Genomic DNA, 47,749 nt, shown 5'->3' on the forward strand with positions numbered 1-47,749 from the left:
GAATGACCTCCACCGCCGTATGTTCCCCTCACCCTAACCCTCTCCCCGGAGGGGCGAGGGGATTGCTCAGTGCTCGCATTAATTTGTGGGGAACCCTCAGCCCTGTGGGAGAGGGTTGGGGTGAGGGCATCAAGCCGCACATTTTACAGCTTCGCAAATACCTTACGCGCTGCGTCGATGGTGTTATTGATATCTTCTTCGCTGTGCGCCACGGACATAAAGCCCGCTTCAAACGCTGACGGGGCAAGATACACGCCTTCTCCCAGCATCAGGTGGAAGAAGCGTTTGAAGCGTTCCACGTCGCATTTCACCACGTCCTGATAGCAGGTCACGGTTTTCGCATCGGTGAAGAAAATCCCGAACATCCCGCCCACGTGGTTCACCACCAGTGGAATACCCGCATCTTCTGCGGCTTCCAGCAAACCGTTTGCCAGTTGCGTCGTCCGGTCCGTCAAGGTTTCGTGGATACCCGGCTGCGCCACTTCGGTCAGACAGGCAAAGCCCGCCGCCATCGCAATCGGGTTACCGGAGAGCGTACCCGCCTGGTAAACCGGACCGGTTGGCGCCAGCACGTCCATGACGTCCTTACGGCCGCCAAACGCGCCGACAGGCATGCCGCCGCCAATGATTTTGCCGAGGCAGGTCAGATCCGGCTCCACGCCATAATAAGACTGGGCACCCGCCAGCGCCACGCGGAAGCCGGTCATCACTTCGTCGATGATCAGCAGCGCGCCGAACTCATCGCACAGGGCGCGCAGGCCCGGCAGGAAATCCGGCTGCGGTGGGATACAGTTCATGTTGCCCGCAACTGGCTCAACGATGATGCAGGCGATCTCCTGCGGATACTGCTCGAACGCGGCGCGAACGGTGCTCAGGTCGTTATAGGTGCAGGTCAACGTGTGTTTCGCGAAATCAGCCGGCACCCCCGGAGAGTTTGGCTGGCCGAGGGTCAGCGCGCCGGAACCGGCTTTCACCAGCAGACAGTCTGCATGGCCGTGATAACAACCTTCGAACTTGATGATCTTGTCACGGCCGGTAAAACCGCGTGCCAGACGGATAGCGCTCATGGTCGCTTCGGTACCGGAGTTCACCATACGCACCATGTCCATCGTTGGCACCAGTTCGGTGACCAGCTCCGCCATTTTGACTTCCATCTCGGTTGGCGCGCCGAAGCTCAGGCCGCGCTGAGCGGCTTCAATCACCGCGTTGCGGATCGCCGGGTGGTTATGCCCCAGTACCATCGGGCCCCAGGAGCCGACGTAATCGACATAGGCTTTACCATCCACATCATACAGATATGCGCCATCCGCACGCTCGATAAACAGCGGGGTGCCACCCACGCCGGTAAAGGCGCGCACGGGTGAGTTCACGCCGCCTGGGATTAGCTCGCGGGCTGCGCTGTAGAGGTTTTCAGACTTGCTCATGGCGTCGTTCCTGGTTCGTAGAAATGAGTTAAGGCAACTATTCTAAGTGATTCGGAAGAGGTTATAAAATTTTTGCCCCATAGAAGGCTTAACAATTGTTAAGTATTTTTCAGGGGACGAGGGGATTGTCTCTGGTAGAATCCCTGCGGCCTTTTGTATGACGAAACAGAACAGGTAATGAACGAGAACACGCCTTCTTTTGAACAACAACAGTTTACGCGCGCGAAGCACCGGGTCAGTATCCGGCGGCTGCTCAACCGTGACAAAACCCCGTTAGCCATTCTGGTGGCAGCCGCCGTTGTGGGCACGCTGGCCGGGCTGGTAGGCGTCGCGTTTGAGAAAGCCGTCAATGCGGTGCTCAACTGGCGCATAGGCACCGTCGCCAGCTTCGCGGATCGTGAATGGCTGGTCTGGGTGTGGGCCTTTGGCCTTTCGGCCCTGTTTGCCATGGTGGGCTATTTTCTGGTGCGTAAATTCGCACCTGAAGCAGGTGGCTCGGGGATCCCTGAAATTGAGGGGGCGCTAGAAGAGCTACGCCCGGTTCGCTGGTGGCGCGTGCTTCCTGTGAAATTTATCGGCGGGATGGGAACGCTCGGAGCGGGCATGGTGCTCGGTCGGGAAGGGCCAACGGTACAGCTGGGCGGTAACGTCGGGCGCATGGTCGGCGATCTGTTCCGTATGCGCAGCGCTGAAGCGCGCCATACGCTGCTGGCGACGGGGGCGGCGGCCGGGCTGTCTGCCGCGTTTAACGCGCCGCTGGCGGGTATCCTGTTTATCATTGAAGAGATGCGCGCCCAGTTCCGCTACAACCTGATCTCCATTAAAGCGGTGTTTACCGGCGTGATTATGTCGAGCATTGTCTTTCGCGTCTTTAACGGCGAAGGGGCGGTGATTGAAGTTGGCAAGCTAACCAATGCGCCGGTCAATACTTTGTGGCTGTATCTGATTCTTGGGATGATTTTTGGCGTCGTTGGCCCGCTTTTTAACACCCTGATTTTACGGGCTCAGGATATGTTTCAGCGCATCCATGGCGGAAATACCACGAAATGGGTGCTGGTGGGGGGCCTGCTTGGTGGCGTGTGCGGGATCCTCGGTTTTATCGAACCGAATGCGGCGGGCGGCGGTTTCGGTCTGATTCCCATTGCCGCGGCGGGGAATTTCAGCGTAGGCCTGCTGCTGTTTATGTTTATTTCACGCGTCATCACCACGGTATTGTGCTTCTCCTCTGGTGCCCCGGGCGGCATTTTCGCCCCGATGCTGGCGCTGGGGACGCTGCTGGGTACGGCGTTCGGGATGGCGGCGGCGGCAGGCTTCCCGGCCTACCATCTGGATGCGGGAACGTTTGCGGTTGCGGGAATGGGGGCGCTGCTGGCGGCCTCCCTGCGTGCGCCGCTGACCGGGATCGTGCTGGTGCTGGAAATGACCGACAATTACCAGCTCATTTTGCCAATGATCATTACCTGCCTCGGCGCGACACTATTAGCCCAATTCCTGGGTGGAAAACCGCTATACTCCACCATTCTTGCCCGTACCCTGGCGAAACAGGAAGCTGAACAGGCCCTGAAGCAGAATACTTGAATGAATTACCAGGGTATTAGATAATGACAAAAAGAATTGGGTGATTTTTACCCAATAGCAGTCGCAGTATTCATGGGAGCATAAGATGAGTGATGACGTAGCGTTGCCGCTGGAATTTACCGAAGCAGCAGCGAAAAAAGTGAAAACCCTGATTGCCGACGAGGACAATCCGGATCTGAAACTGCGTGTTTATATTACCGGCGGCGGCTGTAGTGGCTTCCAGTATGGTTTTACCTTTGACGACCAGGTTAACGATGGTGATATGACTATCGAGAAACAGGGCGTCGCGCTGGTGGTTGATCCGATGAGCCTGCAATATCTGGTGGGCGGTTCAGTGGACTACACTGAAGGTCTGGAAGGTTCGCGCTTTGTGGTGACTAACCCGAATGCGACCAGCACCTGCGGGTGTGGTTCTTCATTCAGTATTTAACCTGAATGCAAATTGTAGGCCCGGTAAGCGAAGCGCCACCGGGCTTATAAACGATACCTATCTTGAATTTTCATCCAGTGCAAACGTCGGCAGCTTCAGGTGCCAGCGTATCGCCGCTAAACGGATCACCAGCGTTACCACCATCCCCAGCATCGCCGCGTTTTCCAGTGGGACAGCAAAGGTGTAAAATGCCGTGGCGTGAACAATCCCCCCGACGATACAGGCCGTCGCGTAGATTTCCGTTCGCAGGATCATCGGGACTTCTCGCGCCAGAATGTCGCGAATAATCCCTCCGCCCACGCCGGTCAACACGCCCATACAGATCGCCACCAGCGGGCCAGTCCCGGCAATAAAGGCTTTATTCACGCCTATTCCCACAAAGACCGCCAGACCGACGGCATCCAGCACCGGCAATATCCATTTTGGTAGTCTGCGAGGCTGACGAACCAGCACGATGGTTAACAGGCAGGTGACCATCGCCACCACCAGATCCGTTGGATCTTTTACCCAGAATACCGGGCCGTTTGCCAGCGCCATATCGCGAATCGTTCCGCCGCCTACCGCCGTAACGACGCCGAGCACCAGTACGCCAAAAGGATCCATGCGTAGTTTTCCGGCAAGCAAAACGCCGGAGATAGCAAAAACGGCTGTGCCAAGAATATCCAGCCAATACACGAGCATCGTTAAATCCTCGAATAGGGTATTTATCTGTTTGAGTGACTCTCTGCCAGTTCGGCGCAGAGTTGTTTTGCGGCGAGGATAATACGCGGGCTGGCGCGTTCAAACCAGTCGCTGTTGAGTGCGATGACCGGAATTTTAAGCTGCCGATGCCAGAATTGTTCTATTTTAGGAATCTCGCTCGCATTTCCGACCACCACAATGGCCTGCGGTTGTCGCGCCAGAACCTGCTCACGACTGACCTGCGGCCAGGGGACCCGGCTTTCGGCAAAGATATTTTCACCTCCACAGATCTCAAGCACCTGGTTCTGGATCGAACCTTTCCCGGTAGTGAACAGCGGCTGGCTGCCAAATTGCAGAAAAACGCGTTGTTTCGGTTGCGTGCCGTATCGGGTTTTTAGCGCAGCATAGTCGTTGAGCATCTGCTGTGCAGCGTGCTCGGCGCGTTGGGGGGTAGGGCTGAAGGGCGCGAGGTCACGGAGGGTTTGCGCCACCTGTTCGATACTCACCGCATCTACCCATTTTACCGTTATTCCCAGCGAAGAGAGCTGGTTCACCTGTCGTTCGGCATTACCACCGCGCCAGGCAAGAACCAGATCGGGCTTCAGCGCCACGATGCGTTCCAGGTTCATTCCCTGCCAGGTGGCAACCTGTTCGATTTGGGCGGCCTGCGGTGGATAATCGGAAAAGCTGCTCACCGCAACGGGCGTAATCCCGGCGGCAAACGCCAGTTCCGTATTGGCAGGGGAGAGTGTGATCACCCGCGGCGCGGCGATGAGCCAGGCCGGGGCGAGCAGAAGCAGGGCGACCAGCGCCCTGAATGACACCTTACCCACGCGCCAGTTTCTGCACCAGGGTTTCCACCATCACGGTGGACTGTTTGGCCGCAACGGCCAGGAACTCGTCGAAGCTGATGTGGGACTGCTGGTCCGCCACGTCAGAGATCGCGCGAACGACCACGAACGGCACGCTGAAGTTATGGCACACGTGCGCAATGGCCGTGGCTTCCATCTCAACGGCCACAGCCTGCGGGAAGTTATGACGGATTTTCGCCAGACCAACAGAACCGTTGATAAAGGCATCGCCGCTGACGATCAGGCCACGCACCGCATTGAGGTTCAGCTCGTTAATGCAGCTTTCAGCGGCGGCAATCAGCTTATCATCCGCTTTAAACCCGGCCGGGCAGCCCGGAAGCTGACCATATTCGTAGCCGAATGCGGTGACATCTGCATCGTGGTAACGCGCTTCGTCGGAAACCACGATATCGCCCACTTTCAGCGTCGGCGCCAGACCGCCCGCCGAACCTGTATTAATGATAACGTCAGGCTTGCAGCGCTCAAGCAGCAGGGTCGCGCCCAGTGCCGCTGCAACTTTACCGATGCCTGATTTCAGCAGAGCCACGTCAACGCCGTTCAGCTGGCCGGTGTAGATCTCACAGCCACCAAGGGAGAGGGTCTGACGGTTCTCAATTTTGTCACGCAGCAGCGTAACTTCTTCTTCCATTGCACCAATAATGCCGATTTTCATAGATTTACTCGCGATGTGCCTTGTTAAGATGCATAGTCTATCATGCGGTTAAGGGGAAACGCATTCTCACGCGGGGGAGCACATGGCACCAATCGATTTTCGCACCAAAATTAACTGGCACCGACGTTTCCGTTCGCCACAGGGCGATAAGAGCGAACATGAGATCCTGCGCATTTTTGAAAGCGATCGCGGACGCATCATCAATTCGCCCGCCATCCGCCGGTTACAGCAAAAAACCCAGGTGTTCCCGCTGGAGCGTAACGCCGCGGTGCGTACGCGGTTAACGCACTCCATGGAAGTGCAGCAGGTGGGGCGCTACATTGCAAAAGAGATCCTCAGCCGTCTTAAAGAGCAACGTCTGCTGGAAACCTACGGGCTGGATGAACTGACCGGGCCGTTCGAAAGCATCGTTGAGATGGCCTGCCTGATGCACGATATCGGCAATCCTCCCTTTGGTCATTTCGGCGAGGCCGCCATCAATGACTGGTTTAAACAGCGGCTTTTTCCCTCTGACGCCATAAGCCAGCCGCTCAGCGATGACCGCTGTGTGGTACGCGATTTACGCCTGCGTGAGGGCGAAGATAGCCTGAACGATCTGCGCCGCAAGGTGCGTCAGGATCTGTGTCATTTCGAAGGTAACGCGCAGGGGATCCGTCTGGTGCACTCCCTGATGCGCATGAATCTGACCTGGGCGCAGGTGGGCTGTATTCTCAAATACACGCGTCCCGCGTGGTGGATGGGGGAAACGCCTGCCACCCATAGCTACCTGATGAAAAAACCGGGCTATTACCTGTCGGAAGAAGCGTACATTGAACGGTTGCGTAAAGAACTTTCGCTAACGCCGAATGGCCGTTTTCCATTGACGTGGATTATGGAAGCGGCTGATGACATTTCTTATTGCGTGGCCGATCTGGAAGACGCAGTGGAAAAAAGAATATTCAGCGTCGAGGAGCTGTATCAGCATCTTCACGATGCCTGGGGAGAGCATGAAAAAGGTTCTCTGTTTGCACAGGTCGTCGAGAATGCCTGGGATAAATCGCGTTCAAATTCGCTGAGCCGCAGTACCGAAGATCAGTTCTTTATGTATTTGCGGGTCAATACGCTGAATAAACTGGTGCCGTATGCGGCCGCCCGTTTCATTGATAATTTGCCGATGATATTTAGCGGGGAATTTAATCACGCCCTGCTGGAAGATGAGAGCAGTTTTAGTCAGCTGCTTGAATTATATAAAAACGTGGCTGTTCGCCATGTTTTCAGCCACCCGGATGTCGAACAGCTGGAGCTGCAAGGATACCGGGTTATCAGCGGTTTGCTGGAAATTTATGGCCCGCTGCTCCAGCTGACGGTCGATGAGTTTTGCGAGCTGGTCGAAAATGAACGTGTTCGCCGCCTGCCGATTGAATCTCGTCTCTATCAGAAGCTTTCAACCCGTCACCGGCTGGCATACATTGAGGCCGTCAGTAAAATAGATCGTCATTCTTCCCAATGGCCAGTCATGGAATATTATTATCGCTGTCGTCTTATCCAGGACTATATCAGCGGGATGACAGATTTGTATGCCTGGGATGAATACCGCAAGCTTATGGCCGTTGAATAAGCCATGAGTTTTGTAAAGACGACCAATAAATTTTTACTTTTTCCATAAACTTAATCCCGGAACTAAGCGGTATAAAACGAATCTGAGTTACACAGCAATTTTGCGTTATCTGGTAAATCGAGATTGAGAAACATGAAAAAAACCACATTAGCAATGAGTGCACTGGCTCTGAGTTTAGGTTTAGCGTTGTCCCCTCTGGCGACGGCGGCCGAGACAGCTTCCTCGGCAGCGACTGCACAGCAGATGCCAAGCCTGGCCCCGATGCTCGAAAAAGTGATGCCATCGGTGGTGAGTATTAACGTTGAGGGCAGCACAACCGTCAATACGCCGCGTATGCCGCGTAATTTCCAGCAGTTCTTCGGCGACAATTCGCCATTCTGCCAGGACGGTTCGCCATTCCAGAGCTCCCCGTTCTGTCAGGGCGGCGGCGCAGGGGATGACGGTCAGGGCGGCGGCCAGCAGCAGAAATTCATGGCACTCGGCTCGGGCGTTATTATTGATGCAGCGAAAGGCTACGTGGTGACCAATAACCACGTGGTAGATAATGCTAACACCATTAAGGTTCAGATGAGCGATGGCCGTAAATTCGATGCCAAAGTGGTCGGTAAAGACCCGCGCTCCGATATCGCACTGATTCAAATTCAGGATCCGAAGAACCTGACGGCGATTAAGCTTGCCGACTCTGACGCGCTGCGCGTGGGTGACTACACTGTCGCCATCGGTAACCCGTTTGGTCTGGGCGAAACCGTGACCTCGGGTATCGTCTCCGCGCTGGGACGTAGCGGCCTGAATGCGGAAAACTATGAAAACTTCATCCAGACGGATGCGGCCATTAACCGCGGTAACTCCGGCGGTGCACTGGTTAACCTGAACGGTGAACTGATCGGTATCAACACCGCTATCCTGGCACCGGACGGTGGCAACATCGGTATCGGCTTTGCTATCCCGAGCAACATGGTGAAAAACCTGACTGCTCAGATGGTGCAATATGGACAGGTGAAACGTGGTGAGCTGGGGATCATGGGGACCGAGCTGAACTCCGAGCTGGCGAAAGCGATGAAAGTGGACGCTCAGCGCGGCGCATTCGTAAGCCAGGTCATGCCGAACTCTTCAGCGGCGAAAGCCGGCATTAAAGCGGGTGACGTGATCACCTCTCTGAATGGTAAACCGATCAGCAGCTTTGCCGCCCTGCGTGCGGAAGTGGGTTCTATGCCAATCGGCAGTAAAGTGACCCTCGGCCTGCTGCGTGAAGGTAAGCCAGTTAACGTGAGCCTGGAACTGCAACAGAGCAGTCAGAATCAGGTGGATTCCAGCACCATCTTCAGCGGTATTGAAGGTGCTGAGATGAGCAACAAAGGGGCAGATAAAGGCGTGGTGGTGAACAACGTGAAAGCGAACTCACCTGCTGCCCGTATCGGCCTGAAAAAAGGTGATGTGATCATGGGCGCTAACCAGCAGCCGGTGAAAAACATCGCTGAACTGCGCAAAATTCTCGACAGCAAGCCGTCCGTGCTGGCACTGAATATTCAGCGTGGTGATACCTCTATTTATCTCCTGATGCAGTAATCTTCTTAAGCCCCTGTTCGCAGGGGCTTTCTCTTTTCTGTGACCTTTCCCACAACTCCATACATCTCGCTCTGCCTTTGGGCATTTGCACAATGCGGCCTTAGCTGAACTTCCCTATGCTTGAGCTCTGCTCACGGGAGGGTTATATGGCTGGCTGGCATCTTGATACCAAAATGGCGCAGGATATCGTGGCGCGCACCATGCGAATCATCGATACCAATATCAACGTAATGGACGCCCGAGGGCGCATTATCGGCAGCGGCGATCGTGAGCGTATTGGTGAATTGCACGAAGGGGCGTTGCTGGTGCTCTCTCAGGGGCGCGTGGTCGACATTGATGACGCCGTGGCGAAACATCTGCACGGGGTCCGTCAGGGGATCAACCTGCCGCTGCGTCTGGAAGGAGAGATTGTTGGCGTTATCGGTCTGACCGGCGATCCTGAATCGCTGCGTAAATACGGCGAGCTGGTCTGCATGACGGCGGAGATGATGCTGGAGCAGTCGCGTCTGATGCACCTGCTCGCCCAGGACAGCCGCCTGCGTGAAGAGCTGGTGATGAATTTGATCCAGGCGGAGGAGCACACGCCTGCCCTGAGCGAGTGGGCGCAGCGTCTGGGTATCGACCTGAATCAGCCGCGCGTGGTCGCCGTGATTGAGGTGGATAGCGGCCAGCTTGGCGTGGACAGCGCCATGGTGGAGCTACAGCAGCTGCAAAATATGCTGGCGACGCCGGAGCGTAACAACCTGGTGGCAATCGTCTCTTTGACGGAAATGGTGGTGCTCAAGCCTGCGCTTAATCAGTTTGGCCGCTGGGACGCGGAAGATCATCGTCGCCGCGTTGAGCTGCTCATCGAGCGCATGAAGGAGAACGGACAGCTCCGTTTTCGCGTCGCGCTGGGAAATTATTTTACCGGGCCGGGAAGTATCGCCCGTTCATGGCGAACGGCGCGCACCACCATGATGGTGGGTAAACAGCGCATGCCGGAGAGCCGCAGTTATTTCTATCAGGATCTGATGCTGCCGGTCCTGCTCGACAGTTTGCGCGGTGGCTGGCAGGCCAACGAGCTGGCGCGCCCGCTTGTGCGTCTGAAAGCGATGGACAACAACGGGCTGCTGCGCCGCACGTTGCAGGCGTGGTTCCGGCATAACGTGCAGCCGCTGGCAACGTCAAAAGCGCTGTTTATTCACCGTAATACGCTGGAGTATAGGTTAAACCGGATCTCGGAACTGACGGGGCTGGATTTAGGGAATTTTGACGACCGGCTACTGCTGTATGTGGCGTTGCAGCTGGATGAACAAAGATGATGCTGTTTGCCGGGTGGCGGCTTCGCTTTACCCTGACTACATGCGTTCGTAGGCCCGGTAAGCGAAGCGCCACCGGGCAATAAAACGGCTCATTTGTTACGCGTCAATTTCTCAAGATCAGCTTCAATTTCGCTGATCTTATGGGTAACAACACTTTCCAGGTGACGCAGGTCGTCAAGGATCTTACGTTTCAGATCGACTTCGCTGCGATCGCGCTGGCAGATTTGATCGAGTTCGTCGATAACGTAGCGCAGGTTAGGGCTGATTTCCTGTACTTCTTTATATCCCTGACCGATACCGTCAGCGACAACGGTCTTACGCTGGCGTGGGTATTTAAATTTCACGCTTTTGGCGAAGAACTCTCCTTTGTCCTTGTGAAAATAGATTTTCAAAATATCGTTATTGGCTTCCTGGCGGAGACTATAACGATCAATTTCATCAGGATTGGTAATGCCCAGACTTTTCAGATTATCGTACATAGCGGTACCCTTGATCTCAACATAACCTATGAATAATTAACGAAAAAATCTATTTTCGCCACCTTCGGATATAAAAAAAGCGGGGTTGCCCCCGCTTTTTTTATACCCGATTAATCGATGGTGCGCAGCAGTTCATTGATGCCCACTTTACCGCGCGTTTTCGCATCCACTTTTTTCACGATGACCGCGCAGTACAGGCTGTATTTGCCATCTTTAGACGGCAGGTTGCCGGAAACCACAACGGAACCGGCTGGAACGCGGCCGTAGTGAATTTCACCGGTTTCGCGATCGTAAATACGGGTGCTCTGGCCAATGTACACGCCCATGGAGATCACAGAACCTTCTTCGACGATCACGCCTTCAACCACTTCGGAACGTGCGCCGATGAAGCAGTTGTCTTCGATGATGGTTGGGTTAGCCTGAAGTGGCTCCAGAACGCCACCAATGCCGACGCCGCCGGACAGGTGAACATTTTTACCGATCTGCGCGCAGGAGCCGACGGTAGCCCAGGTGTCCACCATGGTGCCTTCGTCAACGTAGGCGCCGATGTTCACGTAGGATGGCATCAGCACGGTGTTGCGTGCGATGAATGCCCCCTGACGAACGGCTGCCGGTGGTACTACGCGGAAGCCCTCTTTCTGAAAGCGCGCTTCGTCGTAATCCGCAAATTTCATTGGCACTTTATCGAAGTAGCGGCTTTCTGCTCCGTCGATAACCTGGTTATCGTTGATACGGAAAGAGAGCAGCACAGCTTTCTTCAGCCATTGATGAGTAACCCACTGACCGTCGATTTTTTCTGCCACGCGCAGCGCGCCGGAATCCAGCAGGGAAATAACCTGGTTTACCGCTTCACGGGTCACGGTATCCACATTTGCCGGAGTGATGTCGGCGCGACGCTCAAAAGCGGACTCAATAACGTTCTGTAACTGCTGCATTGTTTACTCTTTCCATTTCACTAAAAAACACGTCACCCTTTATCGTTTGGATTGAGGGCTGCTGTCAACCGTTGTTGCACTTCAAGTTGCAGGTCATTATTAAGGGCACGCCGGTCGGCCGTCGCGATTATAAATAAATCTTCTACTCGTTCGCCAATGGTTGTAATTCGGGCGCCGTGAAGCGAAATTCCCAGATCGGCAAATACCTGGCCGACGCGGGCGAGCAGCCCTGGCTGGTCGAGCGCAATCAGCTCAAGGAACGATTTACGGTCGGTATGGGTCGGCAGGAAATTGACCTCGGTATCGACGGTAAAGTGGCGCAGTTTTGCTGGCTGACGTCGCGGCTGCGGAGGTTGCCAGCTGCGCTGCGTAATCGCCTGCTCGAGGCCAAAGCGTATCCCCTCATGCCTGTCCGACGACAGCGGGCTGCCATCCGGCTCCAGTACAATAAAGGTGTCCATCGCCATGCCGTCGCGGGTGGTAAAAATCTGCGCGTCGTGAACGCTCAGGTTACGCCTGTCCAGTTCGGCGCAGACCGCCGCAAACAAATAAGGCCGGTCCGGGCTCCAGATAAAGATCTCCGTTCCGCCACGCGTGGCCTGCGGGCTGAGCAGAATCATTGGTTTCGTCAGGTCGTGCTTCAGCAGATGCCGGGCGTGCCAGGCAAGCTGGTTTGGGCTGTGGCGCACAAAGTAGTTGGCGCGACAGCGCGCCCAAATCTGATGTAGTGCCTCTTCGTTAATGTTATCCATGCGCAACAGGGCAAGCGCCTGCAACTGGTGGTGGCGCACGCGCTCGCGCATATCCGGGGTGTTCTGCATCCCGCGACGCAGCTGTTTTTCGGTGGCGAAGTACAGTTCGCGCAGCAGGCTCTGCTTCCAGCTGTTCCACAGGGTTTCGTTGGTAGCGCAGATATCGGCTACCGTCAGGCAGACCAGGTAGCGCAGGCGGTTCTCCGTTTGCACTTCCTCGGCGAACTGCTTGATCACTTCCGGATCCTGAATATCACGACGCTGAGCGGTAACCGACATCAGCAGATGATGGCGAACCAGCCAGGCAATAAGCTGCGTCTCACGTGAGTTCAGGCCGTGCAGCTCGGCAAATTTCAGCACGTCCTGGGCACCGAGTACGGAGTGGTCGCCGCCGCGACCTTTGGCGATATCATGGAACAGGGCGGCGATCAGGATCAGTTCCGGGTGAGAGAGGCGCGGCCACAAATCAACGCACAGCGGATGGCGGGATCGCGTCTCTTCTCTGGCAAAACTTTCCAGCTTCAGCATGACGCGGATCGTGTGCTCATCCACCGTATAGGCGTGAAACAGGTCGAACTGCATCTGCCCGACAATATGCGACCACTGTGGCATATAGGCCCACAATACACTATGTCGGTGCATCGGCAGCAGACCGCGGCTGACGGCGCCCGGATGACGAAGCATGCTCAGGAATAGCGAGCGCGCCTCCGGGATGTAACACAGCGGCTGCTTCAGATGACGCCGCGCATGGCGTAAATGGCGAAGGGTGGTGGAGTAGATCCCGGTGATCGTGCTGTTGCGCACCATGGTATAGAACATTCGCAGGATCGCTTCCGGTTCGCGGATGAACAGCGTTTCGTCGCGAAGATCGATCAGCGTGCCGCGCAGCTGAAATTCGTCATCAATCGGACGCGGTTTTTCGTCTGCCGTCAGCGCGAGGATCGCCTCATCGAACAGCTGTAGCAGCATCTGGTTCAGCTCAGAGACGCGGCGAGTGACGCGGAAGAAATCCTTCATCATTTGCTCGACCGGCTCGTTGCCCTCGCCCTGGTAATTCAGGCGCTGCGCCACGCTAAGCTGCCGGTCAAACAGCAGGCGGTTATCGTAGCGGGTGACCTCCAGGTGCAGCGCAAAACGGATGCGCCAGAGCAGATGCAGGCACTCGTTGAGTTCGTTACGTTCGGCTTCGGTCAGAAAACCAAAACCGACCATTTCGTCCAGCGAGGTGGCCCCAAAATGGCGACGGGCGACCCATTGCAGCGTGTGGATATCGCGCAGGCCACCGGGGCTGCTTTTAATATCCGGTTCGAGATTATAGCTGGTGCCGTGATAGCGCTGGTGGCGCTGGTTTTGTTCTTCGACTTTCGCGGCGAAGAATTTTTCTGAAGGCCAGAAGCCGTCGCTAAAGATGTGCTTTTGCAGTTCGAGGAACAGCGCCACGTCGCCAATCAGCAGGCGGGTTTCAATTAAATTGGTAGCGACGGTCAGGTCAGATAACCCTTCCAGCAGACACTCTTCCAGCGTGCGCACGCTGTGACCCACTTCCAGCTTCACGTCCCAGAGCAGGGTCAACAGCTCACCGATTTTCTGCGCCCGATCGTCCGGCAGTTTTTTACGGCTTAAGATTAGCAGGTCGATATCAGAGAGCGGGTGCAGTTCACCCCGGCCATATCCGCCGACAGCAACCAGCGCGACGTCGCTCACCTGCCCGAAACCGTAGTCGATCCACAGACGTTGCAGGAGCTGGTCGATAAATTCGGTGCGCGCTTCAATGAGCTGTTCGGCTGAGACGCCTGCATCAAATGCGCTACCCAGCCAGCGATGGAAAACCGCCATATGGGATTTGATATGCGCGCAGGTCAGCTCATGCGGTGGCCAGACGCCCGGGTTGTCAGGCTGGTCGGGGAGGGTGGGAAGTGCTGTGTTAGCATACTGTTCGGGTAAGAGATTACTCATCGTGCGCCACCCATAAGAAAAAGCTATCGCCATTAAAAAAGCCGGCATTCGCCGGCTTCTTATCACTCAATGTTCGTCAGTATCGCCGGGATGGTGTCATCCTTGCGCAACGTCATAATTTCGCAGCCGTTGTCTGTAACCACAATAGTATGCTCGTACTGGGCAGACAAGCTTCTGTCTTTGGTTTTTACCGTCCAGCCATCTTTCATGGTACGGATGCGGTAATCGCCCGCGTTGACCATTGGCTCAATAGTAAAGGTCATGCCCTTTTGCAGCACTACGCCACCGTCGTCTGCATCATAGTGCAGAACTTGCGGTTCTTCATGGAACACACGACCAATACCGTGACCGCAATATTCACGCACCACGGAGAAACCTTCCGCTTCCACAAACTTCTGGATTGCGGCGCCGATGGTGCGCAGGCGGATGCCTGGCTTCACCATTTTCAGCGCCAGGTAGAGGCTGTCCTGGGTGACTTTACACAGGCGCTCGCCCAGAATCGTTGGCTTGCCAACGATGAACATCTTAGAGGTGTCACCGTGGTAGTCATCTTTAATGACGGTCACGTCGATGTTGACGATATCGCCATCTTTCAGCAGCTTCTCGTCATCCGGAATGCCGTGGCAAACCACTTCATTAATAGAGATGCAGACGGATTTTGGAAAACCGTGATAGCCAAGGCAGGCGGAGACCGCGTGCTGCTCGTTGACGATATAGTCGTTACAGATGCGATCCAGTTCGCCGGTGCTGACGCCCGGTTTCACAAACGGTTCGATCATTTCCAGCACGTCAGCGGCCAGACGACCGGCGACGCGCATCTTTTCAATTTCTTCAGGTGTCTTAATAGAGATAGCCATGTAATCTGTCCATCGGTGTCGATTTTTTCGACAATACTAGTGTAAGTGTTGTCAATGGTATCAGTCAGGCGCACCCCGTGCCAAATTGAGAATCATTAACAGCACACTCCGCCAACAATTATTGGTTTCTGACCGTGTTTTGTGATATAAAGCGCGCCGGACTTCCGATCCATCTCAGATACACAGGCTGGACGGGAGCGACAAATCTCACTTTGTGTAACAACACACACGTATCGGCACATATTCCGGGGTGCCCTTCGGGGTCGGTAATATGGGATACGTGGAGGCATAACCCCAACTTTCAATATAGAGGTTTTAAACATGGCAACTGTTTCCATGCGCGACATGCTCAAGGCTGGTGTTCACTTCGGTCACCAGACCCGTTACTGGAACCCGAAAATGAAGCCTTTCATCTTCGGCGCACGTAACAAAGTTCACATCATCAACCTTGAGAAGACTGTACCAATGTTCAACGAAGCCCTGGCTGAGCTGAGCAAGATCTCTTCCCGTAAAGGTAAGATTCTGTTCGTTGGTACTAAGCGCGCTGCAAGCGAAGCTGTGAAAGATGCTGCTAACAGCTGCGACCAGTTCTTCGTGAACCATCGCTGGTTGGGCGGCATGCTGACCAACTGGAAAACTGTTCGTCAGTCCATCAAGCGCCTGAAAGATCTGGAAACCCAGTCTCAGGACGGTACTTTCGATAAGCTGACTAAAAAAGAAGCGCTGATGCGCACTCGTGAACTGGACAAGCTGGAAAACAGCCTGGGCGGTATCAAAGATATGGGCGGCCTGCCAGACGCGCTGTTCGTAATCGATGCAGACCACGAGCACATCGCAATCAAAGAAGCTAACAACCTGGGTATCCCGGTATTCGCTATCGTTGATACCAACTCCGATCCGGACGGTGTTGACTTCGTTATCCCGGGTAACGACGACGCAATCCGTGCTGTTAGCCTGTACCTGAGCGCTGTAGCTGCTACCGTTCGTGAAGGCCGTTCCCAGGATCTGGCTTCTCAGGCGGAAGAAAGCTTCGTAGAAGCTGAATAATAAGGTTTTACCCCTTATTAGTACCGTGTATGAATAGGGGCCCATTATCGGCCCCTTTTTTCAATTTATACTGTTTGGCTCCCGGCCGGGCAGTTCACATCTCCCGAGGATTTAAGAATGGCTGAAATTACCGCATCCCTGGTAAAAGAGCTGCGTGAGCGTACTGGCGCAGGCATGATGGATTGCAAAAAAGCGCTGACCGAAGCGAACGGCGACATCGAGCTGGCAATCGAAAACATGCGTAAATCCGGTGCGATCAAAGCAGCTAAGAAAGCAGGCAACGTTGCTGCTGACGGCGTGATCATCACCAAAATCGACGGCAACTACGGCATCATTCTGGAAGTTAACTGCCAGACTGACTTCGTTGCTAAAGATGCTGGTTTCCAGGCATTTGCTAACAAAGTTCTGGACGCAGCGGTTGCAGGCAAAATCACTGACGTTGAAGTGCTGAAAGCACAGTTCGAAGAAGAGCGTGTTGCGCTGGTTGCTAAAATCGGTGAGAACATCAACATCCGTCGCGTATCTTCCCTGGAAGGCGATGTTCTGGGCTCTTACCAGCACGGCGCGCGTATCGGTGTTCTGGTTGCGGCTAAAGGCGCTGACGAAGAGCTGGTTAAACAGCTGGCAATGCACATCGCTGCAAGCAAACCAGAATTCGTTAAGCCAGAAGACGTGTCTGCTGAAGTGGTAGAGAAAGAGTACCAGGTTCAGCTGGACATCGCGATGCAGTCTGGTAAGCCAAAAGAAATCGCAGAGAAAATGGTTGAAGGCCGCATGAAGAAATTCACCGGCGAAGTTTCTCTGACTGGCCAGCCTTTCGTAATGGATCCAAGCAAGTCTGTTGCTCAGCTGCTGAAAGAGCACAACGCTGACGTGACTGGCTTCATCCGCTTCGAAGTGGGCGAAGGCATCGAGAAAGTTGAGACTGACTTCGCAGCAGAAGTTGCTGCCATGTCCAAGCAGTCTTAATGATTGAAAAGGAGCCGCCTGAGGGCGGCTTCTTTTTGTCACCCGTCTCACGAAATCAGACAGGCTCCAGTATCGCTGTGCTGATTTGCGACATATCATGTCGCCAGAATTAACCCCATCTTAATCGTTGACAGTCTCAGGAAAGAAACATGGCTACCAATGCAAAACCCGTGTACAAACGCATTCTGCTTAAGCTGAGTGGCGAAGCGCTGCAAGGATCGGAAGGCTTCGGTATTGACGCAAGCATCCTTGATCGCATGGCACAGGAAATCAAAGAACTGGTCGAACTGGGTATTCAGGTTGGCGTGGTCATTGGCGGTGGCAACCTTTTCCGTGGTGCTGGTCTGGCGAAAGCGGGGATGAACCGCGTAGTGGGCGACCACATGGGGATGCTGGCAACCGTGATGAATGGCCTGGCGATGCGTGATGCGCTTCATCGCGCCTATGTGAACGCTCGCCTGATGTCCGCTATTCCTTTGAATGGCGTATGCGATAACTACAGCTGGGCAGAGGCTATCAGCCTGCTGCGCAACAACCGCGTGGTGATCCTCTCCGCCGGTACGGGTAACCCGTTCTTTACCACCGATTCCGCAGCCTGCCTGCGCGGTATCGAAATCGAAGCCGATGTGGTGCTGAAAGCGACCAAAGTAGATGGCGTGTTTACTGCCGACCCGGCAAAAGATCCTTCCGCGACCATGTACGATCAGCTGAGCTACAGCGAAGTGCTGGATAAAGAGCTGAAAGTGATGGATCTTGCCGCCTTCACGCTGGCTCGCGACCATAAACTGCCGATCCGTGTTTTCAACATGAACAAGCCTGGCGCGCTGCGTCGCGTCGTGATGGGCGAAAAAGAAGGCACTTTGATCACGGAATAATTTCCGTCGGCGATAAATACAGGTAAGATTCCGCTTTACTTTGTAGTGGTATCTTACCTGGACGCGCCTTTGGCGCTGTCATGAATTAAACGCGACTATACTTAGCACACCTGTAGCGCTGTGCTGGCGGATAGTCTGCCTGAGACAAGTTTTCAAGGATTCGTATCGTGATTAACGACATCAGAAAAGATGCTGAAGTACGCATGGACAAATGCGTAGAAGCGTTCAAAAACCAAATCAGCAAAATCCGTACTGGCCGTGCTTCCCCAAGCCTGCTGGATGGCATCATCGTAGAATACTACGGTACGCCTACGCCACTGCGTCAACTGGCGAGCGTGACGGTAGAAGATACCCGTACCCTGAAAATCAACGTGTTCGATCGCTCAATGAGCCCGGCCGTTGAAAAAGCGATCATGGCATCTGACCTGGGCCTGAACCCAAGCTCAGCGGGCGCGGATATTCGTGTTCCACTGCCTCCGCTGACGGAAGAGCGTCGTAAAGACCTGATCAAAGTCGTACGTGGTGAAGCAGAGCAGGGTCGCGTTTCCGTGCGTAACGTGCGTCGCGATGCGAACGATAAAGTGAAAGCCCTGCTGAAAGAAAAAGAGATCAGCGAAGACGACGATCGTCGTTCTCAGGACGACATTCAGAAAATGACCGACGCGGCGATCAAGAAAATTGATGCGGCGCTGGCAGAAAAAGAAGCGGAACTGATGCAGTTCTGATTTTCGCTATACACTGATAAACGCCGTTCAGAAGGACATTGAGTCTTGCTGGCGGCGTTTTGCTTTTATCTGGTCTAACTTTTGGGCATCTCATGAAGCATCTCACTCTCCTCGGCTCGACCGGCTCTATCGGTTGCAGCACTCTCGACGTCGTACGTCATAATCCCGACAGCTACACCGTGACCGCACTTGTGGCCGGAAAAAACGTGCAGCGAATGGTCGAACAGTGCATGGAGTTTACCCCTCGTTTTGCGGTGATGGATGATGAAGAGAGCGCCCGCCAGGTGAAAACGCTGTTGCAGGAGAAGGGCTGTCGTACCGAAGTGCTCAGCGGGCAACAGGCGGCTTGCGATATGGCCTCGCTTGATGAAGTTGATCAGGTAATGGCGGCAATCGTCGGGGCGGCGGGTCTTCTGCCGACGCTTGCCGCTATTGATGCGGGAAAAGATGTTCTGCTTGCAAATAAAGAGTCGCTGGTCACCTGCGGACGCCTTTTTATGGAGGCGGTAAAACAGCGTGGGGCGCGTCTTTTGCCGGTCGATAGCGAGCACAACGCGATTTTTCAGAGTTTACCCCAACCTTTTCAACAAAACCTGGGGTACGCTGACCTGGAGCAGAATGGCGTTGTGTCGATTCTGCTTACCGGGTCTGGTGGCCCGTTCCGTGAAACGCCACTGTCTGAATTGAGCGCAATGACGCCGGATCAGGCGTGTCGTCATCCGAATTGGTCAATGGGGCGTAAGATCTCCGTCGATTCGGCCACCATGATGAATAAAGGTCTGGAATACATTGAAGCTCGCTGGCTGTTCAATGCGTCGGCGAAACAGATGGAAGTGCTGATCCACCCGCAGTCGGTGATTCACTCTATGGTGCGCTATCAGGACGGCAGCGTGCTGGCCCAGTTGGGCGAGCCGGATATGCGTACGCCTATTGCTCATACGATGGCGTGGCCAAACCGCGTAAAATCGGGCGTTAAGCCTCTCGATTTTTGCAAGCTGAGTTCACTGACGTTTAGCGAGCCTGATTACGACCGTTATCCCTGCCTGAAACTGGCGATGACGGCCTTCGATCAGGGGCAGGCGGCGACAACGGCGCTTAATGCAGCCAATGAAGTGACCGTTGAAGCATTCCTGAATCAGCAGATCCGCTTTACTGATATCGCCGCGTTGAATTTATCCGTGCTGGAGATGATGGATTTGCGTGAGCCGCAGAGTGTGGAAGAGGTGCTGGCCGTGGATGAACAGGCACGTATTGTTGCGCGTAAACAGGTGACACGTCTCGCAAGCTGGTGATAAAGCAAGCACTAGTCGTCGTGCTATTTGTTAGCGTTGGGCTTCAGTGATATAGTCTGCGCCACCTGATCGCAGGTATTTGGCTTTAAGTGGTCAGGTAAGCCGTGGTATGACACGGCTTTTTTATGTATAGGCTTCAGTATTCCTGTGTACCGTTAAATCCTTTCAGGGACTAAAAACGCGTTATGTTGTCTGCGAATCAACCAATAAGCGAAAACTTGCCAGCACATGGCTGTCGCCATGTTGCAATCATCATGGATGGCAATGGCCGCTGGGCGAAAAGACAAGGGAAGATACGAGCCTTTGGGCATAAAGCCGGGGCGAAATCTGTTCGCCGCGCCGTTTCTTTTGCCGCCAATAACGGCATTGATGCGTTAACGCTCTATGCTTTTAGCAGTGAAAACTGGAATCGACCTGCGCAAGAAGTGACTGCGTTGATGGAACTGTTCGTGTGGGCGCTCGATAGTGAAGTAAAAAGCCTGCACCGCCACAACGTCCGCTTGCGTATTATTGGCGAAACCAGTCGTTTTAACTCACGTTTGCAGGAACGGATTCGCAAAGCTGAAGCGCTGACGGAAAATAATACCGGCCTGACGCTCAATATCGCGGCGAATTACGGCGGACGCTGGGATATTATCCAGGGGGTTCGGCATTTGGCTGAGCAGGTTCAGGAAGGGCTGTTAAGACCCGACCAGATTGATGAAGAGGCGCTGAGTCAGCAAATCTGCATGAATGAACTGGCTCCCGTGGATTTGGTTATAAGGACAGGGGGGGAGCATCGCATAAGTAACTTTTTGCTGTGGCAAATTGCCTACGCTGAACTTTACTTTACGGATGTTCTTTGGCCAGATTTTGATGAACAAGACTTTGAAGGTGCGCTGCATGCCTTTGCCAATCGAGAGCGTCGTTTCGGCGGCACCGAGCCTGGTGGCGATAACGCCTGATGGGGGTAGCTTTTGCTGAAGTATCGCCTGATTTCCGCTTTTGTATTAATACCCGTCGTTATCGCAGCGCTGTTTTTACTGCCTCCGGTGGGATTCGCTATTGTTACGCTGGTGGTGTGTATGCTCGCCGCGTGGGAATGGGGGCAGCTTAGCGGCTTTACCTCGCGCACTCAGCGGGTATGGCTGGCGGTACTCTGTGGTTTTTTACTGGCCCTGATGCTGTATACCTTGCCTGAATATCATCACGATGTTCACCAGCCGCTGGTTGCCGGATCCTTATGGATATCGCTGGCCTGGTGGATTGCTGCGCTTGTTTTAGTGCTTTTCTACCCGGGCTCTGCGGCGATCTGGCGTAACTCTAAAGTGTTGCGCCTTATTTTTGGTCTGCTCACGATTGTTCCGTTCTTCTGGGGTATGGTTGCGCTGCGCGCCTGGCACTATGACGAAAACCACTACAGCGGCGCAATATGGCTGCTTTATGTGATGATTCTCGTCTGGGGGGCTGACTCCGGAGCCTATATGTTTGGTAAACTGTTTGGCAAACATAAACTGGCGCCAAAGGTTTCTCCGGGCAAAACCTGGCAAGGTTTCATCGGCGGCCTGTTTACGGCAGCGATTATCTCCTGGGGCTATGGCGTCTGGGCGAATCTTGAGGTTGCCCCCTCCACGCTGCTGATATGTTCGATTTTCGCGGCGCTGGCATCGGTACTGGGTGATTTAACCGAGAGCATGTTTAAGCGTGAAGCAGGGATTAAGGACAGTGGTCACCTGATTCCAGGACATGGCGGAATACTGGATCGCATTGACAGCCTTACCGCGGCTGTTCCCGTATTTGCTTGCCTGCTTTTACTGGTGTTTGGGACGATATAACGGAAGGTTTTATGCTGAGCATTCTCTGGAATCTGGCGGCGTTCATTGTTGCATTGGGTGTACTGATTACCGTGCATGAATTTGGCCATTTCTGGGTTGCCCGGCGCTGTGGTGTGCGGGTAGAGCGATTCTCGATTGGCTTTGGCAAATCGCTCTGGAAGCGCACCGATAAGCATGGCACCGAGTTTGTCATTGCTCTGATCCCCTTGGGCGGCTATGTCAAAATGCTCGACGAACGCGTTGAGCCTGTCGCCCCGGAACTTCGACATAGCGCGTTCAACAATAAAACTGTTGGCCAACGTGCTGCCATCATCGCTGCCGGACCGGTAGCCAATTTCATCTTCGCTATCTTCGCCTACTGGCTGGTGTTTATTATCGGCGTGCCTGGCGTACGCCCGGTTGTGGGTGAAATCACCACGGGTTCCATTGCGGCAACGGCGCAAATTACACCGGGAATGGAACTTAAAGCGATTGATGGTATCGAAACCCCTGATTGGGATGCCGTGAGGTTACAACTGGTTGCGAAAATCGGTGATGAGCAGACAACCGTCAGCGTATCGCCTTTTGGTTCCGACCAGCGGCAGGAAAAAGTGCTGGATTTACGCCACTGGCGCTTTGAGCCAGACAAAGAGGATCCAGTCGCTACACTGGGGATTCGCCCGCGCAGCGCGCAGATCGAGCCGGTGTTAGCCGAAGTACAGTCTAATTCGGCAGCGAGTAAAGCAGGTTTACAAGCGGGTGACAGGATCGTTAAAGTCGATGGTCAGCCATTAACACAATGGATGACCTTTGTTACTCTGGTGCGCGATAATCCAGGCAAGCCGCTCGCGCTGGAAGTGGAAAGGCAGGGGAGTTCGCTCTCACTGACCCTCACCCCGGATACTAAATCGGGCGGCGGTAAGGCGGAAGGGTTTGCCGGCGTTGTGCCGAAAGTGATCCCACTGCCAGATGAGTACAAGACAATACGCCAGTATGGGCCGTTTAGCGCCATCGTTGAGGCCACGGATAAAACATGGCAGCTGATGAAGCTTACGGTCAACATGTTGGGGAAATTGATAACCGGTGATGTGAAACTGAACAACCTCAGTGGGCCAATTTCGATTGCTCAGGGGGCTGGGATGTCAGCGGAGTTCGGGGTGATTTACTATCTCATGTTCCTTGCGCTGATTAGCGTGAACCTGGGGATAATCAACCTGTTCCCGCTTCCCGTATTAGATGGGGGCCATCTGCTGTTTTTAGCGATTGAAAAGCTAAAAGGCGGACCGGTATCCGAGCGAGTTCAAGACTTTAGTTATCGCATTGGCTCGATTTTGCTGGTGCTGTTAATGGGGCTTGCACTTTTCAATGATTTCTCTCGGTTGTAAGAGAGTTAGTTAGGAAGAACGCATAATAACGATGGCGATGAAAAAGTTGCTCATAGCGTCGCTGCTGTTTAGCAGCGCGACCGTATACGGTGCTGACGGGTTCGTAGTGAAAGATATTCATTTCGAAGGCCTTCAGCGTGTCGCCGTTGGTGCGGCCCTCCTCAGTATGCCTGTGCGCCCCGGCGATACGGTTAATGATGAAGATATCAGTAACACCATCCGTGCTCTGTTTGCCACTGGCAACTTTGAGGACGTCCGCGTCCTGCGCGATGGTGATACGCTGGTGGTTCAGGTAAAAGAACGTCCAACGATTGCCAGCATCACTTTCTCCGGCAACAAGTCGGTGAAAGATGACATGCTCAAGCAGAACCTTGAGGCATCGGGTGTTCGTGTGGGGGAATCTCTGGACCGCACAACCCTTGCAGACATTGAAAAAGGTCTGGAAGATTTCTATTACAGCGTCGGTAAATACAGCGCGAGCGTTAAAGCGGTTGTTACACCGCTGCCACGTAACCGTGTTGACCTGAAACTGGTCTTCCAGGAAGGTGTTTCTGCGAAGATCCAGCAGATCAACATCGTGGGTAACCACGCGTTCAGCACCGACGAATTGATCTCCAACTTCCAGCTGCGTGACGAAGTGCCGTGGTGGAACGTGGTAGGCGATCGTAAATACCAGAAACAGAAACTGGCGGGTGACCTTGAAACCCTGCGCAGCTACTATCTGGATCGCGGTTACGCCCGTTTCAACATCGATTCAACTCAGGTGAGTCTGACTCCGGACAAGAAAGGTATCTACATTACCGTTAACATCACAGAAGGCGATAAATACACGCTTTCAGGTGTTGAAGTCAGCGGCAACCTGGCAGGACATTCTGCTGAAATTGAATCTCTGACCAAAATTCAGCCGGGCGATCTGTATAGCGGATCTAAAGTCACCAAAATGGAAGACAGCATTAAGAAGCTGCTCGGCCGTTATGGTTATGCGTATCCGCGTGTGCAAACGCAGCCGGAAATTAACGACGCGGATAAGACTGTTAAGCTTCACGTTAACGTTGATGCGGGCAACCGTTTCTACGTGCGTAAAATCCGCTTCGAAGGTAACGATACCTCTAAAGACTCCGTTCTGCGCCGTGAAATGCGCCAGATGGAAGGGGCATGGCTGGGAAGCGATCTGGTCGACCAGGGTAAAGAGCGTCTGAACCGTCTGGGCTACTTCGAAACGGTCGATACCGATACTCAGCGTGTACCAGGTCGTCCGGATCAGGTGGATGTTGTTTATAAAGTTAAAGAACGTAATACCGGTAGTTTCAACTTCGGTATTGGTTACGGTACTGAAAGTGGCGTGAGCTTCCAGGTCGGCGTTCAGCAGGATAACTGGCTGGGTACGGGTTACTCTGTCGGTATCAACGGGACGAAAAACGACTACCAGACCTACTCTGAGTTCTCCGTTACCAACCCATACTTCACCGTGGACGGTGTAAGCCTGGGTGGTCGTATCTTCTATAACGACTTTAAAGCGGACGACGCGGACCTCTCCTCGTATACCAACAAGAGTTACGGTCTGGATGGTACGCTCGGCTTCCCGGTTAACGAATACAACACCCTGCGTGCAGGTTTAGGGTACGTGCATAACGACCTGTCTAACATGCAACCGCAGGTGGCGATGTGGCGTTACCTGGACTCCATCGGTCAGTCTGCAAGTACGTCCAGCGATGACAACGGTTTCGCCGCGGATGACTTCACCTTCAACTACGGTTGGACCTACAACCGTCTTGACCGTGGCTACTTCCCGACGGAAGGTTCACGCGTTAACCTGAACGGTAAGGTGACGATCCCTGGCTCGGATAACGAGTTCTACAAGGTCACGCTGGATACGGCGTCCTACTTCCCAATTGATGACGACCACAAGTGGGTCGTACTGGGTCGTACCCGCTGGGGCTATGGTGACGGTATCGGAAGCAAAGAGCTGCCGTTCTATGAGAACTTCTACGCCGGTGGTTCAAGCACCGTTCGTGGCTTCCAGTCCAATAACATTGGTCCGAAAGCGGTTTACTACGGCGGTAATGACGAAGATAACTGCGCAAGCCGCGATTCAAAACAAGTCTGTAGCTCTGATGATGCGGTAGGCGGTAACGCCATGGCCGTGGCGAGCCTCGAGTTCATCACGCCGACGCCGTTTATCAGTGATAAGTACGCGAACTCTGTCCGTACCTCCTTCTTTATGGATGCAGGTACGGTGTGGGATACCAACTGGGAGAATACCGCCCAGATGCGTGCAGCGGGCGTTCCGGACTACAGCGATCCGGGCAACATTCGCATGTCCGCAGGTATCGCATTACAATGGATGTCACCGCTGGGGCCGTTGGTCTTCTCCTACGCCCAGCCGTTCAAGAAATACGATGGAGACAAAGCGGAGCAGTTCCAGTTTAACATTGGTAAAACCTGGTAATAATCCGCTGCAATGGAATGCGTTGGCAGTGTAGCGCTGACAACCGGCGATCGGTAAAACGGTCGCCTTGCCACGCAAAGAACGGCACCCCTCGGGTGCCAATGGGATGGTAAGGAGTTAATTGTGAAAAAGTGGTTATTAGCTGCAGGTCTCGGTTTAGCGATGGCAACTTCTGCTCAGGCAGCGGACAAAATTGCAATCGTCAACATGGGTAATTTGTTCCAGCAGGTTGCACAGAAAACGGGCGTTTCTGCAACGCTGGAAAACGAATTCAAAGGCCGTGCGAGCGAACTGCAACGTATGGAAGGTGATCTTCAGTCCAAGATGCAGCGTTTACAGCGTGATGGTTCTACCATGAAAGCGAGCGAGCGCAGCAAACTGGAAAAAGATGTCATGTCTCAGCGCCAGACCTTCTCTCAGAAAGCGCAGGCTTTCGAGCAGGATCGTCAGCGTCGTTCTAACGAAGAGCGTGGCAAGCTGGTGACGCGTATTCAGTCTGCCGTTAAAGCAGTAGCAGCCGATCAGAGCATCGATCTGGTTGTTGATGCGAACGCCGTTGCATTCAACAGCAGCGATGTTAAAGACATCACCGCTGATGTTCTGAAACAGGTTAAATAAGTAATGCCTTCAATTCGACTGGCTGATTTAGCTCAGCAGTTGGATGCAGAATTACACGGTGATGGCGATATCGTCATCACCGCTGTTGCGTCCATGCAATCTGCTAAAGCAGGCACTATTACCTTCATGGTAAGCCCTAAGTACCGTGAACACCTGGCTCAGTGCCAGGCGTCTGCCGTTGTTCTGACGCAGGACGATCTTCCGTTTGCCACTAACGCTGCACTGGTAGTGAAAAATCCCTACCTGACCTATGCACGCATGGCCCAAATTCTTGATACCACGCCGCAGCCGGCGCAGAACATTGCAGCCAGCGCTGCGATTGATCCAACGGCTCAGCTGGGTAACAACGTGGCAGTCGGCGCAAACGCCGTTATCGAATCCGGCGTTGTGCTGGGTGATAACGTGGTGATTGGGCCAGGCTGCTTTGTTGGAAAAAATACGAAAATTGGCGCAGGGACTCGTCTGTGGGCCAATGTTTCTGTCTACCATGAGGTTGAGATTGGCGAGAATTGCCTCGTACAGTCCAGCACGGTGATTGGTTCTGACGGATTCGGTTACGCCAACGATCGGGGTAACTGGGTTAAGATCCCGCAGCTGGGTCGCGTGATTATCGGCGATCGCGTTGAGATCGGCGCTTGCACAACCATTGACCGTGGTGCACTTGACGACACCATTATTGGTAACGGTGTTATCATAGACAACCAGTGCCAGATTGCACATAACGTTGTGATTGGCGACAATACCGCAGTTGCGGGTGGTGTTATCATGGCAGGCAGCCTGAAAATAGGCCGTTACTGCATGATAGGCGGTGCCAGCGTGATCAATGGCCATATGGAAATATGCGACAAAGTCACGGTGACGGGGATGGGTATGGTGATGCGTCCCATCACTGAGCCCGGCGTTTATTCCTCCGGTATCCCGCTGCAACCGAACAAGGTATGGCGTAAAACAGCTGCACTGGTGATGAATATTGATGATATGAGCAAGCGACTCAAAGCGATTGAGCGCAAAATCGATCAACAAGACTAAGCGTTCATCCGTTTAACGCTAAATTTCCCGGCCTGTCGGCTTTGTTTATAAACCGGCAGGCCGTGTTATTATTGCTACTTAGTACATTTGACAGGAAGAGTATTTTGACTACTGACACTCATACTCTGCATATTGAAGAGATTTTAGAACTTCTGCCGCACCGCTACCCGTTTTTACTGGTAGACCGTGTGCTGGATTTTGAAGAAGGTCGTTTTCTGCGCGCAGTGAAAAATGTCTCCGTTAACGAGCCATTCTTCCAGGGGCACTTCCCTGGTAAACCTATCTTCCCGGGTGTGTTGATCCTGGAAGCGATGGCACAGGCTACCGGTATTCTGGCGTTTAAAAGCGTAGGTAAACTGGAGCCGGGTGAACTCTATTACTTCGCGGGTATCGATGAAGCGCGCTTCAAGCGTCCGGTCGTGCCTGGTGATCAAATGATCATGGAAGTCACTTTTGAAAAAACGCGTCGCGGCCTGACTCGCTTCAAAGGCGTAGCTATGGTTGACGGCAAAGTTGTTTGCGAAGCGACAATGATGTGTGCGCGTAGCCGGGAGGCCTGATACGTGATTGATAAATCCGCCTTTATTCATCCTACCGCCATTGTGGAAACGGGTGCCATCATTGGCGCAAACGTCCACATTGGCCCGTTTTGTATTGTTGGACCCCATGTCGAAATTGGTGAGGGTACAGTACTGAAATCTCACGTTGTCGTGAATGGTCATACCACCATTGGCTGCAACAATGAGATCTATCAGTTCGCCTCCATCGGCGAAGTTAACCAGGATCTTAAGTATGCTGGCGAACCGACCCGCGTGGAAATCGGCGATCGTAACCGCATTCGCGAAAGCGTCACCATTCATCGTGGTACAACGCAAGGCGGTGGATTGACGAAGGTGGGCAGCGACAACCTGTTTATGGTTAATGCGCATATTGCGCACGACTGTACCGTGGGTAGCCGCTGTATTCTCGCCAACAACGCAACGCTGGCGGGGCACGTATCGGTCGATGATTTCGCAATTATTGGCGGCATGACCGCAGTCCATCAGTTCTGCATCATCGGTGCACACGTGATGGTCGGCGGGTGCTCCGGTGTGGCGCAGGACGTCCCACCGTTTGTGATTGCGCAGGGCAACCATGCCACGCCGTTTGGCGTGAACATTGAAGGCCTTAAGCGTCGTGGCTTTAGCCGCGAAGCGATTACCGCGATCCGCAACGCGTACAAATTGCTGTACCGTAGCGGTAAAACGCTGGAAGAGGCGAAGCCGGAAATTGCCGAGCTGGCGAATAAGCATCCTGAAGTGAAAACGTTCATGGAATTCTTTGAACGTTCAACCCGTGGTCTGATTCGTTAATGGTCGACAGTCGTCCGCTTACTATCGCCCTGGTCGCCGGAGAAACCTCCGGCGATATTCTTGGTGCAGGTCTTATCCGCGCGCTTAAAGCCCGTGTACCCAATGCCCGCTTTGTGGGCGTGGCTGGGCCGCTGATGCAGGCCGAAGGCTGTGAAGCCTGGTATGAAATGGAAGAGCTGGCTGTGATGGGCATCGTCGAGGTGCTGGGCCGCCTGCGTCGCCTGCTGCATATTCGCGCCGATCTTACCCGCCGCTTTACCGACCTCAAGCCCGATGTCTTTGTCGGCATTGATGCACCTGATTTCAATATTACCCTTGAAGGGAACCTGAAAAAGCAGGGGATCAAAACTATCCATTACGTCAGCCCGTCCGTGTGGGCGTGGCGACAGAAACGCGTTTTCAAAATCGGACGGTCCACCAATCTGGTGCTGGCTTTTCTGCCTTTCGAAAAAGCGTTTTACGACAGGTTTAATGTCCCGTGCCATTTTATCGGTCATACCATGGCGGATGCCATGCCGCTGGACCCTGATAAAAATGCGGCGCGTGACGAACTGGGCATCCCGCATGATGTGCACTGTCTGGCGCTGCTGCCAGGGAGCCGGGGTGCGGAAGTTGAAATGCTAAGTGCCGATTTCCTGAAAACGGCGCAAATTCTCCGCAAGACGTACCCAGACCTTGAAGTGGTCGTGCCGCTGGTGAATGCCAAACGCCGCGAGCAGTTTGAGCGTATCAAAGCCGAGGTTGCCCCGGATCTTCACGTCCGCCTGCTGGACGGGAAAGGGCGGCAAGCCATGTATGCGAGCGATGCCGCACTGCTGGCTTCCGGCACGGCTGCGCTGGAGTGTATGCTGGCAAAATGCCCAATGGTGGTCGGTTATCGCATGAAACCGTTTACCTTCTGGCTGGCAAAACGTCTGGTAAAAACAGACTACGTATCCCTGCCAAACCTGCTTGCAGGTCGCGAGCTGGTGAAAGAACTCTTGCAGGATGAATGCCAGCCGCAGGCACTGGCTGATGCATTACTGCCGCTGCTGGCCAACGGTAAAACCAGCCACCAGATGCATGATACTTTCCGTGAACTGCATCAACTGATCCGCTGTAATGCTGATGAGCAGGCGGCCGATGCGGTGCTGGAGTTAGCACAATGATGGAATTTATTTATCCCCATACCCACCTCGTTGCCGGTGTGGATGAAGTCGGTCGTGGTCCGTTAGTGGGTGCCGTTGTGACCGCGGCGGTGATCCTCGATCCAGCCCGCCCGATCCCTGGCCTGAACGACTCGAAAAAACTGAGCGAAAAGCGCCGCCTGGCGCTGTTCGATGAAATTAAAGAGAAGGCGCTGGCCTGGAGTCTCGGGCGCGCAGAGCCGGATGAGATCGACGATCTGAACATTCTGCACGCCACCATGCTGGCGATGCAGCGTGCCGTTGCGGGCCTGAAAATTGTGCCTGAGTATGTGCTGATCGACGGTAACCGTTGCCCGACGCTGCCGATGCCTTCAATGGCTGTTGTTAAAGGCGATAGCCGCGTCGCAGAAATCAGTGCGGCGTCAATCATTGCCAAAGTGACGCGCGATGCCGAAATGGCCGCGCTGGACCTCACTTATCCCGCGTATGGTTTCGCCCAGCACAAGGGATATCCAACGGCTTTCCATCTGGAAAAGCTGGCTGAACATGGCGCAACTGAACATCATCGGCGCAGCTTTGGCCCGGTGAAACGCGCGCTGGGACTGGTGTCCTGAATCAAGACGCAAGCAATTAAGTAACGCGGGATCTGAAGATGGCTGAACCACGTTTCGTACACCTGCGGGTGCATAGCGACTACTCCATGATCGATGGGCTGGCAAAGACCGGGCCGCTGGTAAAGAAGGCGGCCTCGCTTGGCATGCCTGCGCTGGCGATCACCGATTTTACCAACCTGTGTGGCCTGGTGAAGTTCTACGGAACGGCGCATGGCGCAGGATTAAAGCCCATCGTCGGCGCGGATTTCCACGTGCAGAGCGACCTGCTCGGCGATGAGATGACGCAAATTTCCGTGTTAGCCATGAATAACACGGGCTATCAGAACCTCACTCTGCTGATCTCAAAAGCCTACCAGCGCGGCTACGGCGCGCTGGGTCCATGGATTGACCGCGACTGGCTGGCGGAGCTGAACGAAGGTCTGCTGCTGATCTCCGGTGGCCGTATGGGTGATGTCGGCAAATGTCTGCTGCGCGGGAACAACGTGCTGGTGGATCAGTGCGTCTCGTTCTACGAAGAGTATTTCCCGGATCGCTATTACCTGGAGCTAATCCGTACCGGGCGTGCGGATGAAGAGAGCTATCTGCATGCGGCCGTCGCCCTGGCGGAAGCGCGTGGCCTGCCTGTAGTGGCCACCAACGATGTGCGCTTCCTTGAGCCGGGCGATTTTGACGCGCATGAAATTCGCGTCGCTATCCACGACGGCTTCACCCTCGACGATCCGAAACGTCCTCGCAACTACTCATCGCAGCAGTACATGCGCAGCGAAGAGGAAATGTGTGAGCTCTTCTCCGACATCCCGGAAGCGCTGGAAAACAGCGTAGAGATTGCCAAGCGCTGCAACGTCACCGTGCGTCTCGGCGAATACTTCCTGCCGCAGTTCCCGACGGGCGACATGACCACGGAAGATTTCCTGGTCATGAAATCGAAAGAGGGCCTTGAAGAGCGTCTGGAATTCCTCTTCCCGGATGAAGCGGTCCGTAAAGAGAAGCGTCCTGAATATGACGAGCGTCTGGATATTGAACTCCAGGTGATCAATCAGATGGGGTTCCCTGGCTACTTCCTGATCGTAATGGAGTTCATCCAGTGGTCGAAGGATAACGGCGTACCGGTTGGCCCGGGCCGTGGTTCAGGTGCCGGCTCGCTGGTGGCGTACGCATTGAAAATCACCGACCTCGATCCGCTGGAATTCGACCTGCTGTTCGAACGTTTCCTCAACCCGGAACGTGTCTCCATGCCCGACTTCGACGTCGACTTCTGCATGGAAAAACGCGACCAGGTGATTGAGCACGTGGCCGATATGTACGGTCGTGATGCGGTTTCACAGATCATTACCTTCGGTACGATGGCGGCGAAAGCGGTTATCCGCGACGTGGGCCGCGTTCTGGGCCACCCCTACGGTTTTGTCGATCGAATCTCTAAGCTGGTGCCGCCCGATCCGGGCATGACCCTGGCGAAAGCCTTTGAAGCTGAACCTCAGTTGCCGGAAATCTACGAAGCCGACGAAGAGGTGAAAGCGCTGATCGACATGGCGCGCAAGCTGGAGGGCGTCACGCGTAACGCCGGTAAGCATGCGGGGGGCGTGGTTATCGCCCCGACCAAAATCACTGACTTCGCGCCGTTGTACTGCGATGAAGCGGGCCAGCATCCGGTCACCCAGTTCGACAAGAACGACGTTGAATACGCCGGGCTGGTGAAGTTCGACTTCCTTGGTTTGCGTACGCTGACCATCATCAACTGGGCGCTGGAGATGATCAACGCCCGCCGTGAGAAGAACGGCGAGCCGCCGCTGGATATCGCGGCTATCCCGCTTGATGACAAGAAAAGTTTCGACATGCTGCAACGCTCCGAGACGACAGCCGTCTTCCAGCTTGAATCCCGCGGCATGAAAGATTTGATTAAGCGTCTGCAACCAGACTGCTTCGAAGATATGATCGCGCTGGTGGCCCTGTTCCGTCCGGGCCCGTTGCAGTCGGGGATGGTAGATAACTTTATCGACCGTAAGCACGGGCGCGAAGAGATTTCCTATCCGGATGTGCAGTGGCAGCATGAAAGCCTGAAGCCGGTACTGGAGCCAACCTACGGCATCATCCTGTATCAGGAACAGGTCATGCAGATCGCCCAGGTGCTTTCTGGTTACACCCTTGGCGGCGCAGATATGTTGCGTCGTGCGATGGGTAAGAAAAAGCCGGAAGAGATGGCCAAGCAGCGTTCCATCTTTGAAGATGGGGCGAAGAAAAACGGCGTCGATGGCGAACTGGCGATGAAAATCTTCGACCTGGTGGAGAAATTCGCCGGGTACGGATTTAACAAATCCCACTCCGCCGCTTATGCTTTGGTGTCGTATCAAACGCTGTGGCTCAAGGCCCACTATCCCGCTGAGTTTATGGCGGCGGTAATGACCGCCGATATGGACAACACCGAAAAGGTGGTTGGCCTGGTGGACGAGTGCTGGCGCATGGGGCTGAAGATCCTGCCGCCGGATATTAACTCTGGCCTGTACCATTTCCACGTCAACGATGACGGGGAAATCGTCTATGGGATCGGCGCGATCAAGGGCGTGGGTGAGGGGCCGATCGAGGCGATCATCGAAGCGCGTAACAACGGCGGCTATTTCCGCGAGCTGTTCGACCTGTGCGCCCGCACCGATACCAAAAAACTGAACCGCCGCGTGCTGGAAAAACTGATCATGTCCGGTGCGTTTGACCGGCTGGGGCCACACCGCGCCGCGCTGATGAACTCGCTCGGCGATGCGCTGAAAGCGGCCGATCAGCATGCTAAAGCGGAAGCCATTGGTCAGGCGGATATGTTCGGTGTGCTGGCGGAAGAACCAGAGCAGATCGAGCAGTCCTATTCCAACTGCCAGCCCTGGCCAGAACAGGTGGTGCTGGATGGGGAGCGTGAGACGTTAGGCCTGTACCTGACGGGACACCCGATCAACCAGTATCTGAAAGAAATTGAGCGCTATGTCGGCGGCCACAGGCTTAAAGACATGCATCCGACAGAACGTGGTAAAATCACCACGGCTGCGGGGCTCGTGATTGCTGCAAGGGTAATGGTCACCAAGCGCGGCAATCGTATCGGCATCTGTACCCTGGATGACCGTTCCGGGCGTCTGGAGGTGATGTTGTTCACCGACGCGCTGGATAAATACCAGCAATTGCTGGAAAAAGACCGCATACTTATCGTCAGCGGACAGGTCAGCTTTGATGACTTCAGCGGGGGGCTTAAAATGACCGCCCGCGAAGTGATGGACATTGACGAAGCCCGGGAAAAATATGCTCGCGGGCTTGCTATCTCGCTGACGGACAGGCAAATTGATGACCAGCTTTTAAACCGACTCCGTCAGTCTCTGGAACCCCACCGCTCGGGGACCATTCCAGTACATCTCTACTATCAGAGGGCGGATGCACGTGCGCGGTTGCGCTTTGGTGCAACGTGGCGTGTCTCTCCGAGCGATCGTTTACTGAACGATCTCCGTGGCCTCATTGGTTCGGAGCAGGTGGAACTGGAGTTTGACTAATACAGGAATACTATGAGTCTGAATTTCCTTGATTTCGAACAGCCGATTGCAGAGCTGGAAGCGAAAATCGATTCTCTGACAGCCGTAAGCCGTCAGGATGAAAAACTGGATATTAACATCGACGAAGAAGTGCATCGTCTGCGTGAAAAAAGCGTAGAACTGACGCGCAAAATCTTTGCCGATCTCGGCGCATGGCAGATCGCCCAGCTGGCGCGTCATCCACAGCGTCCGTACACCCTGGATTATGTCCGCCTGGCGTTTGACGAATTTGACGAACTGGCAGGCGACCGCGCATACGCTGACGATAAAGCTATCGTCGGCGGTATCGCGCGTCTTGATGGACGTCCGGTGATGATCATTGGTCACCAGAAAGGCCGTGAAACCAAAGAGAAGATCCGTCGTAACTTCGGTATGCCAGCACCAGAAGGCTACCGTAAGGCCCTGCGTCTGATGGAGATGGCTGAGCGTTTCAATATGCCAATCATCACCTTCATCGACACACCGGGTGCTTACCCGGGTGTTGGCGCAGAAGAGCGCGGTCAGTCTGAAGCCATCGCACGCAACCTGCGTGAGATGTCTCGCCTGAAAGTGCCGGTCATCTGTACCGTTATCGGTGAAGGTGGTTCCGGCGGTGCGCTGGCAATTGGCGTGGGCGATAAAGTGAATATGCTGCAGTACAGCACCTATTCCGTTATCTCTCCGGAAGGCTGTGCCTCCATTCTGTGGAAAAGTGCCGATAAAGCGCCGCTGGCTGCGGAAGCGATGGGCATCATTGCCCCACGTCTGAAAGAGCTGAAGCTGATCGACACCGTTATCCCTGAACCGCTGGGTGGCGCGCACCGTAAGCCGGAAGTGATGGCTGCTTCCCTGAAAGCGCAGCTGCTGGCAGATCTGGCGGATCTGGACGTGCTGAGCACAGAAGATCTGCTCAACCGTCGTTATCAGCGCCTGATGACCTACGGTTACGCGTAAGCCTCACAATTATCCTAAAAGCCGCACATTGTTGCGGCTTTTTTTATACCTGCCGTTTACCTTAACTATGCTTATCTGATGTTTTTCAAGGAGGTAAACCATGAACATCATTGCCATCATGGGGCCACACGGCGTCTTTTATAAAGACGAACCCATCAAGGAGCTTGAGCAGGCCCTTAAAGCACGCGGATATCAGCTAATCTGGCCGCAAAACAGCGCCGACCTGCTGAAATTCATCGAACACAATCCGCGCATCTGTGGCGTGATATTCGACTGGGACGAATACGACATGGAGTTGTGCAGCGAGATCAATAAGCTCAACGAATATCTTCCGCTGTACGCCTTTATCAACACTCACTCGACCATGGACGTCAGCGCCCACGATATGCGTATGGCGCTGTGGTTCTTCGAATACTCACTCGGCGTTGCCGAGGACATTGCGACCCGCATTCAGCAGTACACCGGCGAATATCTGGATAACATCACCCCGCCGTTTACGCGTGCGCTGTTCACCTATGTGAATGAAGGGAAGTACACCTTCTGTACGCCAGGCCACATGGCGGGAACGGCCTATCAAAAAAGCCCGGTGGGATGCCTGTTCTATGATTTCTTTGGCGGTAACACGCTGAAGGCGGACGTGTCGATTTCGGTCACCGAGTTAGGCTCTCTGCTGGATCATACCGGCCCGCATCTGGAAGCCGAAGAGTACATCGCCCGGACCTTTGGTGCCGAGCAGAGCTACATGGTGACCAACGGAACCTCAACGTCGAACAAGATCGTCGGCATGTACGCCTCGCCTGCCGGTAGCACGTTGCTGATTGACCGAAACTGCCATAAATCACTGGCGCATTTGCTGATGATGAGTGACGTCGTGCCGCTCTGGCTGTCTCCCACGCGTAATGCGCTGGGGATCCTCGGCGGCATTCCTCGCCGTGAGTTCGCGCATGAAGCCATTGAAAATAAGATCGCGGCGATCCCCGAGGCAAGCTGGCCTGTGCATGCGGTGATCACCAACTCCACCTATGACGGGCTGCTTTACAACACGAACTGGATCAAGCAGACGCTGGACGTGCCGTCGATTCACTTTGACTCCGCGTGGGTGCCTTACACCAATTTCCACCCGATTTACTCGGGTAAAAGTGGGATGAGCGGCGAGCGGGTGCCGGGTAAGGTGTTCTTCGAGACGCAGTCGACGCACAAAATGCTGGCCGCGTTTTCCCAGGCGTCTCTCATTCACATCAAGGGTGAGTACGACGAGGACACCTTCAACGAAGCCTTCATGATGCACACGACCACGTCGCCCAGCTACCCGCTGGTGGCGTCCATCGAAACGGCGGCGGCGATGCTGCGCGGCAATCCCGGGAAACGCCTTATTAATCGTTCGGTGGAGCGGGCGCTGCATTTCCGAAAAGAGGTTCAGCGACTTAAAGATGAAGCGGACGGCTGGTTCTTTGATATCTGGCAGCCGGAAGAGATTGATGAAGCAGAATGCTGGCCCGTCGCGCCGGGGGAGAGCTGGCACGGTTTTCGGGATGCTGATGCAGACCACATGTTCCTTGATCCGGTTAAGGTGACGATCCTGACGCCGGGCATGGATGAGCAGGGTGTGATGGGTGAGGAAGGGATCCCGGCTGCGCTGGTGGCGAAGTTCCTTGATGAGCGCGGCGTGGTGGTGGAGAAAACCGGCCCCTATAATTTGCTGTTCCTGTTCAGTATCGGGATCGATAAAACCCGCGCGATGGGCCTGCTGCGCGGGCTTATGGAGTTTAAGCGCGCGTACGATCTTAACCTGCGGGTGAAGAACATGCTGCCGGATCTCTACGCGGAAGATCCTGACTTCTACCGCAATATGCGTATTCAGGATCTGGCCCAGGGGATCCACAGGCTGATCCGCCAGCACGATCTGCCGCGCCTGATGCTGCAGGCATTTGATGTTCTGCCTGAAATGAAGCTCACGCCGCACAGGGCGTGGCAACGCCAGGTGAAAGGGGAGGTTGAAACCATTGAACTGGAGAACCTGGTCGGGCGGGTATCAGCCAACATGATCCTGCCTTATCCGCCGGGCGTACCGCTGCTGATGCCGGGCGAGATGATCACCGAGGAGAGCCGGGCGGTGCTCGATTTTCTGCTGATGCTCTGTTCGATAGGGCGCCACTATCCGGGCTTTGAGACGGATATTCACGGTGCGAAACGCGATGATAACGGTGTGTACTGGGTGAGAGTCCTAAAATAAAAGGGGCCGCTTGCCAGGGGCGGGTTGTCGGTTGTAACGTTCAGGACATCATAAAAAGGAGAAACTATGCTGGGTTTAAAAGCTGTTCATCATATTGCGATCATTGCCACCGATTACGCGAAAAGTAAGGCCTTTTACTGCGACATTCTCGGCTTTACGCTGTTGAGCGAGGCCTACCGCGAGGAGCGCGATTCCTGGAAAGGCGATCTGGCGTTAAACGGACAATATGTGATTGAACTGTTCTCTTTTCCTTTCCCGCCAGCGCGTCCTTCGCGCCCGGAAGCCTGCGGCCTGCGCCACCTGGCCTTCAGCGTCGATAACCTGGACAGCGCGGTAAAGCATCTGGAAGCCCACGGCGTGGCCTGTGAAGCAATTCGCATCGATCCCTTCACCGATAAACGTTTCACTTTTTTCAACGATCCGGACGGTCTGCCGCTGGAGCTTTATCAGCAGTAATCGCCGTCATGTGTGATAATGCCCGTTCAGTTCGGGCATTTTTTATGTGTAATTTCCTATGACCTTACCCGCTATCGCGCACGCCGTTTCACCCTACCGCCAGCTGCTGGTGGGGTTCAGCGGTGGCCTGGATTCCACCGTTTTGCTGCACCGTCTTAAGCTCTGGCGCGACCGTGAGCCTGACGTCCAGCTGCGGGCGATGCATATCCATCACGGCTTAAGCCCCCATGCCGACGACTGGGTGGCGCACTGCGAAGCGGTGTGCTCAGGGTGGGCGATCCCGCTAATCGTTGAACGCGTCACGCTTGAGGATGAAGGGCTGGGTATTGAGGCGCAGGCGCGCAAAGCCCGCTACGCCGCGTTTTCCGGCGCGTTACAGCCTGGAGAAGCGTTGGTCACCGCGCAGCATCTGGACGACCAGTGCGAGACGTTTTTACTGGCGCTCAAGCGGGGCAGCGGGCCTGCGGGTTTATCCGCCATGCCTGAGCGTGCTGGTTTTGCTGAAACAGAGCTCATCCGCCCGCTACTGGGTGAGACGCGCGCATCACTGGAAGCCTGGGCGCAGCAACATCATCTGCGCTGGATTGAAGACGAAAGCAATCAGGACGACAGTTACGACCGTAACTTCCTGCGCCTGCGCGTCTTACCGCTGCTGAGTGAGCGCTGGGCCCATTTTTCCGAAGCGGTGGCCAGAAGTGCCATGCTTTGTGCTGAACAGGAAAGCTTGCTGGATGAGTTGCTGAGCGGGGAGCTGAATACGCTGACTACCGCTGACGGTGCCCTTAACATTGCGCCGTTGAAAGTGATGAGCCCCGTGCGTCGGGCTGCTCTGATTCGTCGCTGGCTGGCTTCCCACCGTGCGGTTATGCCGTCCCGGGCGATGCTCAACCGTATCTGGGAAGAAGTTGCACAGGCGCGGGAAGATGCCGCTCCGTGTATACACCTGAATGGTTATGACGTCAGGCGCTATAAAGAGCAACTCTGGTGGGTGAAATCTGTGCCGTCGCTGGCTGACGTTGTGCTCGACTGGCCGTCGCCGGAAAAAGCACTAACGCTACCGTTGAATGCCGGTGTCGTTGCGTTAAGCCATTCGGGCAATGTGCGTCTACCTGAGCCGGACGAGAACGTCACCATACGCTTCAGGGCCAGCGGCATGCTGCATATCGTTGGGCGTAACGGCGGGCGTAAACTGAAGAAAATCTGGCAGGAACAGAACGTTCCGCCCTGGCGACGTGATACCACGCCGCTTCTGTTTTACGGCGACACGCTCATCGCGGCGGCAGGTGTGTTTATTACTCAGGAAGGGTGGGCTGAAGCGGGTGTTAATTTTGAATGGAAAGCGTAACGGGCAGCCTGGCTGCCCGTTGGTTATCAGGATTCGCTCACCACGACGGTGCCGATTTCCGGATGGCTGAAACTGGCAATTTTGTCGAGGCGTAACTCACGCGTTGCACCTGCATCTTCCACAACCAGGTATTCCACATTTTTACGGGAAACCAGATCGCTGGCCTTTGCCTTTAGCACTTCGCCATCTTTTAGCTCCAGCGTCAGTATTAAATGATGCTGGCAGGCGAGTTCGAGGTTGTCATAGTCATCACAATTGATGGGTTGATAGGTATCATTCATCGACATAATCGCTCACCAGTAAATTCGCCGCAGCATACGCTGCTTTTTCCCTGACCGATTCAGAAAGGCTCTCATCAGAGGCCACTTCATTCAGCACGTTCAATACACAGCCCAACGCATCCGGGATGTACCCCAGATCTCCGCTGGCAATTTCCGCATACCGTCTGCGAATCAACTCACAATAATTATTCACATCACCTCCTGCCAGCGTACTGACTTACTGTGAGATATCATTAAGCCTACGAAGTTAAACTCGGTTTAGCAAGGTGACTATACCATACTCATTTAAGCAATATCAGCGCCTTGATAACGGGGTGCCACCACCTCGTAACAGCCTTTTGCTGCGGTTTTCGCTACAATGTACGCCTGATTCGAAAGGAGTTCTCTCATGGCGCTGAAAGCGACAATTTATAAAGCTGTGGTCAATGTGGCGGATCTTGACCGTAACCAGTTTCTGGATGCGTCATTGACGCTGGCGCGTCACCCTTCTGAAACCCAGGAGCGCATGATGCTGCGCCTGCTGGCGTGGATTAAGTATGCCGACGAGCGTCTGCAATTTACCCGTGGTTTAAGCGCGGAAGATGAACCGGAAGCCTGGCTGCGCAACGATCATCTGGGTATCGATTTATGGATTGAGCTTGGCCTGCCGGATGAACGCCGGATCAAAAAGGCGTGCACCCAGTCAGCTGAAGTGGCGTTGTTTGCCTATAACCAGCGCGCGGCGGAGATCTGGTGGCAGCAAAACAAAAATAAATGTGCGCAGTTCAAAAATCTTACCGTCTGGTATCTGGATGATGAACAACTGGCACAGCTGAGCGCATTCGCCAGCCGGACAATGGCGCTTCAGGCAACGATTCAGGACGGCGCCATCTGGCTTTCCGATTCTCAGAATAATCTGGAAATTCATCTCACGGCCTGGCAGCCCGTATCATGATTGAGTTGTCCCGAAACGTCAGCATCCCTGATCACGAGCTGGAGATCACCGCCATCCGTGCTCAGGGCGCAGGGGGGCAGCACGTTAACAAGGCCTCAACGGCTATCCATTTGCGCTTTGACATCCGGGCCTCCAGCCTGCCAGAGTATTATAAAGAAAGTCTGCTTGCCGCCAGCCATCATCTGATCACCAGTGAAGGTGTGATTGTGATTAAAGCGCAGGAATATCGCAGCCAGGAAATGAACCGGGAAGCGGCACTTTCCAGACTGGCGGCGGTCATAAAAGAGCTGACGGCTGTACAAAAAAGTCGCCGGGCAACACGTCCAACGCGGGCATCGAAAGAACGTCGGTTGTCATCGAAGGCGCAGAAATCCACCGTAAAGTCACTGCGTGGCAAAGTCCGTCATCCGTAATGTGACGAAAGGGACACACTTTTTCATAAGGAATGTATTGTGAAAAAAGCATTATTATCAGCGCTGGCCGTGACAAGCCTGTTCGCGCTTTTTGGCTGTAACAACCGTTCAGAAACACAGGTACTACAGCCAACGCAAAACGAAGAATTGAAGCCGATGCAGCAGAGCTGGCGCGGCGTATTGCCATGTGCAGATTGTGAAGGCATCGAAACCTCTCTGTTCCTGCAAAAAGATGGCACCTGGGTGATGAACCAGCGCTATCAGGGGGCGAAAGAGCCGTCTTCTTTTGCAACATACGGAACATGGGCGCGTACGGCTGAAAAGCTGGTATTGACTGATACCACGGGCGATAAAACGTATTTCCGCGCCAAAGGCGAGGGGATGGAGATGCTCGATCGCGAAGGCAATCCGATTGAATCCCAGTTCAACTACACGCTGGCCCCGGTAAAAGCGACCCTGCCTGCAACCCCAATGGCGATGCGAGGGATGTATTTCTACATGGCGGATGCGGCGATCTTCACGGACTGTGCAACCGGGAAGAAAGTCAGCGTGGCGAACAATGCCCAGCTGGAGCGTGACTATGCCGTCGCGCGCGGTAACGACAGCAAACCAGTGTTGCTGACGGTTGAAGGGCATTTTACGCTGGAGCCAAACCCCGATAGCGGTGAGCTGGTGAAAACGCTGGTGGCAGATAAAGACGCGAAGTTTGCTGCGGGTAAAGACTGCGAAAGCAAATAAGTTATAGCCATTAAAAAACCCCGCACTGGCGGGGTTTTTTTGTTTCTTAGCCTTTGATGGCTTTCACCAGGTAATCAAGAATGTCGCCCGTCTTGATCATCTGTTTTTCGCCGTTGCGACGGTACTTGTATTCAATCTCATCGCTGTCGAGGTTACGGTCGCCGATGACGACGGTGTGTGGAATACCGATCAGTTCCATATCAGCAAACATCACGCCAGGACGCTCTTTACGGTCATCCATCAGCACGTCGATACCTTTCGCGCTCAGCTCAGCGTAGAGTTTCTCTGCCAGCTCCTGCACGCGGTAAGACTTGTGCATGTTCATTGGCAGGATCGCCACCTGGAACGGCGCGATGTTATCCGGCCAGACGATTCCGCGTTCGTCATAGTTCTGCTCGATAGCGGCCGCAACAACGCGCGTTACCCCAATGCCGTAGCAGCCCATGGTCAGAACCTGGTTACGACCATCTTCGCCCTGAACGGCAGCGTTCATTGCGCGCGAGTACTTATCGCCCAGCTGGAAGATGTGGCCTACTTCGATACCGCGTTTAATCATCAGGGTACCCTTGCCGTCCGGGCTTGGATCGCCTGCGACCACGTTACGGATGTCAGCCACTTCCGGCGTCGCCACGTCACGATCCCAGTTGATGCCGAAGTAGTGTTTACCGTCGATGTTTGCGCCCGCAGCGAAGTCGCTCATCGCCGCAACGGTGCGGTCAATCACTACAGGAACAGGCATATTCACCGGACCCAGAGAACCTGGGCCTGCGTTCACCACGGCGCGGATTTCGGCTTCCGTCGCGAAGGTCAGCGGGCTGGCAACCTGCGGCAGCTTCTCGGCTTTCACTTCGTTCAGCTCGTGATCGCCACGGACCAGCAGGGCTACCAGCGGGTAAGCGCTGCCTTCAGCCGATTTCACCAGCAGGGTTTTCACGGTTTTTTCGATCGGCAGATTAAACTGTTCAACCAGCTCGGCGATGGTTTTCGCGTTTGGCGTATCAACCAGCGTCATCTCTTGTGTTGCCGCGCCGCGTGGTTCTTTTGGTGCCAGCGCTTCTGCGAATTCAATGTTGGCGGCGTAATCAGAGGAGTCAGAGAAAATTACATCGTCTTCGCCGCTCTGCGCCAGAACCTGGAATTCATGAGAGGCGCTACCGCCGATTGAACCGGTATCAGCCTGTACAGCACGGAAATCCAGCCCCATGCGGGAGAAGATTTTGCTGTAGGCCACGTACATTTTGTCGTAGGTCTCTTGCAGTGATTCCTGAGAAGTATGGAAAGAGTAGGCATCTTTCATCAGGAATTCGCGAGAGCGCATCACGCCAAAGCGTGGGCGCACTTCGTCACGGAACTTGGTCTGGATCTGGAAGAAGTTCAGCGGCAGCTGTTTGTAAGAGCTCAGCTCGTTACGGATCAGATCGGTGATCACTTCTTCATGCGTTGGGCCGAGGACGAATGGACGATCGCCACGATCGGCAATACGCAGCAGTTCAGGACCGTACTGCTCCCAGCGACCGCTCTCCTGCCACAGTTCAGAGGGCTGAACGACCGGCATTAACACCTCGATAGCACCGGCGTTGTTCATCTCTTCACGCACGATGTTTTCGACTTTTTTCAGGACGCGCACGCCGGTCGGCAGCCAGGTGTATAACCCGGAGGCCAGCTTGCGGATCATCCCGGCGCGCAGCATCAGCTGGTGGCTGATCACCTCGGCGTCGGCAGGTGTCTCCTTCAGAGTGGAGAGCAGATATTGGCTAGTACGCATGTTGTTACGGTTCCATTTCGACGATTGGAACAGGCTGAAACACCAGCCTGACACAAAAAAAGTGGTTTAGTTTACCAGTGTGGCAAAGATGCCAAAAGAGAGGAGAACAAAATTACCTGGGTTCCAGGGCAAACACTTCAAAACCTGCATCAGTTACGCGCCAGCGCACGTTAAAGTCCAGCAGCCAGACGGCGTACGTTTTTCCTGCGTCTTCCTCTTTGCGGTAGGCGGGACGAGGGTCCTGCGCCAGGACTTCGACGATAAAGTCACGCAGACGAGGATAGCGCTTTTCCAGCTGGCTGATTTGCGTCGTTATTTCAGATGTGAAGTAAACCGGCATCTCTGCCTGTGGGGCGTCCTGAGCATAGCTTGCACGGGCATCCGGCAGCGCTTCGGCGAAGGGCAGGTAAGGTTTAATATCGATGACCGGCGTACCATCAACCAGGTCAAGGCTACCTAACTCCAGGATCACCCGATCTTTCTGACAGCGTATCCCTTTCAGTTCGACCAGCGACATCCCGACTGGATTCGGTCGGAACGTTGAGCGGGTGGCAAAAACTCCCATTCTGGCATTTCCGCCCAGACGAGGAGGACGCACGGTAGGACGCCAGCCGCCTTCCATGGTCTGGTGAAACACAAACACCACCCATAAATGGCTGAATGCCTCAAGCCCGCGCACTGCGTCGGCCTGATTATACGGCGCGACAAGATGCAGCTCGCCGCCGCCGTTAAGGACCAGTCCCGGCTGACGCGGCACGGCGAACTTTTCTTTATAAGGGGAGCGGATAACGCCTATCGGCTCGAACTGAAATGAACTCATTTCGCCGTGATGTTAAGCGCAGAACCGATACATACCGCCTGACGGTAGCAGCCCGGCGTACCACTGGTGACCTCGCAACTGTGCAGCAGCACCGCGTTGGCTTTCATTTTCGACGCGTTGATTTGCATACGCTTGCGGGCTGTTGGGATATTTGGAGGGGAGTCCTGATTCGTTGCCTGGCAGGATTCGCCGCTCACTTCGCCCAGTTCACGGAATGGCTTACCGACCAGCTCGTCGGCTTTAGTAATAATACGTACCGGCGCAGCGCGAGGCGCTTTCGGTTTTGCTGGCTCCGCTTTTGGCGGGGTTGCAGTGCTTTGAACGGGTTCAACAGGAGATCTGCTTAGCATAGAACAGCCGCTCAGCATCAGTGCTAAAAGACAGATCGGTAAAGCACGCATAATAGTTCCTCAGTGGATAATCAAAACGTCAGATATTGAAGCAGTTGACCGCACAAATGACAAGACGGGCAAATGCCCGTCTTGATGATATTACACTGAGGTGAGATTACCAGCCTTTAACCGCGCCGCCGTTAAACACCTTATTGGCTTCCTGGTAAACTTCTTCAGACTGATATGCCTGCAGGAATTTCTTCACGTTTTCCGCGTCCTTGTTGTCTTCGCGAGTCACGATCAGGTTGACGTACGGGGAATCTTTGTCTTCAACAAAGATGCCATCTTTCGCAGGGGTCAAACCGATCTGGCTGGCGTAAGTGGTGTTGATAACGGCCAGCGCGATCTGTGCATCGTCCAGAGAACGTGGCAGCTGAGGGGCTTCCAGCTCAACAATTTTCAGATTTTTCGGGTTTTCGGTCACGTCCAGAACGGTCGGCAACAGGCCAACACCTTCTTTCAGTTTAATCAGGCCCACTTTCTGGAGCAGAAGCAGCGAACGGCCAAGGTTGGTTGGGTCGTTAGGGACGGCAACCTGTGAACCCGGCTGGAGTTCATCCAGAGATTTAATTTTCTTGGAATAACCGGCAATCGGGTAAACGAAGGTGTTACCGACAGCAACCAGCTTGTAGCCGCGATCTTTGATCTGTTGATCCAGGTACGGTTTATGCTGGAAGGCGTTAGCGTCAATGTCGCCTTTGCTCAGCGCTTCGTTCGGCAGAACGTAATCGTTGAAGGTCACCAGCTCAACGTCCAGGCCATATTTTTCTTTCGCGATTTTCTGCGCGGCCTCAGCAACCTGCTGCTCTGCACCGACGATAACGCCTACTTTGATGTGGTTCGGATCTTTTTCGTCCTGACCGCAACCCACCAGTGCCAGCGAACCAATCAGTGCGCCTACTGCTGCAAAGGTCTTAAATTTAAACGCCATGTTATATCCTTAACTCGTCGAGTTTGTGTTGTTTGTAACGTTATTTATGCGTAACAGCCCGGACGATACGATCGCCAGAGAATTGGATTAAGTAAACCAGCACAACCAGCAATACCAGAACGGTATTCATTACGGTAGCGTTATAGCCAATATAGCCGTACTGATATCCAATCTGTCCTAAACCGCCAGCACCCACGGCGCCGCCCATCGCGGAATAACCGACCAGGGTGATAAGCGTGATGGTTGCTGCATTCACCAGCCCAGGCAGCGCCTCAGGCAGCAGAACTTTGCGAACGATCTGCATTGGCGTCGCACCCATAGCGCGGGAAGCTTCAATCAGGCCTGTTGGGATTTCCAGCAGGGCGTTTTCCACCATACGGGCGATAAACGGTGCGGCGCCTACGGTTAGCGGGACAATAGCTGCCTGCAAACCAATCGACGTCCCGACAATAACGCGTGTAAACGGAATCATCCACACCAGCAGGATAATAAACGGTATAGAACGGAAAATGTTCACCAGCGCAGAGAGCGTGCGATACAGCTTCGCGTTTTCAATAATTTGACCCGGGCGCGTGACGTACAGCAGTACGCCGACCGGCAGCCCAATCACAAAACCAAAAAAGCCCGATACGAAGGTCATTGCCAGCGTTTCCCAAACGCCGCGAACCAGTAGCCACATCATCGGCTCAGACATAACCCAGCACCTCTACTTTTACGTGATGTTCTTGCAGCCAGGCAATTGCCGCCTGGGTTTCTTCCTGTGTGCCGTGCATTTCCGTCAGCATAATGCCGAACTTCACGCCACCGGCGTAGTCCATCTGCGCGCTAATAATGTTGTTATTCACGTTAAAGCGACGCGCGGTTTCGGACAGCAGCGGTGCGTCAACGGACTGGCCCGTGAACTCCATGCGCAGCATCGGGACGCTATCAGGCGTTGCGTCTGCTTTTAAACGTTCCAGATAATCTTCCGGAATATCCAGATGCAGTGTGGACTGAATGAACTGCTGAGCCAGAGGCGTTTTCGGGTGCGAGAAGACTTCGCTGACCGTGTCCTGCTCAATCAGCTCACCGTTGCTGATGACGGCGACGCAGTCACAGATACGCTTCACCACGTCCATTTCGTGCGTGATAAGGAGGATAGTCAGGCCCAGACGACGGTTAATGTCTTTCAGCAGTTCCAGGATAGAACGCGTGGTGGCCGGATCTAACGCGCTGGTGGCTTCATCACACAGCAGCACTTTTGGGTTGCTTGCCAGCGCGCGAGCGATTGCTACACGCTGCTTTTGCCCGCCTGAGAGGTTGGCCGGGTAGCTGTCATGCTTATCACCCAGCCCAACCAGATCCAGCAGTTCGGTGACGCGTCGCGTAACCTCTTCTTTTGGTGTGCTATCCAGCTCCAGCGGTAACGCCACGTTTCCAAAAACCGTGCGTGAGGCCAGCAGGTTAAAGTGCTGGAAAATCATGCCAATCTGGCGACGCGCTTTGGTGAGTTCTTTTTCTGAGAGAGCGGTAAGCTCCTGGCCGCCAACTTCTACGCTGCCCTGGGTCGGGCGCTCAAGCAGGTTAACACACCGGATCAGCGTACTTTTACCCGCACCCGATGCGCCAATGACGCCATAAATCTGACCAGCAGGCACATGCAGGCTGACGTTGTTCAGCGCCTGAATGGTTCGGTTCCCCTGCTGGAACACTTTGGTGATATTGGAAAGTTTAATCATTAGATTATTTTTATCGTATGTAAGTTAGCCGTGGCATTTTCTTCTGCCAGATACGGGGAATGACCGTAAACAAAATGGATGTTAAGGCATCCAGACGTCTAAATCAATCCACCTCTGTGCGATGAGCACTTTATTGCGCTGCGATTCATGAGATACTAGCTGAACAAGCCTTTTTCAGGAGCAAACCGGTGGCAAAATCTGTACCCGCAATTTTTCTCGATCGTGACGGCACAATTAATGTGGATCACGGTTACGTCCATGAGATTGATGAGTTCGAATTTATCGAGGGCGTAATAGATGCCATGCGCCAGCTGAAAGAGATGGGCTATGCGCTGGTGGTGGTAACTAATCAGTCCGGTATCGCCCGGGGTAAATTCTCCGAAGCGCAGTTCGAGACGCTGACGGAATGGATGGACTGGTCTCTGGCCGATCGTGGCGTCGATCTTGATGGCATCTATTATTGTCCGCATCATCCACAGGGAACAGTAGAAGCGTATCGTCAGACATGTGATTGCCGTAAGCCACACCCGGGCATGTTTATCTCTGCACAGGAATTCCTGCACATTGATATGGCCGCGTCTTTTATGGTGGGCGATAAACTGGAGGATATGCAGGCAGCGGCGGCGGCAGGTGTGGGAACCAAAGTATTAGTGCGGACCGGTAAACCAGTCACCCCAGAAGCAGAAAATGCAGCTGACTGGGTGATAACTAGTCTGGCAGATCTGCCAAAAGAGATTAAAAAGCACCAAAAATAGACGTTTTGGTGAAAAGGTGAGCGGTTGAAATAAAAATGCATTTTTCCGCTTGTCATTCCTCGGCGGCTCCCTATAATGCGCCTCCATCGACACGGCGGATGTGAATCACTTCACAGA

At 54.3% G+C, this 47,749-nt stretch carries 45 protein-coding genes; 29 read left to right on the forward strand and 16 right to left on the reverse strand.

Going from position 1 to position 47,749, the window contains the following annotated elements; genetic code table 11:
* Window positions 1-143 precede the first annotated feature (143 nt).
* Window positions 144-1,424 carry a glutamate-1-semialdehyde 2,1-aminomutase gene (gene hemL, locus INF86_RS17920; RefSeq protein ID WP_038415373.1) on the reverse strand — a complete coding sequence of 427 codons (1,281 nt, stop codon included), beginning with the start codon at window positions 1,422-1,424 and terminating at the stop codon, window positions 144-146.
* Window positions 1,425-1,601: 177 nt separating this feature from the next.
* Here hemL and clcA point away from each other — a divergent pair, with 177 nt between their 5' ends.
* Together clcA and erpA are read left to right on the forward strand one after the other, a co-directional pair.
* A complete protein-coding gene (gene clcA, locus INF86_RS17925) occupies window positions 1,602-3,002 on the forward strand; it encodes a H(+)/Cl(-) exchange transporter ClcA (protein WP_022647097.1) in 1,401 nt (466 codons plus the stop codon).
* An 85-nt stretch (window positions 3,003-3,087) separates the two neighbouring features.
* Entirely contained in the window at window positions 3,088-3,432 is a 345-nt protein-coding gene (gene erpA / locus INF86_RS17930; RefSeq protein WP_003856230.1) for an iron-sulfur cluster insertion protein ErpA, read from the forward strand.
* Window positions 3,433-3,489: 57 nt separating this feature from the next.
* Here the strand turns inward: erpA and INF86_RS17935 are convergent, their stop codons facing one another.
* The 3 genes from INF86_RS17935 to mtnN are packed head-to-tail and all read right to left on the reverse strand — an operon-like array spanning window position 3,490 to window position 5,637.
* Window positions 3,490-4,113 carry a TRIC cation channel family protein gene (locus tag INF86_RS17935; RefSeq protein ID WP_193543773.1) on the reverse strand — a complete coding sequence of 208 codons (624 nt, stop codon included), beginning with the start codon at window positions 4,111-4,113 and terminating at the stop codon, window positions 3,490-3,492.
* Window positions 4,114-4,136: 23 nt separating this feature from the next.
* Window positions 4,137-4,946 carry a vitamin B12 ABC transporter substrate-binding protein BtuF gene (gene btuF, locus INF86_RS17940; RefSeq protein WP_022647099.1) on the reverse strand — a complete coding sequence of 270 codons (810 nt, stop codon included), beginning with the start codon at window positions 4,944-4,946 and terminating at the stop codon, window positions 4,137-4,139.
* Window positions 4,939-5,637, reverse strand: coding sequence for a 5'-methylthioadenosine/S-adenosylhomocysteine nucleosidase (mtnN, locus tag INF86_RS17945; protein WP_003856223.1), 699 nt, complete (start codon window positions 5,635-5,637; stop codon window positions 4,939-4,941). Before mtnN ends, btuF begins: the two co-directional genes overlap by 8 nt.
* Window positions 5,638-5,719: 82 nt before the next feature.
* Between mtnN and dgt the strand changes: the two genes are divergently transcribed.
* The 3 genes from dgt (at window position 5,720) to INF86_RS17960 (ending at window position 10,104) form a co-directional block, all read left to right on the forward strand.
* Window positions 5,720-7,234: a dGTPase gene (dgt, locus tag INF86_RS17950; RefSeq protein WP_023299363.1), complete on the forward strand. Its 1,515-nt coding sequence runs from the start codon at window positions 5,720-5,722 to the stop codon at window positions 7,232-7,234.
* Between the two features lie 132 nt (window positions 7,235-7,366).
* A complete protein-coding gene (gene degP, locus INF86_RS17955) occupies window positions 7,367-8,800 on the forward strand; it encodes a serine endoprotease DegP (RefSeq protein WP_022647101.1) in 1,434 nt (477 codons plus the stop codon).
* Between the two features lie 146 nt (window positions 8,801-8,946).
* Window positions 8,947-10,104: a CdaR family transcriptional regulator gene (locus INF86_RS17960; protein ID WP_003856217.1), complete on the forward strand. Its 1,158-nt coding sequence runs from the start codon at window positions 8,947-8,949 to the stop codon at window positions 10,102-10,104.
* Between the two features lie 89 nt (window positions 10,105-10,193).
* Here the strand turns inward: INF86_RS17960 and INF86_RS17965 are convergent, their stop codons facing one another.
* The 4 genes from INF86_RS17965 to map all read right to left on the reverse strand — a co-directional run bounded on the left by INF86_RS17965 (window position 10,194) and on the right by map (window position 15,083).
* A complete protein-coding gene (locus INF86_RS17965; protein WP_022647102.1) occupies window positions 10,194-10,583 on the reverse strand; it encodes a DUF3461 family protein in 390 nt (129 codons plus the stop codon).
* A 110-nt stretch (window positions 10,584-10,693) separates the two neighbouring features.
* Window positions 10,694-11,518, reverse strand: a complete 825-nt coding sequence (gene dapD, locus INF86_RS17970) for a 2,3,4,5-tetrahydropyridine-2,6-dicarboxylate N-succinyltransferase (protein WP_003856214.1) — start codon at window positions 11,516-11,518, stop codon at window positions 10,694-10,696.
* Between the two features lie 32 nt (window positions 11,519-11,550).
* The gene (gene glnD / locus INF86_RS17975; protein WP_032676702.1) at window positions 11,551-14,226 is read right to left on the reverse strand and encodes a bifunctional uridylyltransferase/uridylyl-removing protein GlnD; all 2,676 of its coding nucleotides are present in this window, start codon (window positions 14,224-14,226) and stop codon (window positions 11,551-11,553) included.
* Window positions 14,227-14,288: 62 nt separating this feature from the next.
* On the reverse strand, window positions 14,289-15,083 hold the full coding sequence (map, locus tag INF86_RS17980; protein ID WP_022647104.1) for a type I methionyl aminopeptidase: 795 nt from the start codon (window positions 15,081-15,083) through the stop codon (window positions 14,289-14,291).
* Between the two features lie 321 nt (window positions 15,084-15,404).
* Between map and rpsB the strand changes: the two genes are divergently transcribed.
* The 20 genes from rpsB to tilS all read left to right on the forward strand — a co-directional run bounded on the left by rpsB (window position 15,405) and on the right by tilS (window position 38,885).
* Window positions 15,405-16,130 (forward strand): 30S ribosomal protein S2, encoded by a 726-nt coding sequence (gene rpsB / locus INF86_RS17985; RefSeq protein ID WP_022647105.1) that lies wholly within the window; start codon window positions 15,405-15,407, stop codon window positions 16,128-16,130.
* A gap of 117 nt (window positions 16,131-16,247) precedes the next feature.
* Window positions 16,248-17,099: a translation elongation factor Ts gene (tsf, locus tag INF86_RS17990; protein WP_015572722.1), complete on the forward strand. Its 852-nt coding sequence runs from the start codon at window positions 16,248-16,250 to the stop codon at window positions 17,097-17,099.
* A 149-nt stretch (window positions 17,100-17,248) separates the two neighbouring features.
* Window positions 17,249-17,974, forward strand: a complete 726-nt coding sequence (gene pyrH / locus INF86_RS17995; RefSeq protein WP_008501910.1) for a UMP kinase — start codon at window positions 17,249-17,251, stop codon at window positions 17,972-17,974.
* A 167-nt stretch (window positions 17,975-18,141) separates the two neighbouring features.
* Complete coding sequence (frr, locus tag INF86_RS18000) at window positions 18,142-18,699, forward strand: ribosome recycling factor (protein WP_003856180.1); 558 nt, start codon at window positions 18,142-18,144, stop codon at window positions 18,697-18,699.
* 92 nt (window positions 18,700-18,791) lie between these two features.
* Window positions 18,792-19,991, forward strand: a complete 1,200-nt coding sequence (gene ispC / locus INF86_RS18005) for a 1-deoxy-D-xylulose-5-phosphate reductoisomerase (RefSeq protein ID WP_193543774.1) — start codon at window positions 18,792-18,794, stop codon at window positions 19,989-19,991.
* 185 nt (window positions 19,992-20,176) lie between these two features.
* Entirely contained in the window at window positions 20,177-20,935 is a 759-nt protein-coding gene (gene ispU, locus INF86_RS18010; RefSeq protein ID WP_003856176.1) for a (2E,6E)-farnesyl-diphosphate-specific ditrans,polycis-undecaprenyl-diphosphate synthase, read from the forward strand.
* Window positions 20,936-20,947: 12 nt separating this feature from the next.
* On the forward strand, window positions 20,948-21,805 hold the full coding sequence (cdsA, locus tag INF86_RS18015) for a phosphatidate cytidylyltransferase (RefSeq protein ID WP_023299368.1): 858 nt from the start codon (window positions 20,948-20,950) through the stop codon (window positions 21,803-21,805).
* An 11-nt stretch (window positions 21,806-21,816) separates the two neighbouring features.
* Window positions 21,817-23,169: a sigma E protease regulator RseP gene (rseP, locus tag INF86_RS18020; protein ID WP_022647108.1), complete on the forward strand. Its 1,353-nt coding sequence runs from the start codon at window positions 21,817-21,819 to the stop codon at window positions 23,167-23,169.
* 31 nt (window positions 23,170-23,200) lie between these two features.
* Window positions 23,201-25,618: an outer membrane protein assembly factor BamA gene (bamA, locus tag INF86_RS18025; RefSeq protein WP_022647109.1), complete on the forward strand. Its 2,418-nt coding sequence runs from the start codon at window positions 23,201-23,203 to the stop codon at window positions 25,616-25,618.
* A 123-nt stretch (window positions 25,619-25,741) separates the two neighbouring features.
* The gene (skp, locus tag INF86_RS18030) at window positions 25,742-26,236 is read left to right on the forward strand and encodes a molecular chaperone Skp (RefSeq protein WP_006810039.1); all 495 of its coding nucleotides are present in this window, start codon (window positions 25,742-25,744) and stop codon (window positions 26,234-26,236) included.
* Between the two features lie 3 nt (window positions 26,237-26,239).
* Window positions 26,240-27,265 carry a UDP-3-O-(3-hydroxymyristoyl)glucosamine N-acyltransferase gene (gene lpxD / locus INF86_RS18035; RefSeq protein WP_022647110.1) on the forward strand — a complete coding sequence of 342 codons (1,026 nt, stop codon included), beginning with the start codon at window positions 26,240-26,242 and terminating at the stop codon, window positions 27,263-27,265.
* A gap of 104 nt (window positions 27,266-27,369) precedes the next feature.
* On the forward strand, window positions 27,370-27,825 hold the full coding sequence (fabZ, locus tag INF86_RS18040; RefSeq protein ID WP_003856165.1) for a 3-hydroxyacyl-ACP dehydratase FabZ: 456 nt from the start codon (window positions 27,370-27,372) through the stop codon (window positions 27,823-27,825).
* 3 nt (window positions 27,826-27,828) lie between these two features.
* Window positions 27,829-28,617 (forward strand): acyl-ACP--UDP-N-acetylglucosamine O-acyltransferase, encoded by a 789-nt coding sequence (lpxA, locus tag INF86_RS18045; protein ID WP_003856164.1) that lies wholly within the window; start codon window positions 27,829-27,831, stop codon window positions 28,615-28,617.
* Window positions 28,617-29,765, forward strand: a complete 1,149-nt coding sequence (gene lpxB / locus INF86_RS18050; RefSeq protein ID WP_193543775.1) for a lipid-A-disaccharide synthase — start codon at window positions 28,617-28,619, stop codon at window positions 29,763-29,765. Before lpxA ends, lpxB begins: the two co-directional genes overlap by 1 nt.
* Window positions 29,762-30,358 (forward strand): ribonuclease HII, encoded by a 597-nt coding sequence (gene rnhB, locus INF86_RS18055; RefSeq protein ID WP_023305468.1) that lies wholly within the window; start codon window positions 29,762-29,764, stop codon window positions 30,356-30,358. The genes lpxB and rnhB overlap by 4 nt, the downstream gene beginning before the upstream one ends.
* A gap of 38 nt (window positions 30,359-30,396) precedes the next feature.
* On the forward strand, window positions 30,397-33,879 hold the full coding sequence (gene dnaE / locus INF86_RS18060; RefSeq protein ID WP_023305469.1) for a DNA polymerase III subunit alpha: 3,483 nt from the start codon (window positions 30,397-30,399) through the stop codon (window positions 33,877-33,879).
* A gap of 12 nt (window positions 33,880-33,891) precedes the next feature.
* Window positions 33,892-34,851 carry an acetyl-CoA carboxylase carboxyl transferase subunit alpha gene (gene accA / locus INF86_RS18065; protein WP_003856154.1) on the forward strand — a complete coding sequence of 320 codons (960 nt, stop codon included), beginning with the start codon at window positions 33,892-33,894 and terminating at the stop codon, window positions 34,849-34,851.
* 100 nt (window positions 34,852-34,951) lie between these two features.
* Entirely contained in the window at window positions 34,952-37,084 is a 2,133-nt protein-coding gene (locus tag INF86_RS18070) for a lysine decarboxylase LdcC (protein WP_192970760.1), read from the forward strand.
* A 66-nt stretch (window positions 37,085-37,150) separates the two neighbouring features.
* On the forward strand, window positions 37,151-37,540 hold the full coding sequence (locus INF86_RS18075; protein WP_022647115.1) for a VOC family protein: 390 nt from the start codon (window positions 37,151-37,153) through the stop codon (window positions 37,538-37,540).
* Between the two features lie 58 nt (window positions 37,541-37,598).
* Entirely contained in the window at window positions 37,599-38,885 is a 1,287-nt protein-coding gene (gene tilS, locus INF86_RS18080) for a tRNA lysidine(34) synthetase TilS (protein ID WP_058677791.1), read from the forward strand.
* Window positions 38,886-38,911: 26 nt separating this feature from the next.
* Here the strand turns inward: tilS and rof are convergent, their stop codons facing one another.
* Both rof and INF86_RS18090 read right to left on the reverse strand, forming a co-directional pair.
* Window positions 38,912-39,172 (reverse strand): Rho-binding antiterminator, encoded by a 261-nt coding sequence (gene rof / locus INF86_RS18085; RefSeq protein ID WP_003856148.1) that lies wholly within the window; start codon window positions 39,170-39,172, stop codon window positions 38,912-38,914.
* On the reverse strand, window positions 39,159-39,359 hold the full coding sequence (locus INF86_RS18090; RefSeq protein WP_003856146.1) for a YaeP family protein: 201 nt from the start codon (window positions 39,357-39,359) through the stop codon (window positions 39,159-39,161). Before INF86_RS18090 ends, rof begins: the two co-directional genes overlap by 14 nt.
* A 195-nt stretch (window positions 39,360-39,554) precedes the next feature.
* Here INF86_RS18090 and INF86_RS18095 point away from each other — a divergent pair, with 195 nt between their 5' ends.
* The 3 genes from INF86_RS18095 to nlpE are packed head-to-tail and all read left to right on the forward strand — an operon-like array spanning window position 39,555 to window position 41,251.
* On the forward strand, window positions 39,555-40,100 hold the full coding sequence (locus INF86_RS18095) for a YaeQ family protein (RefSeq protein ID WP_022647118.1): 546 nt from the start codon (window positions 39,555-39,557) through the stop codon (window positions 40,098-40,100).
* Entirely contained in the window at window positions 40,097-40,513 is a 417-nt protein-coding gene (gene arfB / locus INF86_RS18100) for an alternative ribosome rescue aminoacyl-tRNA hydrolase ArfB (protein WP_022647119.1), read from the forward strand. The genes INF86_RS18095 and arfB overlap by 4 nt, the downstream gene beginning before the upstream one ends.
* Window positions 40,514-40,552: 39 nt before the next feature.
* Window positions 40,553-41,251: an envelope stress response activation lipoprotein NlpE gene (nlpE, locus tag INF86_RS18105; protein WP_006810026.1), complete on the forward strand. Its 699-nt coding sequence runs from the start codon at window positions 40,553-40,555 to the stop codon at window positions 41,249-41,251.
* Window positions 41,252-41,297: 46 nt separating this feature from the next.
* On the opposite strand, the gene proS is transcribed toward nlpE, so the two are convergent.
* The 6 genes from proS to metN all read right to left on the reverse strand — a co-directional run bounded on the left by proS (window position 41,298) and on the right by metN (window position 46,877).
* Window positions 41,298-43,016 carry a proline--tRNA ligase gene (gene proS, locus INF86_RS18110; RefSeq protein WP_126314625.1) on the reverse strand — a complete coding sequence of 573 codons (1,719 nt, stop codon included), beginning with the start codon at window positions 43,014-43,016 and terminating at the stop codon, window positions 41,298-41,300.
* 112 nt (window positions 43,017-43,128) lie between these two features.
* Complete coding sequence (tsaA, locus tag INF86_RS18115) at window positions 43,129-43,836, reverse strand: tRNA (N6-threonylcarbamoyladenosine(37)-N6)-methyltransferase TrmO (RefSeq protein WP_023299375.1); 708 nt, start codon at window positions 43,834-43,836, stop codon at window positions 43,129-43,131.
* Entirely contained in the window at window positions 43,833-44,237 is a 405-nt protein-coding gene (gene rcsF, locus INF86_RS18120; RefSeq protein WP_003856133.1) for an Rcs stress response system protein RcsF, read from the reverse strand. Before rcsF ends, tsaA begins: the two co-directional genes overlap by 4 nt.
* 106 nt (window positions 44,238-44,343) lie before the next feature.
* Window positions 44,344-45,159 (reverse strand): methionine ABC transporter substrate-binding lipoprotein MetQ, encoded by an 816-nt coding sequence (metQ, locus tag INF86_RS18125; protein WP_006810023.1) that lies wholly within the window; start codon window positions 45,157-45,159, stop codon window positions 44,344-44,346.
* A gap of 40 nt (window positions 45,160-45,199) precedes the next feature.
* Window positions 45,200-45,853, reverse strand: a complete 654-nt coding sequence (locus INF86_RS18130) for a methionine ABC transporter permease MetI (RefSeq protein ID WP_003856130.1) — start codon at window positions 45,851-45,853, stop codon at window positions 45,200-45,202.
* Window positions 45,846-46,877 (reverse strand): methionine ABC transporter ATP-binding protein MetN, encoded by a 1,032-nt coding sequence (metN, locus tag INF86_RS18135; RefSeq protein ID WP_032625582.1) that lies wholly within the window; start codon window positions 46,875-46,877, stop codon window positions 45,846-45,848. The genes INF86_RS18130 and metN overlap by 8 nt, the downstream gene beginning before the upstream one ends.
* A 188-nt stretch (window positions 46,878-47,065) precedes the next feature.
* Between metN and gmhB the strand changes: the two genes are divergently transcribed.
* On the forward strand, window positions 47,066-47,632 hold the full coding sequence (gmhB, locus tag INF86_RS18140) for a D-glycero-beta-D-manno-heptose 1,7-bisphosphate 7-phosphatase (protein ID WP_048965728.1): 567 nt from the start codon (window positions 47,066-47,068) through the stop codon (window positions 47,630-47,632).
* Window positions 47,633-47,749 lie beyond the last annotated feature (117 nt).

Source organism: Enterobacter cloacae complex sp. I1M, from assembly GCF_014982425.1.
GTDB lineage: Bacteria > Pseudomonadota > Gammaproteobacteria > Enterobacterales > Enterobacteriaceae > Enterobacter > Enterobacter intestinihominis.

Bases quoted from the DNA above. Each gene is read 5' to 3' on its own strand.
- hemL (WP_038415373.1), bottom strand. From the start codon at position 1,424: ATGAGCAAGTCTGAAAACCTCTACAGCGCAGCCCGCGAGCTAATCCCA.
- clcA (WP_022647097.1), top strand. From the start codon at position 1,602: ATGAACGAGAACACGCCTTCTTTTGAACAACAACAGTTTACGCGCGCG.
- erpA (WP_003856230.1), top strand. From the start codon at position 3,088: ATGAGTGATGACGTAGCGTTGCCGCTGGAATTTACCGAAGCAGCAGCG.
- INF86_RS17935 (WP_193543773.1), bottom strand. From the start codon at position 4,113: ATGCTCGTGTATTGGCTGGATATTCTTGGCACAGCCGTTTTTGCTATC.
- mtnN (WP_003856223.1), bottom strand. From the start codon at position 5,637: ATGAAAATCGGCATTATTGGTGCAATGGAAGAAGAAGTTACGCTGCTG.
- dgt (WP_023299363.1), top strand. From the start codon at position 5,720: ATGGCACCAATCGATTTTCGCACCAAAATTAACTGGCACCGACGTTTC.
- degP (WP_022647101.1), top strand. From the start codon at position 7,367: ATGAAAAAAACCACATTAGCAATGAGTGCACTGGCTCTGAGTTTAGGT.
- INF86_RS17960 (WP_003856217.1), top strand. From the start codon at position 8,947: ATGGCTGGCTGGCATCTTGATACCAAAATGGCGCAGGATATCGTGGCG.
- INF86_RS17965 (WP_022647102.1), bottom strand. From the start codon at position 10,583: ATGTACGATAATCTGAAAAGTCTGGGCATTACCAATCCTGATGAAATT.
- dapD (WP_003856214.1), bottom strand. From the start codon at position 11,518: ATGCAGCAGTTACAGAACGTTATTGAGTCCGCTTTTGAGCGTCGCGCC.
- glnD (WP_032676702.1), bottom strand. From the start codon at position 14,226: ATGAGTAATCTCTTACCCGAACAGTATGCTAACACAGCACTTCCCACC.
- map (WP_022647104.1), bottom strand. From the start codon at position 15,083: ATGGCTATCTCTATTAAGACACCTGAAGAAATTGAAAAGATGCGCGTC.
- rpsB (WP_022647105.1), top strand. From the start codon at position 15,405: ATGGCAACTGTTTCCATGCGCGACATGCTCAAGGCTGGTGTTCACTTC.
- tsf (WP_015572722.1), top strand. From the start codon at position 16,248: ATGGCTGAAATTACCGCATCCCTGGTAAAAGAGCTGCGTGAGCGTACT.
- pyrH (WP_008501910.1), top strand. From the start codon at position 17,249: ATGGCTACCAATGCAAAACCCGTGTACAAACGCATTCTGCTTAAGCTG.
- ispC (WP_193543774.1), top strand. From the start codon at position 18,792: ATGAAGCATCTCACTCTCCTCGGCTCGACCGGCTCTATCGGTTGCAGC.
- ispU (WP_003856176.1), top strand. From the start codon at position 20,177: ATGTTGTCTGCGAATCAACCAATAAGCGAAAACTTGCCAGCACATGGC.
- rseP (WP_022647108.1), top strand. From the start codon at position 21,817: ATGCTGAGCATTCTCTGGAATCTGGCGGCGTTCATTGTTGCATTGGGT.
- bamA (WP_022647109.1), top strand. From the start codon at position 23,201: ATGGCGATGAAAAAGTTGCTCATAGCGTCGCTGCTGTTTAGCAGCGCG.
- lpxD (WP_022647110.1), top strand. From the start codon at position 26,240: ATGCCTTCAATTCGACTGGCTGATTTAGCTCAGCAGTTGGATGCAGAA.
- lpxB (WP_193543775.1), top strand. From the start codon at position 28,617: ATGGTCGACAGTCGTCCGCTTACTATCGCCCTGGTCGCCGGAGAAACC.
- rnhB (WP_023305468.1), top strand. From the start codon at position 29,762: ATGATGGAATTTATTTATCCCCATACCCACCTCGTTGCCGGTGTGGAT.
- dnaE (WP_023305469.1), top strand. From the start codon at position 30,397: ATGGCTGAACCACGTTTCGTACACCTGCGGGTGCATAGCGACTACTCC.
- accA (WP_003856154.1), top strand. From the start codon at position 33,892: ATGAGTCTGAATTTCCTTGATTTCGAACAGCCGATTGCAGAGCTGGAA.
- INF86_RS18070 (WP_192970760.1), top strand. From the start codon at position 34,952: ATGAACATCATTGCCATCATGGGGCCACACGGCGTCTTTTATAAAGAC.
- INF86_RS18075 (WP_022647115.1), top strand. From the start codon at position 37,151: ATGCTGGGTTTAAAAGCTGTTCATCATATTGCGATCATTGCCACCGAT.
- tilS (WP_058677791.1), top strand. From the start codon at position 37,599: ATGACCTTACCCGCTATCGCGCACGCCGTTTCACCCTACCGCCAGCTG.
- rof (WP_003856148.1), bottom strand. From the start codon at position 39,172: ATGTCGATGAATGATACCTATCAACCCATCAATTGTGATGACTATGAC.
- INF86_RS18095 (WP_022647118.1), top strand. From the start codon at position 39,555: ATGGCGCTGAAAGCGACAATTTATAAAGCTGTGGTCAATGTGGCGGAT.
- arfB (WP_022647119.1), top strand. From the start codon at position 40,097: ATGATTGAGTTGTCCCGAAACGTCAGCATCCCTGATCACGAGCTGGAG.
- proS (WP_126314625.1), bottom strand. From the start codon at position 43,016: ATGCGTACTAGCCAATATCTGCTCTCCACTCTGAAGGAGACACCTGCC.
- tsaA (WP_023299375.1), bottom strand. From the start codon at position 43,836: ATGAGTTCATTTCAGTTCGAGCCGATAGGCGTTATCCGCTCCCCTTAT.
- rcsF (WP_003856133.1), bottom strand. From the start codon at position 44,237: ATGCGTGCTTTACCGATCTGTCTTTTAGCACTGATGCTGAGCGGCTGT.
- metQ (WP_006810023.1), bottom strand. From the start codon at position 45,159: ATGGCGTTTAAATTTAAGACCTTTGCAGCAGTAGGCGCACTGATTGGT.
- INF86_RS18130 (WP_003856130.1), bottom strand. From the start codon at position 45,853: ATGTCTGAGCCGATGATGTGGCTACTGGTTCGCGGCGTTTGGGAAACG.
- metN (WP_032625582.1), bottom strand. From the start codon at position 46,877: ATGATTAAACTTTCCAATATCACCAAAGTGTTCCAGCAGGGGAACCGA.